The sequence below is a fragment of the Lederbergia citri genome (genome assembly GCF_018343625.1).
Taxonomy (GTDB): Bacteria; Bacillota; Bacilli; order Bacillales; family Bacillaceae_C; genus Lederbergia; species Lederbergia citri.
Map to the genome: position 1 here is coordinate 439003 of NZ_JAGYPG010000003.1, position 57671 is coordinate 496673.

Consider the following 57671-nt stretch of genomic DNA (forward strand, 5'->3'; position numbering starts at 1 on the left):
CTTTGCGTCTCTATTAAATCTCTATGATTATTATAATTGTTTATCCACTGTCTCAACACTGATGTGCTAGATAATTCATATTTGTGTACAATCCCCATTAAAGAATCGTTCCCAGAAAGGTAATCCAGAACAGCTGCTGTTTTGACCTCTTTAGAGTAACGTTTCCATTTACCGAATTTGTTAAGCCCCTCTATTCCATATTTCTGATAGAGGTAAATCCATTCTTTCATTGTTTCATCAGAAATATTATATTGCGAACAGAAGTCTTGAATTGAGGTTTGTCTTTCATTAAACGCTAAAATTAACTCATACTTTTCTTGTGCAGAAAAAGCACTCTTTCCCATAGAAAAGCCCCCAGTAAAGCAAACAGATTTTTATTATTTGATCTGTCTACTTTATTGGGAGCATATCAGAGTTCAGTTCCAAGCGTTTTATATATGACATTGAGATTGTGTTATCTAATGATAAATAGATTTAACATCATAGATTAAAAACAAAATCTCTTTGTTTTTTAATAGCGTGTAGTAGTATAACCTATAATTGAATATTAAGAACAATTGGAGGATGAGAACAGTAATTTATTTTCAGTCGTGGATTCAAACTAGATATATGAAGAAAAGTAACCCGTATATTTTGCAATAAAGCAATCATATCAATAAATTGGACGAAAAAATCAATGGGGTGATCAAATTGTTGGAAATAGAGGTTAAGCAAGATAAAGATTCGCATCAGTTAAATCAATTGTTGTGTTTTAATGTACCTAGTCATGTCCATTCGGTTTCCATTGAAGTGAGAAACGAACAATACATGTGGTTAACCTATATCGTTCATGATCAACAAAAAAAATTAAGGGGACAATTTATTAAAGTTAGTACACCTCAACCAATCATTATTCATCAAGAACAAGAAAAAAGTTCACCCTATACCTATTATGGGGATATACCGGAAGGCGAATGGACAATTGATATATCAATTATAGCTAGAGAGGAAGTAAAAGCTTTAAATAATTGGTGCACTTTTACTATTATGTTTAATGAAGCTAGTGACAATAGAAAACCAGATTTATATATTTGGCAAGATGAACAACAATCCCAAAACCTACTGAATGTAAATGATGAAATCATTTTTAATGAAAGCAAAAGGTGGTATAAGGGAGATTTCCATACCCACACGACATTCTCCGATGGAAAGATGACGAGGGAAGAGAACATGGACAGTGCCAAAAATCAAAACCTAGACTTTTTTGCTGCAACTGATCATAATATTGTTCCTACCTCATGGTTTGATGAAACAGAAATTTTGGTTATCCCTGGTATTGAAGTTTCATCCCCTATTTTAGGGCATTTTAATGTGATTTCTACGAACGACTCCCCTTTTTCAAAGCATAGATTAGAAGATATGTTTTCGGTAGAGGGGAATGTAAAACTACTGTCAGAGGATTACGGTAATGCTCTTATCTCTATCAGCCATCCTTTTTTGAAACATTTTAATTGGAAAGTTACTGAAACTCCGTTGGACAAAATCGACTCAATCGAGATCTGGAACGATCCAACCTTCAAAGATAATATTGAAGCGACGAAAATGGCGCTAATTGCTTGGAATCATCTATTAAATGATGGCCATAAGATTACGGGGATTGGAGGTTCCGACTCGCATAATAAACCAACGGAAAAGTATGAGGGAAGCACCGAACCTTCCTTAATTGGGGACCCGGGAACTTACGTTTTCTGTGATCAACTGACTGCCGCAAATGTTGTTAAAGGTGTAAAAAACGGACATGTCGTTGTCTCCCGAGGGGAGTTTATTCATTTTCAAATTGATGATTTCATCTCTGGTGATCTATGTAATGTAGAAAAGGGTACAGCTAAGGTATTCGCAGATACTGATGACCCAATCTTCTTTGAATGGATTGTAGACGGGCAAGTGGCAAAGAAAGAAACTGGGTATCAATCTGAATTCCATTTTGACTTTGATAAATCCTACCATTGGATAAGAGTGGATGTAAGAAAGAAAGATGGTAGTTTGTATGGATTTACTAATCCGATTTACTTTGGCAGTAAAAATCCGAAGTTAAAGAAGTATGGACAATTACTTGAGATAATGGAAAAATGATAACTTAAGGACCACAGTCGTTGTTCTGTGGTTTTTTTGGCAATTTCATTCCAAATATACCTTCATAAAGATGTATTTGACATAATATTTTAATAAAGTATACTTTTAATGAGGTGAATTTGGATTGGAAAAAAAGCCAATGTATGTGCATGTTCTTGAAAACATAAAAAATATGATTATAAATGGAGAATTTCCTGTTGATCAGCCTCTTCCATCACAAAAGGAATTTGCTGATATTTTTAATACAAGTGAGATTACCTCAAGAAGGGCATTAACTGAACTAGCTAACGAGGGGTACATATTTAGGATTCGCGGGAAAGGTTCTTTTATTAAAAAAATTGAGGATGACGAAGAAACGAAGAAATTAAAGATAAAACGAGTGTATTTTGTTTACCCCGATGCACCATTACAAGTGTTAACACATCGTTTTTACCAGGACTTGATGGATGGGATTTTTTCGTCATGCAAAGAAAAGGGAATCCAATTCCTAACATGGAAAATAGGGGAGAATGAAAAGCTTCCAGACGATAATCAAGCAGGCTTTATTGTTTTACCGCATGTTCAAGGTGCACAAGAAATTTCGGTAAAAACGCTTGAGACTTGGAAGATGAAAGAGAAAAGATTAGTCACCGTACATTTTTACTATCCTCATTTAAAAATTCCTTACGTTGTCATCAATAATATAACGGGTGGTTATTTAGCAACACAACATTTAATATCTTGTGGACACGAAAAAATTGGTATTATCTTAACAGGAAAATCCTTTATGGATATAAATCAGGAATTTTCATTACGAATGGAAGGATATAAATCCGCTTTATTACAACATCAAATCGAGTTTGATCCCTCTTATATTTATATAGCTGAGGGTAATTCAGAAACGGAAGAGATGGGGTATAAGGGGATGAAAGCATTGCTAAGTCTAACTGAACCACCAACAGCAGTGTTTGCTACAAGTGACTATAAGGCTATTGGTGCTATTCGGGCGGCCATTGATTCGGGATTAAAGGTACCTGAAGATATTAGTATTGTTGGCTTCGATGATATTTCGCTAGCAAAATATTCAACTCCCCCATTAACAACCTTTAACCAAAATTCCCAAAATCTTGGAAAGCGTGCCGTTGAAATATTAGTAGAAGAATACAATAAAAAGGAAAATGAAGAAGAGATATTGAAGGATGAAATTGTACCTGAACTTATTATTCGAGAGAGTACAAGGAAAAGATGATCAATCGTATTAGATCCTGCTCATAAAGAACAGTTAGATTCGTTTGTTTCTAACTGTTCTTTTTTAATTATTTGTAAAAGTATACAAAGGCGTTATTTTGTTCTCAAGGGTGCAACAGTAAAGATAAAATAGTACATAAAGACTATACATTAATTACAAAAAATGGTTTACATGAATAAAAGTATATATTATGATTTAAAGTATACTTTTATTATCGTTGAAGGGAGGAAAGTCTACTATGGCTCAACATTGGGAAGCAAAGTGGATTTGGAGCCATTTACCTGAAAATACACCGAATGTTTATTGTGAATTTAGAAAGATGTTTACAGTAGATGAGGAAGTCGACATCTCATCAGCCAATTTATCTATTTCTGCAAATCAGGAATACATATTGTTTATGAATGGGGAAAGGATAGGCAGAGGTCCATCTCCTTCTGATAATAGCTGGAAATATTATGATACATATGAAGTAGCAGCCAATTTACATAAAGGACAAAATACCATAGCTGTATTAGTATATAATTTCGGAACAACGGAAATTGTCACACAACAATTTCAAGGTCCTGGAGGGTTAATTGCCCAACTGGAAATCGAAACGAATAAGAAGAATACAATCATTCCTACTGATTGTACTTGGAAGTGCCGTCAGTCTCCTCGCTGGGTACAAGATGTAAGCAGGCAACATAATTGGAATGGCTACCGTGAAATCTACCTTGCTCAAGAAGAAGATGGGTGGGAAACATCGAAATATGATGACACTAATTGGAATCAAGCACAAGAAATAGCAAATGCTTTAGATACATCCTCTGTTTGGCCTCATCTCATCAAAAGGGAAATTCCTTTTTTACATCAAGAGCTCATCACACCAAAATCTGTTTTTCATAAAGAAGATAATTTAGGCGTTATAGATATACAAGGAAACATAGGTGAATCTAGAATCATCATAGATGCAAGTATACCTGGTTCTTTACCTGCACTCGTTTATGATTTTAGTAAAGAAGTGGTTGGATATCCACACCTCGAAGTTCTCGCGCCACTAGGTGGTGTCATCCTGCTATATTATGGTGAATCATTGGATTTAACACTTTATGACACCTTTATTTTGAAAAAAGGAAGAAATGAGTTAAGTCCGTTTGGAAGAAGGGCTTTTCGATACATGAAAATAGCTGTGCAGGCAACGCCTGAGCCAATTACCCTCGATAACTTACATTTAAACTTTGTCCATTATCCTTTTGTGTCACAAGGCACATTTAAGTCAAGTGACGCTCTTTTAAATCAAATATGGGAAACCGGAAAATACACAACCCAAATTAATAGCCAGGACCATTTGGAAGACACACCATTAAGAGAAAAGGCATTATGGGTCGTTGATGAATTAATCATGGGTAAAGTTATTTATCATGTATTTGGAGATCACAGGCTGCTTAGAAAATGTCTGCTGCAAGGTGCAAGAATTCAAAATGAAGACGGTTCCATTCCGGGGACTGGTCCTGAAAGAAATGACATGATGCTTCCCGACTTTTGTGCCCATTGGTTATTTGGCGTATATGATTATTGGAATTTTACAAATGACATGGATTTTTTAAAGCAATTATGGCCGAATATTAAAAGATTACTAGATTGGTTTAAGAAAAATGAAGCGGAAGACGGCCTGTTTACAATTGAAGGAAAAAATTATTGGTGTTTTATCGATTGGGCTGAATATATTGATCGCCGGGATAAAGTAACAGCTTTATCTTGTTATTATTATAAAGTTTTATTACTTTCCGCAGAGCTTGCGGCAATTATAGAGGATAAAACAGCGACCGTTGAATGGATAAAAAAAGCCAATGCACTAAAGAAACAAATTCACCTTACAATGTGGTCTGACTATCATCAAGCTTATGTGGATTGTGTAAAGGGAGAAGAACATTCAAACAGCATTACATATCAAACCAATTTTGTCGCAATGTGGTCAGGAATCATGTCAGATTATCATGCAGACTATTTTATTAAGGAGTATTTCCTCAAACGGAAAGCACCGGAACTAAAAGGGCCATTTTTCTATTTTATTGTTCTGGAAGAATTATTTAATAGAAATTACTCATTTGAAGCAGTTGATAGAATACGTGAATACTGGGGAGAAATGATTAATAGGGGTGCAACGACATGGTGGGAAGCATTCGATCCTAATTCAGCGAATTGCACAATTCCGAGCCCATATCAAGGTCATACACCAACCTATTTACGCGATTATATTCCTGTTAGTCAATGTCATGGCTGGGGATCGAGCCCAACATATTTAATGACACAGCATATATTAGGCGTTAATGTTTCTCAACTTGGCGATAAAAAGGTTACTTTGAAACCGCTCACAAACAATTTGAATTGGGCAAGAGGAACGATTCCAACTCGTATTGGAGTAATTAAAGTTGATTGGAAGAAAAAAGGTGAGAGGATCAACTTTCAGATTGAGATCCCGGAAGGTCTTCATTGGGAAGGAACATTTAGTCCAGAAATAGATGTACAAGTAAATGGGATTTTATTAGGCGAAAAAGTAAAGTAATTCAAAGAAATTGAGAGGTGGTGATACATTTTAACATTCGCAGTGCAACTTTTAAATGTATTGATTACTTTTTAGGGGGAAAACAAGTGGTGAAAAAGGGAAAAACATTATGTCTGCTCGTTATTTCTGTCTGTTTCGTTCTTATTCTTGGGGCATGTAAAAGTAATACTGTGACAGAGCCAAATAAAGAGGATAAACCAAATCAACCAAATCAACAGGAAGAAAATAAAGAACCCGAAAAAAAGCTAGAAGGTAAAATTCGAATTTCATTGTCTGGTGTAGCAGCAGGCCAAGCAGCAGATCAAAGTGTTTGGGGAAAAGTTGCAGATGCCTATATGGAAAAGAACCCTGGTGTAGAAGTCATTGTTGATAATAAACCTACTGAAGGCTATCAAGAGTGGGTGACAGCACAATTTGCTACTGGTGATGTCCCTGAAGTCGATCTTGTAACCGCGAACGTGATTCCAGCTTCTGTATCAGATAATAAATTAATTGATTTCTTGCCATATTTTGATCAGGTAAATCCTTATACTAATAAGCTTTGGAAGGAAAGCTTTGATTTGGATACGATGCAAGTAAATATGGATGTATATAAAGCCACTGACCAAAAGTATGAAAGTCTAAACTTTGAATCTATTCAAATTATGTGGATTTATAACAAAGATATATTAAAAGAAGCAGGCTATGACCAACCTCCTGAAACATTTGATGACTTAATGAAGATGTTTGAAGATATTAAAAAACTAGGCTACACACCATTTTCAATTGGTGGGAATTCTACTTCTTTATGGTCTGGAAAGGCTGGTTGGGCGATTCGAATTTATGCAGACCAATATTTTAGAGATTCCATCAAACTTGTTCATTCCCAAGAAGATGATTATACATGGTTCGATAAGCTAGACGGACAATGGGAATACGATCCTAGCGATCCGTATAACGATAACAGATCTCATGTTACAACAAATGATTTACGTGTTTGGAAAGCGATTCATGAAAAAGAAGCTCCTTACCGAATGACGGATGAACCAAGATGGGAAAGATTTTATGAAAATATGAAAAAGTTATTCAGTTATGCATCCGATGGTTTTGCAGGGATGACAGATGATGAAGCGTATAAAGAGTTTTTAACCGGAAAGTCAGCTACAATGCTTGGCGATCCTAGCTTTTTCTGGCAGATTCCGAAGGATTTTAAAGATGCAGAACTGACAGGATCTGAAGGTGGGGTTGAGCCTTTTGAATATGGTTTCTTTAACTTCCCAACTATTAAAGACGATCTTGTATTGGCGGATGCTCGTACTATCCATATTCCTATTGGTTTTTATGGTGCTGTTGCAAAAGATGCCGAACAAAATGCTTTAACAGTCGATTTCCTACAGTTTTGGACTAGTCCAGAAGGATACAATATTTATCTTGAAGCAATTCAAAATAGCGACAGTATGTCGTTGACTGGTCCGCCTGCTCTTAAGGATATTCAGCTGCCTTCAGATATGGAAGAAGCATTTGCGCAGTTTGAGTCGATTGGAAACATGGAAGGTCTGCCAAATGCCGCGAATGTATTGGCACGCGGATTATCTGACTATCAACCTAGTGTTCAAGATTGGGTAAGCTTAACGCAGCAATACTTTGCAGGCAAAATGTCTACGAAAGAATATTTAGAGCAATACCAGAAAAATATTGAAAAAGATTTTGAAGGTGCTTTAAAAGAAAGAAATTATGAACTTTCTGATCTTGAGCATGTAGAAAGAAAGCCACCTGAAAGAAACTAGAAAATAAGGTAGATCTGCTCCTAAACGGGGCAGATTTCCACCTTGTTTGAGAGGTGTTATGAATTTGTATATAAAAAGAATTAAACATCCAATAGCACTCTTATTTATTATTTTTTTACTTATCCCCAATTTTTCAGTAAGAGCTGCAATGAACGATTCCTTTATGGTTGAAAACGGATCGAATATTACTTCCATCGCTGTGAATAATGACGCTACACAATTTATCGTTGGTACGTCCGGAGCAATGGCGTATATATACAATGGATCCGGAGAAATGATCAGAGTGCTAGAAGCAAAGAATGTTGTGACAGGCGTTTCTTTATTGCAAGATGGGTCTGCAATCATTTCCTCTGACGATCGAACCCTTTCGCTATATGATCCACAAGGAAAATTAGTATGGCAACAAAAATTTAATTTACCCGTAAAAACAGTAGTAAGTTCAAAGGACGGAGCTATAATAGCCGTCTACCTAAATGGAAGCAATGAAATCATTCTCCTAAATAACGATGGAGAAATAAAAAACAATATAGATTCTGGTTTTAGTATTAGGTCATTGGCTGTATCGAATAATGGTGAATGGATTGCAACAGGCGGAGCAGATCAATATATTCGTATTTTTGATCCGCACGGGAAAAAAGTTAGCGAAATCTCTACAGCAGGCATTATTAATGCCATAGCCATTTCCGATTTAGGTACGGTTGCTATGGGTAGCGATAATACACATATTTATTTACTAGATCAAGAAGGTAATACATTAGTTGATACCCAAGCGGATTGGAGAATTACAGATGTGGATATTACCGCAGATGGACAATACTTTTCCGCATCTGATATGAGAGGTTTTTATTATTTAATAAGCCAAGAAGGAGAAAAGCTTTGGAGTAAGCAAGGGAAGGGAATTGCTCGCGCCGTTTCTTTTGGCGGTGAGGGAAAAATGTTATTTACTGGTTCGGAAGAAGGACTTATTCAATTATTTGATGTTGGAAATGTTATTGAAGAAGCGAAAAAAGCTGAAACAGTAAAAAATATAACATTAACAGGAATTGTGCTCATCATCCTTTTAGTTGTCCTCTCCATAATTTTCGTAGCGATAAAACAAGGGAATGCAAAGATTTTTAAGGACATTTGGAAAGCAAAATATAATTATCTGGTTCTTTTGCCAAGCATTATCTTTATCGGATTATTTTTATATTACCCAGCAATAACAGGACTAATATATTCCTTTTTTGAATGGAACCCTGGAGGGAAATCTCACTTTATCGGTTTAGATAATTTCAAGAAAATACTACATGATCAGTACGTCATTACCGGGATGAAAAATTTAGTGATCATTATGATTAGCGGCACTATTAAATTGATGATCCCACCACTTATTGTGGCAGAATTGCTCTATTTCTTACGCAATAAAACAACTACTTATTGGTTCCGGACGTTATTTGTCGCTTCTATGATTCTACCATCAGTTGCCAATATCCTTATTTGGCAAAATATTTACGGTGCCAAAAGCGGATTATTAAATGAAGCTTTACGGCTTTTTGGCTTAGGTTCATTTACCCAAGCATGGCTTGCCAACCCGAATACAGCGCTATGGGCGATTATTTTTATCGGTTTTCCGTTTATAAGCATTTTACACTTGCTCGTTTATTACTCTGGATTAATTTCAATATCAGATGAATTGAAGGATGCTGCGATGATTGATGGGGCTGGTCCATTCAGGATTATACGATCGATTCATTTACCATTAATTGCAGGGCAATTTAAATTATTGATGGTTTTGACTATCATTGGCTTAATCCAAGACTTTAACTCCATGTTGATTATTACAGGTGGTGGGCCGGGTATTTCCACATATGTACCAGCACTGCAAATGTATTATTCGGCTACGAAGTTTAATGATATGGGCTATGCATCTTCCATTGGGGTAGTGATGTTTTTAATGATTTTTATCCTTACATTAATAAATCTTAGAATGGTTAAATCTGAAGATTAAACTTTTCCCAGCTGTGTAATAACACCATTTTAAGAGGGAGGCAAAGAGATGGAGCTAGAGAACATCAAAAAAACAAACACAAAAAAAAGAGTGAAAATTAGAAAGGATTTTTCGGTTCCTCAGATTATTTTATTTCTAATATTGGCATGCGTTCTATTCCTTACATTAGTTCCAATCCTATTAATGATCTTTATTTCTTTCAAAAGCAACTCACAAATTTTAGGGAACTTTTGGGGCATGCCAAAACCTTGGCTAGTTGCAAATTATAAATTGGCGTTTGCAGGGATATGGAAATATATCATTAATACTGTCCTTTATACGGGAGTCGCATGTTTGTTCATTGTGACATTATCTTCTGTGGGCGGATACGTGTTTGCAAAGAAAAAGTTTCCGGGCAAAGAAATTATTTTCATGTTGTTCTTAGCTATGATGATGGTTCCTGGGCTTTTAACATTGATTCCATCTTACGTTTTGCACCATCAGCTAGGACTAACGAATACTCCTTGGGCGATTATTTTACAACATACCGCAGGAGGACAGATTTTTGGGATATTTTTGTGTCGCAGTTTTATGAATGGTCTTCCAAATAGTATTTTTGAATCCGCAAGAATTGATGGTGCAAGTGAATTTGTCATTTTCCGAAAGATAGTGATTCCAATGACAACACCGATTTTAACAACAGTAGTTGTCATGCAATCGGTTGGAATTTATAACGATTACGTTTGGCCATTACTCGTGATACGTGATAGTGCAAAGCAAGTCGTTTCCGTTGGATTAACTTTGTTTTCCAGTCAATTTGGAACAACTGCTACAGGTATACAATTCGCGGGATTTGCCATATCCTCCATTCCATTATTAATTACCTTTATTTTTGGAATGAAATATTACATTCAAGGTATGACGCAAGGTGCTTTGAAAATGTAATGCTATTAATCCTTTGTAGGTTTTTAAAATCTACCGGGATTATACAGGAATATGTGAAATATTGAACACAACTTTCGGCCTAGGAATTTAGTTGGTCTGTAAAAGAATTTTAGGAGGTGATATCTCATGTGAACAAATGGTCGCAAGTTGCTTTGGTGGAGGAAAATAAGGAGGGAAAGGAATTTATGAAACGTTTTAAGTTATACACGTTGGCAGTAGCTCTAGTCATGCTCTTTCAACTAGGGTTTGCAGAGTTGATTTTAGCAGGTCCTTATCATTCTGACATCGTAGAATCAGATAATTATAGAAAAGGTAATGCAATATTTGCTGGAAAAGTTATAAATGATTTTAACACCCCAGAACAGGCCTCTGAGTGGAAAGCGGGAGAGAATACAAAAGATGTGATATATGCGACTAGTTTGGCGCAAAGTCCGGTATATGAGGGATCCGGTGTTTTAGAGCAGATTCCGGAAAACGTCAAGGTTTATGAATGGAGAACCATTTATCGGGAATTAGAGACACCGCTTGATCTTTCGGATTATAAGTATTTTGCGTTTGCCGCTAATTCTTGGGCTTGGCAATCCGTTGATTACTTCTTAAAAATCAAATTGTACAGTGAGGAAGATGTATTTGAATCTGTAACGAAAATCAATCCAAATACATGGAATCCATTATTCCTCGATATTTCTAATTGGGAAAAACGGGATTCTATTACGAAAATCGAATTCTCATTTGTACAAAACTTTAACCTAGAAGGAATAGGACCTGGAGCACCAGGCTATGATTATTGGAACGGCCGCTTCCAAATTGATTATATAGCAGCGACAAATATATTAGATCTACAGTTCTCTGTTGATGGAGAAACGGAAGGTTTTACCGCTAATAATGGTAAATTACAGACTGAAGGCGGAGCTCTCCATTATGAAGTAACGGATCAAAATACTTACCTAGAATCACCTCGATTACTACAAGAATTATCAGTTCGTGATACTTTAGTTGTCCCAATGAAAAATACGACGGATGCCAAACAAGTAAAAATTTCTTGGATTACGGAAGATGATCTGGAATGGAATGAAGAGAAATCAAAAATATTTGATGTAAAGTCATCTAAGGATTTCATTAACTATAATTTTAATTTCTCTAATAACCCAAAATGGAAAGGAACATTAGCTCAGTTTCGGATTGAACCAATCATAACAAATCCAACTGGTTCTCTCATTTTCGATAAGTTCAAGCTTGATATTTCTTTAAATTTGGAAGGTGACTATCAAGGGGAAATATCGGCAAGTGAGATTTCTGATGTAAATACGTTAGAAGTAAGTGGAAAAGTTAATAAGAGCTACTTAGAGGAAAATGAAGATGCAAAATTATTGCTTTATGAGTTACAAACGTATGAAAAGATAGCGAATATAGGGGAAATGACACCTATTTATCAGCAAGAAGCAAAAGAGTCTTTCACTTTAAAAGTTTCTTTAAAGGAAAATGATCATAATCGTTTATATTCAAAGTTTGTAGTTGCGTTGCAAAATAAGGATGGGGAAATGTCCTTTGTTGATAGTCCTCACTATATTACGAACCCAGGAAAATTGGCTCAAAATCAATATCCATTCCCAGAAGGAAAAAGTAAAAAGGGCTTGCAAGTACAGATGACAGATGATGCCGAAGAATTAGGTGTAAGTCATGCGGCAATTAATGTGTCATACGATTCGATGCTATATAAAGATAATAGCAATCCTAATAATACAATCGAATATAATTTTGAAGGGGAAACCTATTATTTTAAAGCAAACTATATAAAAAGTCTGGATAGCAGTATTAAAAGTCTATCAGATAATAATAATGTAGTTTCTTTAATCTTAATTCTATACAATGTCATTCATCCTGACTCACCAAATGAGCATCTTATTCATCCTGAGGCTGAACCCGGCGGAATTGTATATGCAATGAATACAGCGAATGAGATCGGTGTGAAATATTATAAGGCGATTACGAATTTTATTGCGGAACGATACACAAGAAGCGATGAAAAGTATGGGCGCGCTGTTAACTTCATCGTAGGAAATGAAGTAGACGAAAATCAAACATGGAATAATATGGGGCCAAAGCTTGTTACAGATTATGCTAAGGAATATGCCCAAACATTAAGATTAACTAACACAATTGTAAAAAGCAATTACGCAAATGGAAAGGTTTACACTTCTTTAACACATAATTGGGATAAGGATATGCCAGCTGAATCAAAATGGAGTTATGATGGGCGTGATATTGTAGACATGTTACAGCAATTTATACGCTCTGAAGGAGATATTCCTTGGAATATTGCATATCATCCTTACCCCGAAAATCTATTCGACCCTGTTTTTTGGAAAGATCCAAGTGCAGACAATAGTTTCGACACGAATGTCATAACATTTAAAAATCTTGAAGTATTGGTGGACTACATGAAACAGGAAGAGTATTTGTTTGATGGGGAAATGCGCAGAATTATTCTCTCTGAACAAGGCTTCCACAGTCTAGATAATTCACTAGAGTCACAGAAACTTCAAGCCGCGGCATATGCATATGCTTATTATAAAATTAAATTTTTAGATGGAATTGACTCCTTTATCTTGCACCGTCACGTGGATAGTAAACCAGAATATGGTCTGCATTTAGGTTTGTGGACATTTGCGGAAGAAGGAACTAATACTCCAGAGAAACAAAAATATATTTACGATGTCATGAAGTATATTGATACTGAACGTTCACTTGAAGTGACTGATTTTGCGAAATCCATTATTGGAATCAAGGATTGGAAAGATGTTATCCCTAGTTTTAACCCGGATTTATTGGCAGAAAGAAATCTTCCAACGGTTGTTGGAACAGAAATTGTGAAGAAGCCATTACAAGAAAAGAAATTAAGCGATTTTGATAAAGATATAGGTAAATGGGAGCGTGCAGATAATGCTAACTCCGTAGAATGGAATACAAAAGACCCATTGGCAGGAAAAGGGTCTTTACAAGTCAATTTTAGTACTTTTGCAAAATATTGGCGTGGAGCAGATATCAAACTGGATAAACCGATAAATGCTAAGTCAACTCCGTATCTAAATCTTGGCTTGAAAATTCCAAACGCACCTAAAGGTCGACCATATACTGCAAAAGTGAAAGTATATAGCGGCGAAAATTATGCGGAAGGCGTATATTCTTTTGAAAAAGAGGATGAGTGGAATAGAATTGCGTTAAATTTAAAAAGTTGGAAAGGTAATGACTCTATTGATCGAATTAAAGTCTGGATTAAATCTACTACAACAAATAATTGGGGAGGCACCTTCTTAATTGATGAAGTATCCTTCTCTGAAAATGTTGTACCTGTTGGTGGAGAAAAAAATGTTGAAATCAATGCCAAGATGGATACAGAAAACCTGCAAATAGGAACAAAACTCCAGGTTGAGGTAGTGAATCATGATAAGAAGGACTTAAACGGAGAAATTGCAGTAGGGTCTGAATATGTCACATTTGATCAAGACGCATTAAAAGTGATCGGTATTAAATCAGGACAAAGTAAGACGTTTACGCTAACAGTAACCGAGTTGCAACTTCCAGAAGGGGGAGATGTTACAGTAGCCTTTTCATATCGTGAAAAAGTGTGGAAACACGTATTGGAGAAAATAGAAAAGAAGACGGAAGGACTCCTTTACAATTTTGAAAAAGATACTGAGGGCTGGCTTGCTGGAGCGAATGTCGATGCTGTTACGAGCAGTGAAAGCTTTTTGAATGGTCCACAAACTCCCTATTTCGGTTCTGCCATACTAGCAGCTAAAGGTGCTGGAGTATCCGCGACTCAATGGAGAACGGTTTATGTAGAACCGGAAAAACCGCTAGACTTAAGTGGTGCATCAGAGTTATTTTACTTTATTAATTCGTATGGTGGTGTTCCCAACGCTACCTACGAAACTAAAATTACACTTTATAGCGGCACAGAATCATTGAGCGAAACATTTTCGATGCGACCGGATCAATGGAATGAAGTACGTGTAGATATTCAGGATTGGGTATCAAAAGACAAAATAAATAAAATTGAAATTTCGTTTCGAGCAGTTGGGAACGATATAGCTTGGGGATCTGAGTTCCAGGTGGATTATGTGGGATATATGAAATAAGAAGTATCAACTTCAGTCCAAGAAACAGAGCATCAGCTTTGTTCGTGTAACATTCATGGAAAAGAGGAAATTCCTTTAATGGATGATAGGATCCAACACACCACTTATATTTTTCATGCGATTTCCTCCGCAACTGAAATAATAGATGAGTGTAAAAAAGCGAGTTGCCAATTTTAAATGGTCAGCTCGCTTGTTTTTTTGTCTAGCTCCAGTGCCTATCGACTAGCAAACTTCTTGTCCTCTTCCCTACGATAAGTCAACATCAGCTCGTTCCTCGCTGTGTTTCCTTTATCTCAGTCTGCCGAAGTTTGTAGGTCGATAAGCAAGGCGCATCCGCTTTCCTAACTCCTAAGTTAAGTATAGCACATAAATAAAAAAATTTTCAGACTGTTTTTATAAAAAAATGACGATTAAAATGAGAGCACGTGTTAAAAAATGGATGGACAACAGAGGGGGATTTTATGGAAAGTAAAAAGGCTCAGACGTTAACTTTATTTGCACTTGCTTGGCCGATTTTGATTGAAATCCTAATGTTGAGACTTATGGGAATTGCTGATACATTCATGCTCAGTCATTATTCAGACAATGCTGTTGCGGCGGTTGGTTTTTCGGATCAAATCCTCGCTATGACTGTCATGCTTTGTAGTATGGTGACAATTGGGACGACGATATTGGTCTCCAGATATGTAGGGGCAAAAGATAAGCATAGTGCATCGGAAGTTACTCGGGTTTCCATTTCTCTAAATTTCTTGTTTGGTTTATTATTAGGTCTGGTTTTGGTCCTATTTGCTTCGGATCTTTTACGAATTATGGGGTTACCTGCTGAACTGATGAAAGATGCAACCATCTATATGGTCATTATCGGTGGTTTCACGTTCATCCAATCATTGATGTTAACAGTATCGGCGGTCATTAAAGGCCACGGGCTGACAAAGCAAGTCATGTACGTCATGACGGGAGCCAATATCCTTAATATAATCGGAAACTATTTATTTATTTTCGGACCTTTTGGCATTCCTATTCTAGGCGTTAAAGGGGTAGCAATTGCAACAGTTGCAAGTCGTTTCATCGGAACTATTGCCCTTTTCGTTATCTTGAAAAAAAGGATTGGCGAGTCTATTCCATTATCCAAACTATTCCGTTTTCCAAAACATCACGTTAAAAATCTCCTTAAGATTGGAATTCCTTCATCAGTCGACTCCATCGCATGGAACTTACAAATGGTTGTTATTACTATTTTTATTGCCTTGATTGGGACTACAGCATTAACGACTAATGTATATACAACCAATTTAAGAGCCTTTATCACGATGTTCTCAGGGGCTCTTGGCCAAGGAACGTTAATTCTCATTTCCCGTAAAATTGGTGCGAGAAAAATGGATGGCGCCTACGCGCAAAGCATGCACATTTATAAAATTGCTGCTTTAGTAGCGCTTTGTGTAGCGGGGATATTTTTTCTGTTTTCCAAGCCTCTTCTTAAAATCTTTACCAACAGCCCAGACATCATTTTACTTGGGTCCACAATCATTCTATTAACTTTATTACTTGAACCAGGTCGTGCATTTAATCTCGTATTCAATAATTCGCTTAAAGCTGCTGGGGACGTAAATTTTCCCGTATTAATAGCTATTCTAGGAATGTGGTTCATTAGTGTTCCAATTGCTTATATCCTCGGTATTCATTTAGGGTGGGGGTTAATTGGCGTTTGGATTGGTTTTGTTGTGGATGAATGGGTGAGGGGAATTATTTTAATGAGACGATGGCGCTCAAGAATATGGGAACAGAAAGCAGAAGAATTGGAAGCGGCGAAGTCTTAATTCAGTATTATGAAGGGGGTGTTACCATAACACCCCCTAATAGGTTGTAAAGTATAATAACTTCTGCACTATATAAACTGCCCTTTGCATAGTAGTAAGCGGATTTTGATACTTCTCAAAATCTAGTGTAAAATCACCATCTCTATTATTCCATTGACGCTTAAAATAATCGTCCATCTCATTGGCAATACTCGAGTCGACTTTCGCTTCAATCTTCACATTCGTTTCTAAGTTATAATCGTCCATATTTCGCTGGGTAAAATTTGTGGATCCGCCGATTACAATGATGTAGTCTTTTTTCTTTATATAAAGCAGCTTAGGGTGATATTGCTCCTGTCCCGTGTTATACCAACGAATGTGGATCTTCCCTTCTGATTTTTCATGTAATTCTTTAGCCACAGGTCGATTCGGCAGTCCAGACTTTTTAGAGCCGAATGCATTTTCATTTGGGTCTAAAATTAAGTTGATTTTGACACCGCGCTCGCTCGCTGCTAGCAATTCCTCGATAACATCTCGTTCTGCTAAATAAAACATCGCCATCCAAATTTGATCATCTTTTTCTGCTTTTTTAAGTGATTGAGTTACCTTTTTTGCTACTTTTCCTTCCGTTAAAAGCTGAGCTGCAACATCTCCAGCTTCACTCTTTCCTTTATAAGTAGGCAAAACATACCCTCCAGCTAAATTAGCTGCTGCTTGCTCAGACTTTAACACATCTTCAATAATCGGGCCTTCCAACTCAAATCCAATATTGGAGTGGTAAGCACTTGCATCATGGGGATTTCCGGATAAAATAATCGCCTTTTTATCTGTGGCCACCGTTTTGCGATGATTGGCTTTGACATTAAGTAATTTAAGATAGGAGCGAAGTGTCATATCAGGAGCTTGGTCGGCCATCGCATTGGAAAGGGTTCCTTTTCCTTCTTGACCAAACCATTGGAAAAACATCCGCCATATTGCTGAATATAAAGGATTAGAATCCCGAAGTGGATCGACATCTGTTATCAAAACATTTATTCCATGTGACTTTAGCTTTTCGAACTCCTCATTTCTATGGGAGCCATATGAAGTATTAATTTCATCTGTGATTATCACTATTTCAATATCAGGATTGCTTTTCTTTTTTTCAATTAGTTTATTCGTTAACGAAGAGCTTAATGGAGGAAAATCTAAAGCTTGATCGTAATAATCATTGAATAAGAAGAAATCCATAATAACGAATCTTTCAGCCTCTTCAATCGCTTGAAAGACACTATCAAATATTTCTTGTTCATGCTTGGTCTCTTTCCCAATTTTATATGTTAAGTCATATAAAAATTGCACTTGATCCTCTTGTAAATAGTGGATATCTCCTTCATAGGAAACACCTTCTGGCAAAGGTTTATTCTCCTGATAATAGATCGTTCCTATATAAAAACTTAAGAATAATAGAAGGCCTGTTATTAGAATTCCTTTTTTATACTTTTTCGGCATTAAACTTCCCCTCTCTAGTATTTGTGCTATTCCCGAATAATTATTTTGAAAAACAAAGAAGGGCATATATTGTTTAATTTGAGGTTGATTGTTAATATGATAATTTGGATAGAAGTGATAAAGAGAGGTTTATTTATGACTAGATATGTATATTCCTTTTTCATATTTGTTTTAATTTTTACTATGGTAGGATGTTCCCAGAACGTTAATAATAGGGTTCAAGTTACGTTGGCAAAGCCAATTGATGGAGATACGATTGCCGTTATGTATAATGGCAGCGAGCAAAAAGTAAGATTTTTACTAGTGGATAGCCCAGAAACAGCCCATCCGCGTCTAGGTGAACAACCTTTTGGGCAAGAAGCGAAAGAGTTTACTAGAAGTTTAGTAGAAAATGCTAAAAAGATAGAATTAGAATTTGATATCGGACCAAATCAAGATAAATATGGACGCTTGTTAGCTTATGTATACGTGGATGGAAAGATGATTCAAGAGGAATTGTTAAAGAAAGGCCTAGCAAGAGTCGCTTACATATACCCGCCTAACACCCGCTATGTTGATCAATTTGATGTCATTCAAAAGAAGGCCCAAAAAGAAGGAGTAGGGATTTGGGAAATCGAGAACTATGCCCAAGAGGATGGATTTCACCCGGAAACAATAGATTCTAGTCCAAAAGAGAATAAATCGAAAGACTGCCTAATAAAAGGAAATATTGGCCGTGAAAAAATTTATCATACACCTGATTCGCCATGGTATAAGCAAACAAAGGCAGAGGTGATGTTTTGTACGGAAAAGGAAGCGGTGAAAGCTGGGTTTCGTCCTCCGAAGCAGTAGTTTGATGGTAATAGATAATGTACTTTATTTTTTTCCTTTAAATGAAGAATGGTCATAAACTTATCCACTAATTGAAATGAAATAGTCAGTTGACAAGTCAATAAAATGTACCTTATGATTTATTCATACAGTTGAATCTTTCTCCTAAAGGGGAGTAGCTTTTATGACAAAGTCGTCATTACAGAGTTCGCACTCTCGGCTTTGTTGGCAACATATCGTTGTTAGCGAGACCTTTACCAATTGGTAGAGGTCTCTATTTGTGTCAAAACCTTTACCGAAATTGGTAAAGGTTTTTTTAGGTTTATAGAGATGGTAAAACGTATACGAAAGAAGGTAATGGAATGAGAAAAATACAAGAATCTACATTGAAGTTAATACGTAAAAACAAGGAACATCTTTATTAAGATAGGGAAATAATTGCAGAAATTGAACTAAGCATTGAAGAAAAATATACAAATAAATGATATAGGGGGTTCTTATTCTTGTTATTAAGGAAATACATGTCTCTTTTAGGAATAGGGTCAGCGCAGATCGATCTTATTTTGCCGAAGGATACTTACGAGGTTGGGGAAAATATAGAGGGATATTTCTTAATTAAAGGTGGTACAATCGATCAACAATTAAGACAAATTGACTGTGAATTGATTATGAGTGAACAACTTATGGGTATTAAAGAAATTATAGATACACAATCAATTTTGACGTCGAAACGAATTGAATCAGATGAAATATACAAAATCTCTTTTTCGTTTAAACTACCAGATTCTATCTCCGTTTCATCTGAAGAAATATCTTATTGTTTTAAAACAAAGTTAACTTTTAATGAAGGGGTAGAAAGTAGAGACAAGGATATTATTCGCATCATTTAGTTACAATCATTATTAAGATGAGAAAGGGTTGAACTACTAATGTTGGAAACAAAAGAAGAACTACTAGCTGAATTAAAAAAGAGTAAAGATTGGGAAAAAAACCAGGATGGATTATGGTTTTGGGAAAAACTCGGTCGTCTTCCATTCAAAATTCTGGACAAACTTACGCCTGCTTTTATACACAAAAAAATTGGCGTAATTCTAGATGAATTAGGCAAATATATTCAATCCGGAGGGAGATATCTAAGTTCAGTTTCATCACTTAAGTCGTATTATCCTCATAAAAACGTTAGTACGTTAGAGGATTTGGATATGGTATCTATCGGAGAAATGGATAACGCAGTTAGCAAACTTAAAAATAACCGAAGACGCCTAGCAACCGTTCAAGGCGCAAGTACAGGTATTGGGGGATTATTCACTTTATCAATTGATATCCCATTGCTTCTCGGACTTCAAATAAAAACACTTCAGGATATTGCTATTTGCTACGGTTATAATCCGAATGATAAAAAGGAAAGGATATTTATTGTGAAAGTTCTACAATTTGTTTCCTCAGATATTGTTGGGAAACGAGCGATATTAAAACAATTATCTCTCATAGATTCCCCGGACGAAGATGCAAAAAGAAATGTTATTTCGGAACTTCAAGGGTGGCGAGAGGTTGTCATAAAATATCGAGATCATGTCGGTTGGAAAAAGATTTTTCAAATGATCCCAATAGCTGGAATCGTTTTTGGGGCTTTCATTAACCGCTCGGCGATTAACGACCTTTCTGAGGCTGGGATAATGCTTTATCGAAAGAGAAGGATTGAAGAACGTTTAGTCCAATTAGATAATCAAACTATAACAAACGTAAAAAACTTATCAGACTGAATTCCTTTAATGATCCATTATCTATTATTTGTTAGCAATGTACTATAATATGCTGGGCTTATGATAATAAAGAGATTCGATCAAAATTACTTAGATAAAACTGTGGTCTAGAATGGTATGTGGGGGAAATATGGAGTATGTAGCTGGAGCAATTTTTATATTGTTGGAGGTATTAGGATACTGATATTTACTGGTTTTAGTTTTCATCATCTATAAATCGCAAATATTAAATTTCCTTTTTACAGCCAAACAATAGATTTGGTCTGCAAAGGGAATTTTTTCGTTATTAAGCGGCCATTTGCCGACATTCTTCCGCACATCTAAAGCATGCATCTGCACATTTCTGACAGTGATCATGGTCATGCTTTTTGCATTCTTTACCACACGCTTCACAAACTTCTGCACACAATTGGCAAATTTGCTTAGCGAATGGGCTGTTAGACTGCATCGATTTAGCCACAAAACTACATATATCTGCACATTCACGATCCATGCGTATACAGTCTACCATCATGTCCATATCTTTTTCCTTTAAGCAGGCGCCATAACAAGTATTGCAGGCTTCCATACACTCCAAGCAAGCTTGGATGCACTGTTCGTAAGAGTGAGTGATCATGCAATCATCCTTCCTATAGAATTGAACTTTATTACTTTTCCCGATTGAAAAGTATATAAACTGAAATAAAAGCTTATTTGTACTGACTATACTATTATCTTATAAGGTATTTCACTTTTACCCCGTAGTGAACCCTAAGATGAAAATTAATATTATTGGCAGCGAAGTTATTCTATAAACGCGTTGGAACAAGTGGTAAATCTGTGATTATTGCGGTGAAAAACATGGAAGAAGAGGTACATTCTTATGGTCATAATCAATTTGAATTGATTTTATTAGGAAAAGGGGTTTGTGAGTTATACCATGAATTTAAGAATCCTAGTTAGCTCAATTATCCAGAAAAAATAGTGGGCAAGGAAGTCTCCTTGACCCACCACTTTTTTAGTAATATGTTAATGAATCCAGTACTTCGTTAATGCTTAATTCTGCACAAGCCATTGATGTGTCGGCAACACCATAATACATTTTTACAATGTCGCCTTCTACGAGTACTCCACATGAAAATACCACGTTTCCGAAGAATCCTTCTACTTCATAGCTTGTTTCTGGTTCTAGTAATGGTTTTTCCGAACGAGCGACTATTTTTGTAGGGTCTTCTAAGTCTAGTAAGAGAGCACCCATACAGTATCGGTTGTCTTTACTTGCACCATGGTAAAGCTCAAGCCAGCCTTTATCCGTTTTTATTGGCACTGCTCCAGCTCCGATGCGGCCATCATCCCACATGTTGTTACGGAGTCCAAATAAAAATTGATGATTCCCCCAGTATAGTAAATTATCTGATTCTGCAATCCACACTTGAGGTGCTCCTGTTGCACTAGGTACAGGACGATGTAAGGCATAGTATTTTCCATTTATTTTTTCAGGAAAAATCGTAACGTCCTTATTTTCCGGACTAAAGATCATTCCATGGTGTACAGTCTGTTCAAAATCCTTTGTAGATACTAGCGATTCTCCTACTCCCATTGGAGAAATCGCACTGAAGTATACATAATACGTATCTTCTATTTTTGTGACACGTGGATCCTCAATACCAAAGGTTTCATGGATATTTGATGGATACACAAATGGTTTATCATCGATTGTAAAATGACGGCCATCTTTACTTCTAGCTAATCTTAAATAGGAAAGGGATGTTAAATATACGAACTTATTGGTTTCTTTATCCAAAATCACGCGAGGATCAGAAAAATCATATCTTGTATCGTCTTTCTTTAACTCAACGACTTCTAACTCATCGGTTGCTGGATTATATACAGGTGCTTTAACGATGTTTGGATCTTTGCTCAGAGGTCTTTCAGCGACCCGGAGAACGAGAATGGTTTCCCCATTAAATTCTGTGACTCCGGCATTAAAAGTCCCAATGACTTCAAAATTCTTATGATACGGTGTGACATCCATTGGTGTGATTAATGGATTTTCTTCATAACGATAAATATTCATCTGAATTTCTCCTGTTGTTGAAATTGAACTGGTAAAACCAACTCAAATTGTATTTTTTAATCTCTAAACTAGTCCATTTTTCTTTCTACGATATTGCCATATCCTTCAAAAGGATTGTCGATGGTGATTCTTCCTTCTTCTGTATCACCAATCCCACTATACAGATCAACTTTCCCATCAGGTCTTACGACGATTCCTGAAGTAAATGCACAATCTACAAGATTAGGTAGTTTTGCAGGTCCATCTGGGTAACATGAACGTGTACCAATAATTTTTTCGTTAATCAATTGATGTGTTTTAGGATCAAAAACAAAAGAGACGTTCATGTATACCTTTATTTCTTCTCCGTCATCAGCGAGTTGATTGTAGCATTTATGTCCAATCACTCCGATATAACCACTTGATAATAGGTAACATTGATTACAACCGCCCCATTCATCCTTGCCGAATAATCCTTCGATGATAGGAGCATTTTCAATCACTTCAGCCGTTAATTCACTCAAATGATGGATCGTTGTAAAGCCTACAATCGACTCGCTGCCATATTTTTTACGGATTTCTTCACTTCTTGGTCTTGAAAAAACGCCGATTTGATTATCGTCTAATTGAACAAGACGAATATCTTTCATGTATTCAGGACCGGTTGTGAAATAATATAAATTATCCAATTCCGTTCCTTTATAGAAATAGGCAAAAAATGTATCAATCTCACCTTGTTTATAACGAACGTGGGTTCCTCCCATCACTAGTTCCTGATCGATAAACGCAATGTACGGATCCTCCAGCTGATAGATCATCGAGTCACTAACTAACGTCCACTCATCCTGTCCAGTATTCTCAAATAAACGAACCCATGATCGAGCCCATTCATCACGCTTTTCTACTCTTCCAAAGATATAGGTCTTATTCTTATATGAAAAAGGAATGGAAGTGTTATAAACATCGAATCCATCTACACCAATAAAGGTTAGTTTTGCAGATTCATAGACGTTCTTTGTTTTTTCAAACTGCTCTCTTTTTTTCGCTAAATTCATGTGTGAAAAGCTCCTTTTATTGTTCAAATGGTTTAAATGGATCAGGAATGATAATTTTCTGTGCATCGGCATCACTAATACCTGCATATAATTCTGCTTTTCCGTCAGAATGACGAACCAGTCCGCCGCTAAATACGACATCGACTAAATCAGGACGTTTTGTTGGTCCTTCCAAGAAATCTGCTCTTTCTGAGATGATCTGAATGTCACTGTACTCACCATTTTCCGGATTAAAAGCAAATACCATTGAATAATAGTGACGGTTGCCATCATCATCAAAACGGGCAATATGTCCTAAAACACCGAGATGACCATTTGAAAGGAGGTAGATTTCATTTGCGCCACCCCATTCTTCATCCAGAAATTGATTGAACAAAGGAGCATCGTTGATTACTTCAACCGATAATTCTGCTAGTGTTTTTACTTTTGTAAAGCCAATTTTTCCTCGGCCGCCTTTTTCACCTTGAGGACGGGTAAAGATACCGACGGATCCATCTTTCATCTCAACCAAACGCAAATCCTTCATGCCATCTGGACCTTCAAAGAACTTTTCTAAGTTAGCAATATTTTTTCCGCGATAAAAAACCGTTCTCCAGCTTAATGCACCTTGTAGGGTAGGATGTGGGAAAATTTCCACACCGCCAAAAATCAACTCATCACCAATCTTTGTAAAGAATGGGTCCTGTAACTGAAATACCGGACTATTCTCTCTCTGGATCCAATGACCGTCACGGTTAACAAAAAACATCACTTCAGAATTCTCGCTATCTCTTCTTTCAACTCGACCGGCAATCACCAATTCTCCATCATCTTCAAAAGGAGCGGTTATGTTATATACATCCTTTTCAGGAACACCGGTAAAAGGAATGCGCATTTTTTCATAAGGCTGTTGTCTATTTTTACGGTATTCATCTAGTAACTGGATACTAGAAATTGCTTTTTTTTCACTTGGAATGAACACGAGGTTCTACCTCCTTTTTTTCAACAATGATCGCTTCATATGGCAAAATATCTAAGGATTGCTCACTTAAAATGGAGCTTCTTCTCGAGGATAATAAGACATTACAATTCTCATCTAAAGAAACCTTTGTACGTTCTTCATTAAAATTTAAATAAACCATCACGGTTGAATCTTCGTATTTTCTTTCGTACATTAATTGATTGTTTTTCTCTTGAAGCTGTATATAGTTACCAACGGATAAAGCAGGAATTTTCTTTCGTAACTCGATTAACTTCCGATAGAAAGAAAGCATTGATTCAGGATTTTCTAGTTGATTCTCAACCGTCACATTATTATCTGGTAAAGAAATCCACGGTTCCACCTTGGAAAAACCGAAATACTTGGTGGATGCCCATTGCATGGGTGATCTAGAACTGTCTCTTCCATTACGATTTGCCTCTGCTAATGCTTCACTTTCGTTCTTGCCTGCATCAATGGCCAACTGATAAGCAATCACGCCTTGTACATCCTTCATCTTGGAAATATCATCAATGACAAGGTCACGCATTCCAATTTCATCGCCAAAATAGATAAATGGAACCCCTTTAGCTGTCAGCATCAGGGTAGCCATGAGTTTCGCTACTTCTTCTTCATAGCCCTCGGCAGCAAACCTGGAAATAAAGCGTGACATATCATGACTGCCAAAAAACAGAGTCGGAATCTGGTCTTCGCGGTATTCGTTATCCATATCTACTAGTTGTTTATAGATATTTTTAACATCAAGTGTCGGAATACTACCTAGATTAAATTGAAACACGACATCCAGTTTATCCTTACCGCAGTACTCTTTTAATACCGTTAAATCCTCTGAACCAACTTCTCCCACCAAAAATTTATTGGGGTAGGCATGTACAAAAGCCGATATTTCTTTTATGACATCAAGTATTCCTTCTTGGTCTTTATCATATAAATGAATCTGTTGTTTCGTTTCTTGATCAATCGGATTATTAGGAAAGCTTGTGTTTAATGTTAAATGATTAATGACATCGAGGCGGAAACCATCCACCCCTTTATCAAGCCAAAATTTCATGACATCAAACATAGCTTGTTTTACTTCTGGATTTGCCCAATTCAAATCAACTTGTTTTTCAGCAAAGCCATGGTAGTAATATTGACCCGTCTTTTCATCAAATTTCCAAGCTGAACTACCCATAAAGGATTCCCAATTATTCGGTTCCTTACCGTCGACAGGGTTCTTCCATATATACCAATCCCGTTTTGGATGGTCCTTTGAAGATCTCGATTCTTGAAACCATTTGTGCTCAGATGAAGTATGATTTAAGACGATATCGACGATTACCTTCATGTTTCTACGATGAGCCTCTTTGAGAAAATGCTCAAAGTCAGCCATGGTTCCATAATCCGGGTCAACGGCATAATAGTCGGATATGTCATAGCCGTTATCAACCTTAGGTGATTGATAAAACGGAGTTAACCAGATTCCGCCAATTCCTAAATCAGATAAGTAATCTAATTTCGAAGTAATACCAATAAAATCACCTATACCATCGCCGTTGCCATCACAAAAGCTTGGCATATAAATTTCATAAAAGACTGCTTTTTTCCACCACTTATCCACAATAAACCTCCATATTATTTAAGAGTAAATTGCATACCTTCTTGGAATTTCTTCGAGAAGAACAAAAATAAGATAATAACTGGGATGGTTAATAGAACGGATGCTGCATACATTGGTCCAGGATAACCACCATAAGGGCCGAACATTTGAGAAATGAGCACGTTTAAAGTCAACATGTCATCACTCCGAGCCGCAATCATATCCCATAATAATTCTGTCCAACGCTCTGTGAATAGAAATAGGAAAATAACAGTTGTGATCGATTTCGACATCGGTAAAATAATTTTAAATAAAATCTGCAAGTTACTTGCACCGTCTAATTTCGCCGCCTCAATAAAGGTATCAGGTATGGCTCTAAAGAAATTGGTATACATGAAGATTGCCCATAAACTAACGGCCTTAGGAATGATTAACCCAAGATACGTATCGTATAAACCTACTCGTTCGATCAATAAGAAAGTAGGGATTAATAAAATTAGGGCAGGGAAGAACATATGAAACAAGACAAAGTTGTTTACGAAGTCTCTTCCTTTAAACACTAATTTTGATAGGGCATAGGAGACCAATATTCCAATTAGCATCATTAAAAAGGTAGATGCTATTGAGACAATCGCACTATTAAAGAAGGCATTAAGCCATGGACGAGCAATTCCTACATCGCCACCTGTAAGTAACCATTCATAGGAACGCAATGTAAACTCAGTTGGAATTAATTTTTTATCCACTTGAGTCCAATCTGCAAATGAATTTAAAATCAAATAGATAAATGGATAAACCATAATCAGTAACAAGAGAGTTGCAATAAGGTAACGACCTATATAATTTTTTTTAGCTCCAACCATTTCGTTTACCCCACAATTCCAGAAGTTTTCTAATGATATAAATAGAGACAAATGTAACAACAGCTGCGATTAAAGCGAGCGCTGAAGCATAACCAGCCTGTAGGTTCGTAAAGGCTCTAGTGAAGATTTCCATTTGCCATGTATTGGTTGCATAATTAGGGCCCCCACCTGTTAATTGATACACTTCCGTAAAGATACCGAAGCTTACACCAATCGCCAAAATTAATACTGTATACAGTGCTGGGTACAACTGTGGGATGGTAATTTTCCAAAAGGTTTGCCATCTTGAGGCGCCATCAATTGCTGCAGCCTCATAAATTTCCTTATTAATCCCTGCTAATCCAGAAAATAAAATCAACGCATAATAACCAGTGAATTTCCATGCAAGCATGAAAGACACAACTATTAATGCGGCGATCGGAGTTCCAAGCCAGTCAATATTAATACCTAACTTTTCTCTTAAAAATGTATTAAGTGGACCATTATATGAAAGAATTCCATTGACAATTAATGAAGACACAACGCCAGAAGATAAATAGGGAAGAAAGAAGCCAATCAAATAAAACCCTTTTAATTTCGGTAGCCCGTTGACAACAATTGCAACCGTCAATGACAATGCCACAACGACAGGTACATAAATAATAAGGAATTTATAGGTATTAAAAAACGCTGCCTGTACACCAGGATTTTTTACCGCTTCAATAAAATTTGAAAAACCAACAAAGTTAAATTCCGGTGAAATTAAATTCCAATCTGTAAAGGCTAAGAATAATGACCAGAGAAGAGGTATAAAGAAAAAAATGATTCCGAAAAGAACGTATGGGCTAGTGAATAGCCAGCCCATACCGTTTGCTTTTTTTTGCATTACTTAAGTTCCCCCTCAATAGCTTTCACCATATCATCCCATGCTTGTGTAGGATCGATTTCGCCTTTCACGATTTTATTGAAAGCATATTGTCCGATATATGTTTGAATCTCGTTGTATTTAGAGTTTTCCATTGGTGGAACTCCGTTTGCTACAGCATCTGCATATGCTTTCATAACTGGTTTTTCTTCAAAGTAAGAAGCAAATGCATCGTTAGTTCCTAAGTCATCTCTTGCTGGAGGGAGATCTGTAACTTCAAGCCATTTTAAATCAGCATCTGGATTAGAGTACACCCAAGTTAAAAACTCCATTGCTGCTTTTTGTTCTTCTTCTGTTGCAGAAGCATAAATGACGACACCCTTCGCATCAGCAAATGTTTTTGCATTTTCTGGGTCCATGTTATCTGGAACAGGTGGTAGACTTAGTGTATATGTTTCGCCATATACCAATTCAGGATACTTTTCCTTCCAAGTGGATCCAGGAGTCCAAGGACCAACATCTGTAAAGATTCCTGTGCCTTCTTCAAAAGGATCTGTTACTTGCGCTGTTAATACGGCATCTTCATTTACTAGATTTTGAATAAATTCAAATACTTCGATTCCAGCCTTTTTATCTCCAACAAACTCACTGCCTTGTACAAATGCATTTCCATCAGATGCGGCATTGTAGAGCATAAAGAAGTCAAACCATCTCTTCCATGCTGTAGGGTCTGCTAAATCTGGTTTTGCCCAAAGATATTTATCAGGGTATTTTTCTTTTAATTTTTGAGCAACATCTAGAACTTCACTATATGTTTTTGGTGCTTCTTCGTATCCAAGTTCATTTAAAATATCCAATCTCCAGCCAAATAGCATAGAATTCGAGTAAATTGGGAAAATGTATTGGCTGCCATCGCCTGACTTCCAACTTTCAATCGTATCTGTCATTTGACGTGTACTTACTAACTCTTCAAAACCTTCAATTTTGTTTAAAGGAACAATGGCTTTACTTTCAGCTAATAGCGCGCCAAAACCACGGTTAATATTCTCTGACATGGTTGGTGCTTGTTTAGCTGCAATAGCCGATTGGATACTTGCTTCAGAAGTAGGGCTTTCTTTTATAGCAGATACATTCACTTTGATATCTGAGTTCTCTTTTTCAAATTCCTTTGCCATATCAGACCAGAAGGCTTGTTGTGTTGGATTTGGAGCTGCCCAAAATTCAATTGTTGTGACACCATCATCTGACTTTTTAGCAGAACCATCATTACCAGTCGAACAACCAAATAGAGCGGTTGCAGACAATCCAAGCGTGACCATTAATGTAGCCGTTTTTTTGAATCTCATTTTTTGTTTTCCTCCCTGTTGTACAATCACTCTCACCTCGTGAAAAACGCTTTCAAAACACATTAAATAATAAGTGAGAATAGGTTGTTTGTTGTTGTATTGTTACCTAGTAACTTAGCAATATACATAAATTTCTGTAACTACAATTTGTAATCAACATTACAAGTGTATTTTGTAAGGTTACTGGAAGTAATTACAACTCGATTATAAAGTTAAAGTAATGTGAAAGTCAAGAAAGAAACAACCTTTCTCCTAATTACCAAATTTTGAAAGACTACTTCCACTTTAAAAGTTTAAGTGATATTATTGTTGTAACGTTACAAAAACATTTCGTAATGACATTAGGAGGGAATATGAAAAGAAAAGTAACCATGCAAGATATTGCAGATAAATTAGGAATTTCAAAAAACTCCGTATCACAAGCCTTAACTGGAAAAGGTGGCGTGAGTGCAGATACCAAAGATTTAGTTGAAAGAACAGCGGCTGAACTTGGTTATGTATATAAAGGTAAGAAGAGCCTAAAAGAAAATAGACAGTTAACGATTGGCTTGATTGCAACGGAATTTGCATTTTCAATAAAAACCTTTTTCGGGGAGATCTTTTTATCAGTCGAGCAAAATGCGATAAAGAACGGTGCAGATCTTCTCATACAATCCATATCAGAATCCGCGAAGAAAGATCTTATTCTTCCAAGTTTTATAGAAGAAAAAAAAGTGGACGGAATTATCATTGTTTCTCATATCAGTTTAGATTATATAAACAAGGTCATTTCAACGGGTATTCCAACTGTATTAATCGATCATCATCATCCCTTGGTTCATGCCGATGCGATCTTGACAAATAATCGGTTTGGAGCCTATTTGGCAACGAAACACCTGATTGATTTAGGTCATAGAGAAGTCGCCTTTGTAGGGAATGTTGACTTTTCTCCTAGTTATTATGAACGAATGGAAGGGTATTTGTTGGCATTAAAGGAAGCGAATATCGCTCCAAAAGATGAAGTAATGTTTCTAACGGAGAAAGAAGAAAGCGATGCCATTGATCAAACGATCAAATCACTAAAACAAATTCCAAGCGCATGGCTCTGTGTAAATGATGGATTTGGTTTTATGGTTAGTTCGTCTCTCAAGAATCTGGGTCTTAAAATACCAGATCAAGTCTCGGTTTGTAGCTTCGATAACGGTCTATTATCACAATTATCCGATCCTCCTATCACAACAATGGCCATTAACTTAAAATTATTTGGCTCTAATGCATTCAATCTATTGCTATGGAGAATGGACCATCCAAATGAGCCTGTCCAAGAAATACTACTCCCAGCCAACCTTATAAAAAGAGGCTCCACGGGTAGGGTCAAGAGTTAGGGTCATGGGGAGAGGTCCCTCGTCCTAGGGTATCGGATGAATACTAGTATTAAAGTGTTGAAGGAATAAGGAAACACACATATTAAATTGGAATGTAATCGAAAGGGAAGAGGCTATTATGAAAAAACCGATTTTTTTAACACCACAATTTCAGGAGCGAATCTGGGGCGGAACCAAGTTACGTACTGAATTTAGATATCCTATTGAATCCGACTTAACAGGAGAATGCTGGGCTGTATCCGCGCATCCAAATGGGCAAAGTATTGTGAACCAGGGACCGTATGAAGGAAAAAACCTTGGGGAGCTGTGGAATGAGCATCGTGAGCTATTCGGTGATATGGAGGGAGAAGTATTTCCACTCCTCACCAAAATACTTGATGCAAACAATGATTTATCGATTCAAGTCCATCCAAATGATGAATACGCAAACAAACACGAAAACGGTGAACTTGGTAAAACAGAGTGCTGGTATGTGATTGATTGTCAAGATGATGCAGAAATCATCTACGGTCATACGGCTCAAACGAAAGAGCAATTTATTGAAATGATTGAGAATGGAGAATGGAATCAATTATTAAGACGTGTAAAGGTGAAACCTGGTGATTTCTTTTATGTTCCTAGTGGTACGATTCACGCCCTTTGTTCAGGTGTTCTTATTTTGGAAACGCAGCAAAGCTCTGACACAACGTACCGTGTCTATGACTATGACCGAGTCGACCAAAATGGAAATAAACGCGAATTACACATTCAAAAATCAATTGATGTAACGACCATTCCACACCAAGCCGCTACAGTAAAGCCTAGCATCGAGAAAATCCCGGGTGCTACGATCACGACTTTCGTAAAGGAAAAGTATTTCTCTGTATATAAATGGGAAATTGAGGATTCTGTAGCTTTCCATCAGGACAGGCCCTTTTTAATTTGCAGTGTTTTAAATGGGTCAGGTGCAATTGAAACGAAAGAAGGAAACTTTGTGATTGAGAAAGGAACTCACTTTATCTTACCAGCTGGATTAGGTGAATTTAAAATCAGAGGGAATGTTGAATTAATCGTTTCTCATCCATGAGTTGGTGGTGGGACAGGTGGTTCCAAAGCAATTGACGGTGGATCTGTATTACTTGATTTAGAAGACCCGAACACACTAGCTGAAGTTCATCTTGAAGAAATCTACAGAGCTTTAAGTATCTAATTCTAGCATAAAAATTTAGTAAGAAGGATGACAACCTATGAAACTAAAACAACAATGGAAAATCCAGCATTTTGACCATGGACAAGAACGTGACTTAGTAATCGCCGCTCCAGACTATATTGATCATTTTTGGATGACTGCGAATGTACCTGGTGATGTTCATTCCACGTTAATTCAAAAGGGATTAATTGATAATCCATTTTTCGGACATAATGATTTAAAATCAAAATGGGTTTCAGAGAAGATTTGGTGGTACAGAACAGAATTTCATTATGATAAGAAAAGTCTTCAATCGGATGAGCGCCTCGAACTTATTTTTGAAGGGCTCGATACGTACGCAACGATTTATTTAAATGGATGCGAAATTGCTTCCACTGAAAATATGTATATTCCTCATGTGTTTGACGTGACAAGAGAAGTCGTCGATGGAAAAAATATTATCGCGGTTAAATTTGATGTTGTGGCTGATATGCTAAAGGAAAAGGAAAAGAATTACTGGGCCGGCTATGGAAAAGATCGAATTTGGGCACGTAAAGCTCAGTATCATTTTGGCTGGGACTGGGGTCCACAAATCGTAACCGCAGGTATTTGGAAGGATGTTCGCCTCGAAAAACGAAAAATGGCCAAGATTGATAGTGTGTTTGCAAGAACAGTAGAGATTGCAAATAACAAAGCGGTTGTTGAAATTGATGTAGATACAAAGACATATGTACGCAATCAACCTTTATCCGTAAACGTGAAGTTCCATGATGGTGATACTGAAATCATCAAAACCGCTCAGGTTCAAATAAACCATGTGAATTTTATGATAGAGCTTGAGAATCCAAAACTTTGGTGGACACATGATTTAGGAACGCCTCACCTTTATACTCTTGATGTGGAACTCGTATGTGAAGATGAGGTTTTAGCTTCGGAATCAACAGATGTTGGCGTTCGTACCATCGAGGTGATGCAAAAAGACAATAAAGGCAATAACCGTTTTACTTTTGTATTAAACGGTGTTGAAATCTTTGCGAAGGGTGCTAACTGGATTCCAATTGATAGCTTCATAGGAGTTACCCCAGATTTTCGATACAGCCAGCTCTTAACACAAGCAAAAGAGGCACATATGAACATGATTCGCGTTTGGGGCGGTGGAATCTATGAAAGAGAGATTTTTTATCGGGAATGTGACCGACTAGGTATCCTAGTATGGCAGGACTTCATGTTTGCCTGTGCCTTATACCCAGATTACAACTATAACTATATGCAAAATGTTCGAAAAGAAATAGAGACAGCTATTAAGATGCTACGTAATCACCCATCAATTGCCTTATGGTGTGGGAACAACGAAAATGATTGGCTTTACGAAGTGGAATATACGGCAGGAAACATCGATACTCCATTTTATGGAGAAAAAATCTACCATGAGCTTATTCCGGAATTATTAGATGAGTTGGATACGAGTCGTCTTTATTGGCCAAGCTCACCATTTGGCGGAAATGACCATGACTCTCAGGAGGTAGGCGATCGTCACAACTGGCAGGTATGGCATGGTAATGTCGAGCCGCGAAAATTTGGAGAGAACTTAGGTCAGGATTATAGTGTTGGAGGTGTGTCTTTTAAAAACTATAAAAAGGATTTTACCCGTTTTAGCAGTGAATTTGGTATGCATGCCTCAGCAAATCGATTTACTTTAGAGGATAATCTTCCGGAGGGAACCTTCTATTGGGGCAGTGATGAAATGTCCTATCGTAACAAGGACTATCATCATCAAAAAGGGATTATTCTCATGGAAGGCTACACTGGAATCCCTACAAATATTGAAGAATACATGAATTTTTCAATGCTTACTCAGGCAGAAGGATTGAAGTGTGGAATTGAGCATTATCGTCGAAATAAGCCATTTACAAGTGGGTCTCTAGTCTGGCAGCTAAATGATTGCTGGCCTGGTACAAGCTGGTCGATGATTGATTATTATCAACTTCCAAAAGCATCTTATTTTTACGCGAAGAAATTCTTCCATCCTCTTTTATTAACGATTGACCATGATTCGGGTAGTGATCTCCATATTTTTGTAGTTAATGATTTACTAGAGACGTATACCGATATACTAGAATTAAAGGTACAAAGCTTTAGTGGAAAAGAATTATTTACAACCACCATTCCAGTTGAGGTTCAGGCAAATGCTTCGGTTAGAATAAAAAGTTTTACAGAAGAAGAGCTACTCAAGGGTTACCCTGCAAATGAGGTCGTTGTCCGTCTATCCTCTGTGGAAGGTAAGGCACAACAAAATGTGTATTATTTAAGAGACCATAAAGAGTTGGCACTTCCTCAAGCTCATCTTCAGGTAGTGGTTGATGAAGAAAATCAGACAGTTACTGTCAGTACTGTCAATCATGCCAGAATGGTAAAACTAGAGATTCCTGCAAAGAAGATTCATTTTAGTGACAATTTCTTTGATTTAATGCCAAACGAAACTAAGACGATTGAAATTGGTCATCTTGAAGGTGAAAAAGTCGAGTTAGGTCATTTGCATGTTTCAGCAATCAATTCGGTACAATAAGGTGGAGTAAAGTATGAAAGCAGCTGTATTAGTTGATAAAATGAATATGGAAATACAAGAGCTTCCTGTTCCGGCTCTAGCAGACCATGAAGTCATCGTAAAAGTGAAAGCATGTGGAATTTGTGGAACAGACCAGCATATTTATCATGGACAACCCGGTTCTGCCGAGGTTCAGTATCCGATTGTGTTAGGACACGAATTAGCGGGAGAGGTCGTAAAGGTCGGCACGAAGGTAACCACGCTTAAGCAGGGTGACCGCGTATCGATTGATCCGAATATGTATTGTGGGGAATGTGGATACTGCCGAGGTGGTCGTCCACACCTATGTGAAGATTTACAAGCAGTTGGTGTAACAAGAAACGGCGGCATGGGAGAATACTGTGCCGTTCCATCCGCCAATTGCTATTTGCTCCCAGACAAGCTATCTTATGAAGAGGGAGCGATGATTGAGCCACTTGGTTGTGTATTACACGGTATTAGTCAAGTGAAATTTTGGCCTGGTGCATCTGTTCTAATCATCGGTGGTGGCTACATTGGCCTCATGATGCTACAAATGGCAAAAATGTACGGAACAAAAGTGACAGTCAGTGAACCGGACCAGAAAAAACATGCAGTTGCCATTGAACTGGGGGCTAACAATACGGTGACACCGGGTGAACTTGAGAACTTTAGTAGTGGATTTGATATTGTCATTGAATGTGTGGGTAGAAAAGATAGCATGACCCAAGCCGTACAAATGGCACGAAAAGGTGGTTCGGTCTTATTATTTGGTGTATCAGCACCTGATATAAAAATTGAAGTGAACCCATATGAGATTTTTTCAAAAGAATTAACCATTAAAGGTTCATTCATCAACCCCCACACACATGAACAAGCAATCGCTCTAGTTGAACAAGGAAAAGTCCAAATCAAACCATTGCTAAGTAATCGCTTCACAATGGATGAATTACCAGTAATTATGAAGGAGTACCCAAGACTGAATGTCGTTAAAGGTATCGTCGTTGGGAAATAGTTGGACATGGGACAAGTTTTTTGTCCCAGCAGGAAAAAGTGGGCGTGGGAGGTGTCCCTGCTTTTTGATTTTTATTAGATAGGATAGTTAGACGTTATTCGAATTGGTGGTATAGGTGACTATATATTTTTCTATTTTGAACATAACTTTTTTGTTTGAATAAGGTCATGACGTTAAAATACGCGGATATCCAATATGATATCCGCGTATTGATTACATATTTTTATTGGAACAATGCTAAAAACTAAAGCTTCAATATCAAATTATTGAAAAATGGCAAATGGACCACTAATTATAGATTTCTTTCTAACAGGATTCCCACTTGTTCTGCCATGACATACGGTGGATAAGGCATTTCATTCTTGACCCACCATTCCACAATTCCGACATAAGACGACATAATAAAATGAAGAATAATGTCTTCATTTAATCCTCGATTTTTACCCATATTAACATTGATTACATATTTAAATTCTTCTGCTAGAAACTCAAGGAAATGAGTTCGGAAATAAGGATTTCCTTTGCTAGCTAACATCGTAGAGAAGAACAAATAGTTGTTTTTTATATATTCGAACCAGATGATATTTGCGTCTATATAATCCATTTCTGCAGCAGATTCGCATAATTCCCTCATCTCATTGATATGCTCTTCAATGAGCTTATCAAGGAGATCAAATTTATCTACGTAACGAGAATAAATCGTTGCTCGACTAACATTTGCCCTGTCCGAAATATCTTGCATCGTAATGTCGTCAAAATCTTTTTCAGACATTAGTTCGATAACAGCTGATTTAATTGCTTCTTGCGTTTTTATTATTCTTCTATCTATATTAGACATTAATGTCTTCACTTCCTTAAAAGATATATTAATTTGTTCATTAATGAGCAAGATATTTCACTTATCTATTTAAAGCCACAATAGCTGTTTTAGCTTTTGTGGCCTTCTTTATAGCGGGGTTTGTGAAATGTCCATTATTGAGAAAGATGTTACGCGTTTAATCTTTGGTCATATTTTTCTCTCAGACGCTTTATATCCTCTCTAGGCGGTAAGCCGAACATGCGTGAGTATTCACGGCTAAACTGAGATGGACTTTCGTAACCCACCCGGTATGCGACATCAGCAGCATCCGTTGATTCGGATAATAATAGTTTTCGTGCTTCCTGCAGTCTTAGTTGCTTTTGGAATTGGATCGGACTCATCGCGGTTACCTCTTTAAAGTGCCTATGGAGCGATGAAACACTCATATTGGCAGTTTCTGCAAGTTCTTCGATTCGAATGGGCTTATCGTAGTTCTTCTTGATTTGCTCGATAACTTCTCCAATATGAAAGGTATAACTTCCTTCTATAGCAATTTGTCCAAGCGATATGCCATAAGGACCTTGCAATATTCTATAAAGTATTTCCTTTTTGAATAAAGGAGCAAGCACGGGTATGTCTTTAGGAGTATCAAGCAAACGAGCTAATCTAATGGCTGCATCCAATATCGATGTGTCTGTCTCGCTTACAAACATTGCGCGCTTAGCCTTCTCCTTTGATCTAACATGGATGTCGGAATCACTTATCACTTCTAAAATTTGACTAGGTGAAAAATCAACTTTGAAACACATATACGGAACGTCAGAAGCTGCCTCGGCGACTCGTCCTGTAACCGGCAGGTCGACGGATGAAACGAGGTAATTCCCTGGGCCGTATATAAAACGCTCTTGTCCAAGAACTACCTCTTTTACACCTTGAACGACAATACAAAGAGAAGGCTTTTGAACAATATGCTTTGGTTCGGAAACATTCGATTCACGTATAAAAAATAAAGACGGGATATCGGTTGAATAAACACCGTCCTGCCCCGAGTAACGCTCTATTAATCTTGCAAGCTCATTCTGCTGTGTGTTTATATGTTCAGTCATAATATCCTCCTAGTTCCTTGGACCTTGGTGGTTCCATTATAATGCATTTTTATTCGTTAAGTAAGTGCTGTGAGAGGATTAGGCAATCTTTTGCGAAGAATGAGATAGCGCTTGCTTTTCTAGTTTGTCATAATAAAGATGCCTAAGACTCTTCTGATTGTAAAAAAAATGGCTAATTTAATGAAAGTGAGGATCAGTCAAATGGAATATGCAAAACTTGGAAACACCGGACTGGATGTATCTCGGCTTTGTCTTGGTTGTATGAGTTTTGGTGTACCCGAGAGGGGGATTGCCCCATGGTCACTTAATGAAGAGAAAAGTAGACCAATCATAAAAAAAGCGCTTGATTTAGGAATCAATTTTTTTGATACAGCAAATATTTACTCGGATGGAACGAGTGAAGAAATTGTCGGACGTGCTTTAAACGATTATGCGAATCGCGATGAAATTGTCCTCGCAACAAAGGTATATTTCCGGATGCACGACGGTCCGAACGGAGCAGGACTTTCTCGTAAAGCAATAATGAGCGAAATTGATAAAAGTCTAAAAAGACTCGGAACAGATTATGTCGACCTATACCAAATTCATCGGTGGGATTACACTACTCCGATTGAAGAAACGATGGAGGCACTGCATGATGTGGTAAAGGCTGGGAAAGCAAGATTCATTGGTGCTTCTTCAATGTATGCATGGCAATTTTTGAAAGCGTTACAAGTAGCGGAGGAAAACGGATGGACACGGTTTGTGACAATGCAGAATCAAATCAACCTCTTATACCGTGAGGAGGAAAGGGAGATGTTGCCGCTTTGTAAGGAAGAAAAAATTGGCGTGATTCCTTGGAGTCCGCTTGCGAAAGGGAGACTGACTCGTAATTGGGAAGAAACAACACACCGTTCCGAAATCGATGAAACAGCGAAAAGGTTTTACGATCCAACTGCCGAGGCTGATCGAAAGGTAGTAGAACGAGTTGCAGAGGTAGCAGAAAAACGTGGTGTACCAAGAGCACAAATCGCGCTTGCTTGGGTTCTCCAAAAGGACCCTATAACATCACCAATTATTGGAACAACGAAAGTATCTCATTTGGAAGATGCAGTAGCTGCACTTTCTATTAAGTTAACACCAGAAGAAATTGCGTATATGGAAGAACCGTATGTGCCACATTCTATCGTTGGATTTGAATAAATAGCTGCATTGAGAATTAGACACGAGGAGGAATAGTCTGTGGATCGCCTATGGACGAAGTCATTTATTTCGATGACGGTCGGAATGTTTTTTCTATTTACAGGTTTTTATATGCTGTACCCAACGTTGCCACTGTTTATTAAGCAGATAGGTGGGAACGAATCACATGTCGGACTTGCCATGGGTACATTTATGCTGTCTGCTGTTATTCTTCGTCCAATTATTGGCGGGATGTTGGACCGTTTCGGTCGCCGTTTTTTTATCATTGGGGGCCTGCTTTTCTTCGCTGTGGCCATGTATATGTATGAATGGACATCTGGAATTATCGTATTGATAGTACTTAGAATTTTGCATGGGATGAGCTGGGGAGTGTCGACAACGTCGATGCATACAGCGATTACAGATTTGATTCCGAAAACCCGTCGCGGAGAAGGGTTGGGGTGGTCAGGAATGGCCATGACACTAGCTATGGCAATCGGCCCAATGTTGGGTATATGGGTTTCGGAAAAGCTATCCTATCATACTCTGTTTACCTTTGGCGCTGGCCTCACGATCGCAGCATTACTACTAACGTTTGGGGCAAAAATGCCTTTTAATCCACAGCCCGGCCCAAAGCGAATTGAAATTTTTGAAAAATCAGTTTTGCCAATCACAGCATCGGTCTTTTTCCTATTTTTCGCTTATGGCAGTATTACCACCTTTGTACCACTATTCGCTGAATCAATTAAAGTCAATTCTGGCACATTTTTTCTAGTCTATGCGCTCACACTGCTACTAGTCCGTCCTATTGCCGGAAAGCTTTCGGACCGGTACGGTGAAGCATTTATCATTGTACCCGCGCTTGCAGTTACTATATTGGCTTTAATAGCCTTAGGCTTTTCAACTGGTTTGTTTGGCGTGATTGTTTCTGCGGTTCTATTCGGGATTGGATTTGGTTCAGCACAGCCTGCACTTCAAGCGGCGACAATCAGTCTTGTTCGCCCGGAAAGGATAGGGGTGGCGAATGCCTCTTTTTCAACTGCTACCGATCTTGGAATTGGGCTTGGAGCAATAATACTAGGGTGGGTCTCTCAACATTCTAGTTATCAGATGTTATTCACAGTTAGCGCCGTGGCGGTCACTTTTTCCTTACTGCTGTTTTCTTTCTTTGTAATCCGTCTGTTGAAAAAAAATAGAATACAAGTTAGCGAATCAAGTTAAACATACTTTCTTTAAATCTAAAAAAATTTAAGTATATGAAAGTGAGGAATTTTAAATGGAATATGTAAAACTGGGGAATACGGGATTAGATGTATCACGGATTTGTCTTGGAACGATGGGATTTGGAGATGTAAATACTGGTTTTCATCCATGGGTTCTTGATGAGGAGAACAGTCGCCCTGTTATAAAAAAGGCCCTTGATTTAGGGATTAACTTTTTTGACACAGCAAATGTGTATTCAAATGGAACGAGTGAAGAATACTTAGGTCGAGCTCTAAAGGATTATGCGAAACGTGATGAAATTGTTCTTGCGACGAAGGTTCGTTTCCGTATGCATGATGGTCCGAATGGAGAAGGACTTTCTCGGAAGGCGATTATGAGTGAAATCGATAAAAGTCTTAAAAGACTTGGTACGGATTACGTAGATTTGTACCAAATTCATCGCTGGGATTACAACACGCCAATAGAAGAAACAATGGAAGCATTGCACGATTTAGTAAAAGCCGGGAAGGTAAGGTATATTGGCGCTTCTGCCATGTACGCTTGGCAGTTCCTAAAGGCGTTGCATGTAGCAGAGAAAAACGGTTGGACTCGATTTGTTTCGATGCAGAATCACTATAATCTCATGTACCGTGAAGAGGAGAGAGAGATGATGCCTCTCTGTAAGGAGGAAAAAATCGCTGTTATTCCATACAGCCCACTCGCTTCCGGAAGATTGACACGTGATGTGAAGAATACGACCCAGCGTTCTGAAACGGATCGAGCTCAAAAAGCTAAATACGATGCGACTGCTGAACACGACCGATTAATCATAGAACGTGTTGCAGAACTTTCGGAAAAACGTGGAGTTCCTCGCGTTCAAATCGCACTTGCCTGGTTGCTACAAAAAGAACCAGTGACAGCTCCGATTGTCGGTGCTACAAAAATCTCTCATCTTGAAGATGCTGTTGCGGCTCTTTCAGTTAAACTAACAGCTGAAGAAATGGCGTTCCTTGAAGAGCCTTACGTTCCGCATCCGATCAGTGGATTTAATTGATTGTGTAAGTTAGAAAAATGCAGAGATACCTTTTTAAAAATAGGTATTTCTGCTTTTCACTTAAATCTAAGTTCTTCTAAGGAGGACATAAGTTGTATATACGGTTAAGAAATCTGTTTTCAATCAAAGGGTATAGCGTATTAGTTATTTGTATGCTGTTCATTGGTATTGGTATTTCTATTACATCGCCATACATTCCTTTATTTTTAACAGAAGATTTTGGAATGAGTGCTGGAGCCTTTGGTATTTTCATGGCAATCAGTTCACTGAGCGGGGTGGTTGTGAACTCACTTATTGCAAAACATTCGGATAGCGGGATAGACCGAAAATGGATTATCATTTTTGCCGCTCTCTCAGCTACCTTAGGGTATGCTTCGTATCTTATATTCAATAACTTTTTTATTCTACTGATTGTCGTCACCCTTTTTAACGGATTAGCTGCACCGGTCATGCCGCAAATCTACGCATACGCACATGAATCAGCAAATACGAGTAAATCCGATGACAAGACTTTTGCGATGTCTACATTACGTTCTCTTATTTCTCTTGGATTTCTGATAGGACCATTATGTGGAACACTAATGCTAGGACTCGCAGGGTACAAAGGAATCTTTCTTGGAACATCCATCCTTTATCTTACAGTTGCATCTCTTGTATTCCTGTTTTTGAATAAACGTAAAGCGGCTAAAAGCAATGCCAAAAAGAAAATAAGCTCGGGTATCTCCTGGGTCAAAAACAGGGAGATTAGACTGCCGCTTATCGCCTTTTTATTCTTATTTGCTATCAATACGATTCATTTGATCATTACACCGTTATTTATTGTGAATGAACTGCATGGGACGTATAGGGATGTCGGATTGATCGTTAGTATATGTGCTGGTTTGGAAATTCCGATTATGCTTGGACTCGGTGCACTAGGAAAAAAGATATCAAATCATACATTAATGATTTATGGCTGCGTTATTTTAGTAATCTATTACACCATTTTGAGTGTAGCGACGCAACCTTGGCAGTTAATCCCAGCACAGCTTCTTCAGGCAACTTTTGTAGCAATTGTCATGGGCAACGGACTAAGCTATTTTACGGAACGATTGCCTAATTCACCAGGACTTGCTACAACAATTTATTCTAACGGGTCCACGATAGGAAGGTTAGTGGGGAGTCTTGGCGGAGGATTCATTGCTCAAATAGTAGGTTTTCGCCAGGTGTATTGGGTATGTCTCGGGCTAGCGATTCTCTCATTCATTATATTTTGGAAAACAAGACTTCAAGAAGATAAAGATATACATACTGAATACTCTCGACCTGTATAGTCTACAAAAAAGATAGCCAAGAAAAAGGCTATCTTTTTTCCTGTCATACAAGTTCTAGATTTACCCAAATTATAATATTTATCGACGTTCAAAAGGATGAAAATCTAATATGAATACATATTTTCCTAATTACAATTTTATATACGATGTATTACAAAGTATTTCTTGTTAGCAAACGTACCATTAATTAAGGAAGGAACTGTTTTGTAGGAACCATGAATTTAGGCAAATGAACATGTATATAAATATTATTTTTCATTTTGGAAATCCTACTCATGATAAATGGGGTAAATTGGAGGTTCCTAAATGGTGAGTAATCATAATAAAACTGGGTTAACATCAGCAGAAATGGGAAAGCTTTGGGCAACCTATGTAGGAAATACAATGGGAAAGTGCGTTCTCAGTTATTACCTTAAACATATAAATGACCGAGATATTAAAAAGGTTTTAAATGATGCAATGAGCCTATGTGAAGGATGGATAAACAATATAAAACCGATTTTTAAAAATGATAATTTTCCTTTACCAGTTGGTTTTACTAAGGATGATGTGAATTTAGACGTTCCAAGATTATTTCATGATGAATTTTATCTCCATTATTTGCAATATTTGGGTAAGGCTGGAATGAGTATTTATTCTGTGGCTGTTCCATTGGTAACAAGAGCAGATATAAGAAATTTATATATAAAAGGCCTTAATGATACTTCCAAATTGTTGGCGGAGGTCAATGATATTCTAATGGCAAAAGGGCACTTAGCAAATTCACCTCTTATACCACCCCCAAAAGGCACTGATTTTATTGATAAGCAAAATTTTTTATATGGTTTTGTAGGAGAAAAAAGACCGCTCCATGGTTTAGAAATAGCTCATCTTTATGGAAACATCAATAATGATGTTACGAGTAAAGCATTGATTATCGGTTTTAGCCAAGGTGCGAAACATGAAAAGGTGAGGAAGTATTTAGAGCGCGGAAAAAATATTAATCATAAGCATATAGATATGCTTTCGAAAAAACTGTCAGAAGATCATTTACCTTCGCCAACTCTTTTAGATCATTTAGTTACTACATCTACTATGCCGCCATTTTCAGATAAACTTATGGTCTTTCATAAAATTGACATGTTTTCAATGAAAATAAGAGAATATGCTAATGGTGCTTCACTTAACGGAAGAAAAGATTTAGGTACTTTATACGCTCGCTGCTTAGTAGATGTTTCAATGTATGTAGAGGATGGTGCCAATATTATGATTGATCATAATTGGCTAGAAAAGCCGCCAGAGGCGCCAGATCGAAACCATTTAGCTAAGGAGAAATAGGCTACCAATGCAATCTTCGTAATAACAAAAAATGACGTTCTAACATTTACCCTCTACTGGTGGAAAATGGCAGAGGGTTTTTTCGTTATTATTTTGACATGAAACCAAAAGGTGTTATATTATTTAAAGTGAAACCAAAAGGTGTTATATTTTTAAGGCTAAAGGAGAATAACCATGGAAAGCAATAATAAAGTAAAAGATATAAAGCAAACAGTTATCATCGAGGCACCGATTCAAAAGGTATGGGAAACGGTATCGACATCTGAGGGTATTGCAGAATGGTTCATGCCGAATGATTTTGAACCGAAAGTAGGTTATGAATTTCATTTGCAATCACCATATGGGCCTTCTCCGTGTAAAGTTCTAGAAATAGAGGAGCCTTATCGAATTTCATTTTCATGGGATACTGATGGATGGTTCGTTACGTTTACGCTAAAAGATTTAGGCGATAAAACAGAATTTACAGTTATACACGGTGGATGGAAGGATGCAGACTCGATTGTTCCAAAAGCAGGAGAGAAAGCTTCTATTATCCGTGATAGGATGAATCAAGGTTGGGCTGGCATCAGTGAGAAACTTCGGAAGGTTGTGGAGGGCTAAGTGTCTTCACCTGTAAAAAAATACGATGTTTTTCAATCGATTGCTGATCCAACCCGCAGAAAAATGCTTCAATTGCTTGCACAAAAAGAAATGCCTATTTCAACAATAACTTCGCATTTTTCGATGAGCCGAACCGCGATTGCAAAGCATCTTCATATTCTTTCAGAAGCTAAATTAGTTAGTGGGCGGAAGGTAGGGCGAGAAAAAATATATTCATTGCAACCTGAACCCTTTGATGAAATAAAACAGTGGCTCTCTTATTATGATCAATTTTGGAGTAATAAATTGTCAATGCTTAAACATACGGTTGAAAAGGAAAAAGATGAATAAAGTCTGGAACGTGCATGAAAATCAATCCATGCACGTTTCTAATTATTTCTCTAATCAATCTCCGCAATTAAATGCTCGTCACGATACTGTTTGGGAGTAACCCCGCTATACTTTTTAAACACTTTCGAAAAGTGGCTTTGATCATAAAAATTCAGCATCGCATATATATCCGTAATGGAATAGTTCGTTAACGATAGCAACTTCTGAGCTTCCTCTATCTTAGTTCGAAGGATATATTCATTTAATGTAACTCCTACTTCTTTTTTAAATAATTGTGATACATAACTTGGATTCATTTTGATAAGCTGTGAAAGCTGCGCTAGTGAGATATCTTCATATAAATGCTTTTGAATATATTTTAGGGAAAAAAGGATTGGTTTTGAGTAATTTCGTCCTTTATATTTTGCAACTCGCTCAGTAAAATCAAAAATAGCATCGTTTCTTATGTGTAAAATATCATTTATTTCATGTAACTCTTCTAGCATCTGAATATACATATCACTAACTGTATAAGCCTCTTCTGATGGCACTCCTCCTTCAAGAGCAGCCCTCGTTGCAAGTGTGACCGCGGCTATGACTAGATTTTTTTCACTGCGAATCATGCTTTTCATAGAAAGGGTCCCAAACCGTCCATTCTGCGGCTGGACTGAGGTAGTTTGCTGCAACCCTTCAATATTTCCATCTTTAATTAATTGCAATAATCTTTTTTCGTATAAATAAGAGTAATGGAAGGACAGTTCCTGTTTTGTTTTCGATATCAACATATCAGGGTTTTCAATCGAACGCGTAGCCTCAACGTTTTCTATATCAAGCTTTTGATTGTTAACGAAATAATAAAGAAGGGAGCCGAGATGCTTCAATCTTTCTTTATTCATAACACGAACAGAATGAAAGTAATCAATCAGCTCCCCTTTTTTATTAAATGGGATATAAAAGTCATTCATAATCCCGTTGACCATTTCAATAGATATAGGCTAGTCGATTGTCGGTCCTAAAAGAATCACGCCAGCTTCAATTTTCAGTAAAAAATAATCCTCTGCAAGGGGAGATGAGGTTATAATAGAAAACTCCTTTTTAGTCGAAAAAATCCCCAAATGACTTATTGGTTCTTCATATAGTGGGTGTGCTTTTATATTAGTAAATTGCCAGAGAGTGTCTGAATCTTTATTAATAAAATAAGTAGGAACCCCAACCGCTTCAAAAAGAAGCTTGCAAAAATATTCGATTTCCGCTAGCTTTTTCATTTCGCTCATCCTTAATGAAACCGCTTAATTTTTATAAAAATTATACCTAAAATATAAGAATAATACAATAAAGTGGTTGGCTTTTGAAATAGAGTCGTAAGTAAATAGATAGAATAGGAGGCATTATTTATGGTTAGAGATATTGAAAAGCTCGTTTCAGAAATGACGTTGGAAGAAAAAGCTGGATTGTGTTCAGGACAAGATTTTTGGAAGACGAAAGCAATTGAACGGTTAGGAATTCCATCAATTATGATGACAGATGGTCCGCACGGTTTAAGAAAGCAAAAGTCATCTTCAAACGTAGATAATTTAGGGATTTTTAATAGTGTTCCATCTACATGCTTTCCTTCTGCTGTTGGCCTTGCCAGTACTTGGGATAGGGATTTAATTCATGAAGTCGGCATTGCTTTAGGGAAAGAATGTCAAGCTGAGGATGTTGCTATTTTGCTAGGACCTGGTGTAAACATTAAAAGGTCTCCTCTATGTGGAAGGAATTTTGAATATTTTTCCGAAGATCCGTACTTAACATCAGAACTTGCTTCCAGTCATGTTGAAGGCGTTCAAAGCCAAGGCGTTGGGACTTCCTTGAAACACTTTGCCGCAAATAACCAAGAACATCGCCGAATGACGTCCAATTCCATTGTAGACGAAAGAACACTTCGCGAAATTTATCTTGCCAGCTTTGAAAATGTCGTAAAAAAATCACAGCCATGGACCCTAATGTGCTCCTACAATAAAGTGAACGGCGTTTATGCTTCCGAAAACAAACGACTACTCACTGAGATTTTAAAAGAAGAGTGGGGTCATGAAGGCTTTGTCGTTTCTGATTGGGGTGCTGTAAATGAAAGGGAAGCTGGGGTTGAGGCAGGACTAGAGCTTGAAATGCCATCTTCAGGTGGAGTTGGAGATAGAAGAATTGTAGAAGCAGTGAAAGATGGACGATTGTCAGAGGAAGCGCTGGATAAAGCTGTTGAACGTTATTTAACGGTCCTTTTCAAAGCTATAGACAATAAAAAAGCAAATGCTTCTTATAATCCAGAAGAACACCATCTATTGGCAAGAAAGGTAGCTGGTGAATCTGTTGTTCTTTTAAAAAATGAAGCTGGAACTCTTCCACTTAAAAAAGAAGGATCTATTGCAGTCATTGGTGCATTTGCGAAAAAACCTCGTTTCCAAGGTGGGGGAAGCTCCCACGTAACGCCGACAAAGTTAGATGAACCTTTAGAAGAAATTCAAAAATCGGCACCTCAAGCTAGAGTGATTTTTGCAGAAGGTTATAATCTTGGTTCAGCAGAAGTGGATGAAGTATTAATCAGTGAAGCGAAAACTGTCGTAAGCAATTCCGATGTTGCTGTTTTATTTGTTGGGCTTCCTGACAGCTTCGAATCAGAAGGGTATGACAGAACACATTTGAGCATCCCTCAGAATCATCAAAAACTGATTGAAGCAATCGCTGAAATTCAAAAGAATGTCGTGGTTATATTAAGCAATGGTTCTCCAATTGAAATGCCTTGGCTTGATCGTGTTGGCGCTGTTCTTGAAGGTTATTTAGGGGGGCAAGCTTTTGGTGGTGGAATTGCAGATGTTTTATTTGGAGAAGTGAACCCTTCAGGGAAATTAGCAGAAACATTTCCTATGGAATTAAGCCATAATCCATCTTATTTAAATTTCCCGGGTGAAGGGGATACAGTTGAATATAAGGAAGGCATTTTCGTCGGCTATCGTTATTATAACAAGAAAAAAATAAAGCCACTGTTTCCATTCGGTTTTGGGCTTAGTTATACTTCATTCGACTATACGGATGTAACTGTAAGCTCCGATAAAATACAAGATACTGAAACAGTTGATGTTCAAGTTACAGTGAAGAATACTGGGACAGTAGCAGGAAAAGAAATTGTCCAAGTATATGTGCGTGATAAAGGTGACAAAGTGATCCGCCCCGAAAAAGAATTAAAAGGTTTTGCAAAGGTGGAGCTTCAACCTGGCGAAGAAAAATCGGTCACTATTACATTGGATAAGCGTTCATTTGCTTATTATGATGTGGACTTAAAAGATTGGCATGTACAAAGTGGGGAGTTTGAAATTATAGTAGGTGGATCTTCAGATCGTATTTCCCATGTAAAAACAGTCCATGTTGAATCCAGTAAGGTTATCAGGAAAAGAGCTCATCGCAATACGACATTGGGTGAACTAATGGATGATCCTGCAACAGCGGCGATTGTCCAACAAATCATGGCAGGAATGGCAGAACAAGGTGGTATGGCCAATGCTATGCAAGAAGAACCGAATGATATGATGCTTGCGATGATGAAATACGTACCGTTACGCGCGCTAGTTAATTTTAGTGGCGGAGGATTTTCAGAAGAAATGATGGAAGGATTACTCGCACAAATTAACATGGCTCAACAACCATGAAATGAATGGAAAAAACAATTATCTTAAAGTAAAATAATAGATAGACAAGTATAGGGGGTTCTTCTACAAAAGAGCTCCCTTATTTAACACTAATCTTTGTGAATAAGCGAGCAAGCATATGAGTATCTTTTTGTTCTTCAATTCTATTTAAATCTTTATGTGAAAATGTGAACAAACTACCATTTGTGGAAAGGATGAATGAAATTGGCGACCACGGAAATGAATGCACTTGAAACGTTAAGTAAAAAAGCACAAGCATCAGCACGATTGGTTCAAAATCGTCCACTTGAATATATGGTTAGGGCGATGCTTGCGGGAATTTATCTTGGGTTTGCGACCATTTTTTGCTTGAAAACAGTTAATGGCATGTACATGAACGGGGATCCAATGGCAGGTTTTGTCGCAGCTTTACTTTTCGGTGTAGCTCTTGTCATGATCGTTTATGGAGGGGCAGAGCTCTTTACTGGAAATACAATGTATTTTGCAATCTCCACATTAAGTGGCTTTACATCAGTGAAAAAGATGATTCGTGTTTGGATGCTCTGTTTTATTGGCAATACATTAGGGGGATTATTTTTTGCCTTATTAATGGCACCTACAGGAATTATTCAGGAACTCGGAATGGATAATTGGTTATTTGCACTCGTAGAAGGGAAGATGAACCATACAACTATTGAAATTTTCTTTCGGGCGATTTTATGTAATTGGCTCGTATGTATGGCGATTTTTTTACCAAAAACATTGAAGAATGAACTTGCCCAAATCTTTACTTTAATGTTGCTCGTAGCTGTATTTTTCGTTTCAAGCTTTGAACACGTCATTGCCAACTTAGTTTCATTTTCGCTCGTCCTTATCATTCCACATCCTGAAACGATAACAATTAGTAAAGCCATTCATAATGTAATTCCCGCTACATTCGGAAATATCATTGGTGGTGCTTTGTTTATGGGTGCACTTTACACATGGTTAAATCTCAAAAAGAGAACGGACGCAAAGGTTACAAGATTAAGGACGAAAACACCTATATAATAAAATGAATATGGTAAATGCATGAAGTTTAATAAAAATCTTTTACATTCATTAAAAATACGACTATACTTTTTGTATTGAATTAAAACCGTAAGCATCTAATCAGCCGTAACAAGCAAATATTCTGTGTCCGTTTGACTTTTTAACGCTGGTTTTTTGACTTTAAGAGGCTAGGTCCTGAAGCTAGATAAGAAATTAGGTGGTACGATGTTCGAACTTCTTTTTCAAGATTCATATACAGAATGGGTAGTTCCATTAACCCTTGCCATTACATGGCTTCTCAGCTGGCAAATACTTTTATTGTCCCATCCTGTTCAAGCAAATAGGAAAGGGAAAATAGATTCTGCTTTTCATTTTAAGCATTTTTCGATTCCGGTTCCTCCAAAAGAGTGTCTCGTTTTCAATGTAACACGGTTCATAAAAACAGTTAAAAGGAAAGAAGCTCCAGATGATCCGGAAGGGCCACATCTTCTATTTTCATAGACAAATTAATAAATAGAAGGGTGAAATCATTGAAGAAAAACACAGCATTATTTTCAATCATTGTCTTTGCATCCATGTTCCTTGGAGGATGTTCGGGTGTTCAAAACCAAACAGGATTCTTTTACAATACATTCGTTCGTCCATTTGCATTTTTAATACATGAAATTGGATCTTTCCTTGGTGGTAATTTTGGTTTGGCCATCATTATTATTACGTTGCTCATTCGCTTGGTACTTATGCCTTTTATGTTAAAAACCTATAAGAATCAGCAATTAATGAAAATCAATATGGAAAAAATGAAGCCTGAAATGGAAGAAATCCAAAAGAAGACGAAAGAAGCGAAAACGCCTGAAGAAAAACAAAAAGCTCAACAGGAAATGATGGCCTTGTATCAAAAGCACAACATTAACCCATTGAATATGGGATGTCTTCCAATGCTGATACAAATGCCGATATTAATGGGGCTTTATTACGCCATTCGTGGATCGGAAGAAATAGCGACTCATACGTTTTTATGGTTTGATTTGGGACAAAGAGATATTCCACTGATGTTGATCGCTGGATTGGTATATTTTATTCAATCCCAAGTTTCCATGGCAACTGTTCCAGAAGCGCAGAAAAAGCAAATGCAAATGTTTTCCTTCCTTTCTCCGGTCATGATCATGTTCATATCATTTTCCGCCCCTGCAGCGTTACCTTTATATTGGGTAGTGGGTGGAACGTTCTTAATCATTCAGACATGGATTGGGCATAAATATTATAGACAGCATCCCGAAAAAGCAAAAGAATAGTTAGATATGGATAGCCTTCATTATGGGGGCTATTCTTTTTTGTCCAATTTTGAAACATTTCTTCATGTTGATTCGTCTAGTAACGAAGAGAGAAATATAAAATTAGGGATATAGGGGGAAAAAGAGTGAAAAAGAAATATTGGTTTTGGATTTTGTCAATCATTGTAGTATTGGCAATTGGCATTACAATTTTTTTGAGCATGAATAAAGGGCCAAAAATGGCAGATAACCCTATTAGTGAGACACCGATTACGGTGCAAAAAGCAAAGGAAGAAGAATTAATAGAGACCATTCTTGTTACAGGTAAAATAGTTCCTGAAGATGAACAAAAGATTTTTTTAGAGCCTGAAAAAGGAGAAATAAGTGAGTATAAAGTTGAGGAAAATCAAACAGTAAAGGCAGGAGATCCTTTATTCATATATGATTCTTCAAAACTAAAAACACAGTTTAATAGAGCAGTTCGTGAAAGAGATTTAATTCAAGGTAGGGCAAAAACTGAACAAAACCAAATAGCGGAAATGAATAAAAAGATTGCGAATACGAAAAAGAAAGTCGGTGTACCTCAGAAGGTTAAGTCAGCTGACCCAGAGGCAGAGGATGAAACAATCATTCCGGTAACGCAAGATGATGTAAACCATCTCATGAATGAAAAGATACAATTGGAAATCCAATATGAAGGCACAAAAGCCGAGATTGAAGGGGCACAGGAACAAATCAATGAACTTGATGCGCAAATTAAAGCAATGACGGTGACAAGTAAAATTGATGGAATCGTTGTGAAGGTCAATAAAAATACTGTAAAAAGTGAAACTGGGGCAAATGAGCCAGTCATACATATAACTTCTAGCGAACCATTTAAAGTTATTGGAACAATGAGTGAATTTGATGCCGTAAAAATTCAAAAAGATCAAGCAGTAGTTGTTCGACCAAAGGTTTATAAGGACAGAGAGTGGAGAGGTGTAGTCGAATCTGTTTCCCAATTTCCGAATGATGAAGGGGGAGGCGAAGACTTTGGTGGAGGCATGGGTGGAGGAAATGTTACGATGTATCCTTTCAAAGTAGCCATAACAGATAATACATCAGAACTACGCCAAGGCTTCCATGTTTCTTTAGAAGTAAAAATTAGCGGTGAAGGAAAATCACTTGTCGTTCCTCATATGGCAATCGTTGATGAAGACGGAATGTCGGTCATTTATGTTTTAAAAGACGGGAAATTAGAAAGACGTGAAATCCAAACTGGTAAAATGAACGACGAATTTATCGAGGTTACAAATGGTATCAGCTTAGGCGAACTAGTCGTCACTATGCCTTTTGAAGGCATGCATGATGGAATGGAAGTGGTCTCCTATGATGAAGTTAAGTGAGATTACAAAGGTATATGGGAATGGCGTGTTACAAGTCCCTGTTTTACATGATATTAATTTAACCATCGAGGATGGCGAATTTGTTTCCATTATGGGGCCATCAGGGTCCGGCAAATCGACATTAATGAATATTATCGGATTTCTCGACTACCCAACATCCGGTACCTTTGAATTAAAAGGGGAAAAAATTGGACTTGTAAAAGAGAAGAAGCTTGCTCGATTAAGAAATGAGCATATTGGATTTGTTTTTCAACAATTCTTTTTGCTGCCAAGGTTGAATGCGCTAAAAAATGTTGAATCACCTCTCATATATGCAGGGATATCAAAGCGTGAGCGATCGGAAAGAGCGAAACAAATGCTCGAAAAGGTTGGATTAGAGGATCGAATGAAACATTTGCCAAACCAGTTATCTGGAGGTCAAAAGCAGCGTGTTGCAATCGCTAGAGCCCTAGTGAATCATCCCTCTATCATACTAGCAGATGAACCAACAGGAGCTCTTGATTCTAAAACAAGTGAACAAATCATGCAGTTGTTAGTTCAGTTAAACAAAGAAGGAAAAACTGTTATTATTGTCACCCATGAAGAAGAAGTGGCAGCCTATACCAATAGAATCATTACGTTGAAGGATGGAAGAATTACAGATGACCGGAGGAAGAAATCATGAGTATATGGGAAAGCTTTAAAATCGCCCTCTCTTCCATTTGGAACCATAAGATTCGGTCGGTATTGACGATGCTTGGAATCATCATTGGTGTGGCAGCTGTCATTACGATTGTTGCCATTGGTCAAGGCGCACAAACTCAATTGACAGACGAACTATTCAGTACAGATAAAAATGCCATCGAGCTTTTTTACGAACAAAACCCAACTGAAGATGGTTCAGAAATGATTTGGATGGAACCTGAACTAACCCATGAAGACGTAGAGACTCTTGCAAAGGTTCCCGGAGTAAAAGCAGTTCTCGCGACAAACCAAGGCTGGGGAGCACTCGCCTATAATGACAAGCAGGGTGAAATGGAAATAACCGGAGTGGGGGCAGAATACTTCGCCGCAAGAAATATTAAAATCCTTGAAGGTCGTCCGATTAATGTTCGGGATAATGATGGCATGAACCGCATTATTATGATTGATACAGTGGCTAGGAAAAAATTCTTTAAAGAAAACGAAAAGGTTATTGGAGAAATTGTCGACTTAAACGATAATCCTTATAAAATCGTAGGTGTATATGAATCACCTACACCAGAGCAATTCCGCCACTCTGAATTTGGTGAAATGCTGATGCCCCGGGCCTTAATATCGTTAATGTTCGGGAATAGAGAAATTGAAAGATTAGCAATTATTGCGAGCAATCCAGATAAAATTTCAGAAACAGGACGCCTCGCTGCTGATACTCTTACTAAAAGCAAAAAGCTCGAAGATGGAAAGTATAATATATTTGATTACTCACAATTCGAAGGCGAATTTAATCAGTTTATTTTAATCATTACTTTATTTATAGGAAGTGTTGCAGGGATTTCTCTTTTAGTCGGAGGCATAGGTGTTATGAATATTATGCTTGTTTCCGTTACTGAAAGAACGAGAGAGATCGGGCTTCGCAAGGCTTTGGGGGCGACTAGAGGAAAAATTTTACTCCAGTTTTTGATAGAATCCGTTACGTTGACCTCCTTGGGTGGTTTAATTGGACTCGGACTAGCCATTTTAGGAACATTGGTAATTTCGCATTTCTCTCCTATTACAGCAACCATCAGTCCGCTAGTTGTTGTTATTGGAATTAGTTTTTCAGCGTTTATTGGGATAGTTTTCGGAATTCTTCCAGCCAATAAAGCCTCAAAGCTAAGCCCGATTGATGCTTTGCGATATGAATAAAAATAAAGCTTATTATAATTACTTTCGATTTTACGTGGCAGGATTTTTAGTGAAAAAAGCAGAATGTATCAAGTAAAATTTAAATGAGGAGAATTAATGATGGCAAAACAATTTTGGATTAATCTCCCGGTAAAAGATGTCGTTAAGTCAAAAGAGTTTTTCACAAAGCTCGGATTCACTTGCAGAATAATGCAAGGGGACTTTGCAGAATTACTCATCGGTGAACATAACGTTCAAGTAATGCTATTTCCTGAAAATACTTTCTCCAATTTTACTAACAATGAAATCCTAGACACGAAGAATGCGACCGAGGTATTGTTTTCCATTGATGCCGAAAGCAGAGAAGAAGTAGATGAAATGGCAAGGAAGGCTGAAGAAGCCGGCGGAACTATTTTTGGAAAACCCGGAGAAAGTCAAGGCTGGATGTATGCGTGTGGTTTCGCTGATTTGGATGGGCATCGTTGGAATGTGTTATTTATGGATATGGACAAAATGTCTAAAGCATAGAAAGCTGAGATTTATAAGCAAGCATATAAAGGGGTATAAATGAACTTTGAAAAGATCAGGCGGTGTTGGCCCGATCTTTTCTATAATCTTCTGAGGGTATTGGAACAGACAGCATGTAATTTTCGCTTTTCAGTTCGGTTGCGGAATGAATTGGGACAGATTTCATGAATATTACGTTTTTCAGTCTCGATTGGGAGTGAATCAGGACAGACCGCATGAATATTACGTTTTTCAGTCTCGATTGGGTGTGAATGGGGACAGACCGCAAGAATATTTCGTTTTTCAGTCTCGATTGGGTGTGAATTGGGACGTACCACATTAATATTTCACTTTTCGGTCCCAATCGAGAGTGAATCAGTACATACCGCTAGTCTTTTTTGCTTTTCGATCTCAATCGAGCCTAAAACGGGAAGGAACCCGAGAATTTACTCAAATTCCGTCCAGATACTCCCTAAATCGTATTAGAAAACATAAATTTGGCGATACATACTCCCTCAATTCTGAAACACCCGATTCTGTCCAAATCTATTTTCGATACGAAACCTTCGCTGAATCACGATTGATATCCTCAATAAGTAATAGCAAAGACTATCAATTTTCCTTATTTAAAATGATAGTAACGGTCATCCTTCCCAAGTATTTGCCCTCTTTTCAAAACATCCCGCGATGCCAAGGACTCTAAAAACATACAAATGGGTTCATAGATTTTGGGTTTTCCAGTTAAATATCTTTCCGTACTAGCATAACCATGCTTGATTAATAGTTCACATATGATTCTTGTGCTGGATACGCCGCTTTCCAAAAATTCTAGAGCTTTATCCTTACTAAATGACTCTGGATCCACCCGAAAAGTATCTTCGAAAATATAATCTTCAATATCAAAAGATGTAAAAGATGGTGTAGGAGATTGGCTCTTTGAATATTCGAACGTTCGTTGCTCCCGTACTTGTTCCATATGTTCCCGAATAAGTTTTTTAAGTTTTTCAATATGTTTATCTAGTAAGGGGAGGTCAATATCTAAGTATGACTGAAATTCTTCTGGTATTTCAAAATCATCGGCTAAAAAGGGAATTTCCTCCCTCAGTTTCCAATTGTTTTTAAATTTTAATAAGAGTTCATCCATTTCATAGTCGATAACGTTAAAACCTTTTCGGATTTCACTGATAATTTCGGGTAAAAAACCGGTATGTTCTTTAAAATGTTCAATCCCAAATCTTCGAATTTCATTCGTCACTTTATGCCTCACGATATATTGATAACGCAAGGGCCTTCCACACTCACACGGAGTCTCCGGATTAGTAAAGCCATTATCAATATAGTCTTCTAAAATCCATTCGTCCAACAGCATTTCGGCTTCATCCAAATCTGCATGTTCCGGGATGACCATTCCTTTATCAGTAGCCATTACATTTGCAAAAGCCGTTTTTTTACCTCTTTTTACGTGATGTTGAATAAATTCTTTCTGTTCAGGGGTAAGGGAGTCAAAGATTAAATCCTTTTCGCTTCTAGATAAAACAATTTTCATTTCCACTCCTCCTTAGAACAAAAAATATGTATGAAAAAAACGAGGCCTTAACCTCGTTCATCAATGCTAAACAAATTATTAATTGAAACTTTGTTGATAACTTCTAGGAAATAGTTCCGTCTAGCTCCAGCGCCTAGCAACTATCAAACTTTCGGTTTTCTTCCTACGATAAGTCAACATCGGCTCGCCTATTGTCTAGCTGCAGGCTCCAGCCCCTCGAGGTCAAATAACCTGAGGGAATAAAGTCAAAGAGCGACTTTTTTGCCTCAGAACATTTGCTTGTCGGGGCTGATCGGGCGCCTTCCGCTTTTCGTGCCTCACCGTGTTTCCTTTATCTCGTCAGAACCCTAAAAATTTTGTACGTTGCAGAACAGGCGCCTACGCTTTTATACTTATAGTCACATTTTATCATATCAAAAGATGGAATAACGTGCTGTCTTTATTCACTTCTGTAAAAGGAAACCCTTTTTGCTCCATACGCTCGATGAGACCTTCGTAATCTTCTTTTCGTTTCAATTCAATTCCGACAAGTCCTGGGCCACTTTCTTTATTGTTTTTCTTCGTATATTCAAACGTAGTGATATCGTCATCCGGACCGAGTACACCGTCTAGGAATTCACGCAATGCTCCTGCACGTTGTGGGAAGTTGATGATGAAGTAATAAAGCAATCCTTCATAAATCAAAGATTTTTCCTTGATTTCCTGCATTCTTCCGATATCATTATTTCCCCCACTGATTACACAAATAACTGATTTTCCTTTGATTTCCTCTTTGTAAAAATCAAGTGCTGCAATTGGTAGGGCACCTGCAGGTTCAGCAATAATCGCATGTTCATTATATAGATCTAGGATGGTCGTACACACTTTTCCTTCTGGAACAGGGATGATGTCATCCACATATTTTTTGCAAATTTCATATGTTTTTTGACCTACACATTTCACTGCGGCTCCATCAACAAACTTGTCGATAGATTCGAGTGGAGTTACTTGGTTATTTTCCAAAGCAGTCTTCATACTGGCTGCTCCTTCTGGCTCAACTCCGATGATACGGGTATGAGGAGAAAGATTTTTGATATATGCGCTTAAACCAGCAACAAGTCCGCCTCCGCCAATGCTTCCAAATACAAAATCAACGGGCTCTTCTATATCATTCATGATCTCAACAGCTACTGTTCCTTGCCCAGCAATAATATCGAGATCGTCAAATGGATGAATGAAGATTTTACCTTCTTTTTGGGCATATTCATTCGCACTTTCGGATGAATCATCAAACGTATCACCTACGAGGACGATTTCCACATAGTTACGGCCGAACATTCTTACTTGATCAATTTTTTGCTTAGGTGTTGTTTGTGGCATGAAAATTTTTCCGGAAATCCCTAGTTGAGAGCATGCATAGGCAACCCCTTGAGCATGATTTCCCGCACTGGCACAAACAATTCCTTTTTCACGTGCTTCGTTTTCAATCGATTTAATTTTATAATAAGCACCACGTAATTTAAACGATCGTACGTGCTGCAAATCTTCTCTTTTCACGTAAACATGACAGTCATATTTTTCAGATAAACGCTCGTTTTTTTGCAAAGGCGTATGTGCTACCACATCTTTTAAGCGCTGATATGCAATGAGAATATCTTCCACATGTACTGTCTTCGATTTTTCTTTTGTCTGATTCATCGCGCTAAACCCACTTCCTTCGCCAAATTTGAATATTTTTATATTATAGCATGTTAAAAGCATAATGAACATATGAATATTCGCAATATTTTGTGAAAGCGTTGTCAATTTTATCTAACTCTTGTACAAGACGAAAATTAATGATATTCAAAATCAGCTGTTATTGTACTCATAATATCTGTTGAGCCGGGCTGAATAGGAGTCGTGGCCGCACCTTTTACAAAAGCGGTCGTTTCAAAAGGAATTGGTCCACTAGGTTGCTTTGGATTTTCAGTTATTAAAATAGGTGTTTTAACTAAATGTACCTTTAGTGTTCGGGCAATTGTTTCGGCCTTTTCAATTGCATTGACCACTGCTAGAGACAATGCTTCTTTGTAGTATTGGTCATAATTGGATATTTCAAACTTTACATTCGAAACTATATTAGCCCCATTTTTGACGGCTTCATCTACTACCTTTCCAGACATTTCAATTTGGAAAATACTTATTTCTAGCAAATGATCCACTTT

General features: G+C 37.4%; 47 protein-coding genes (1 of these 47 running past the window's edge). 30 read left to right on the forward strand and 17 right to left on the reverse strand.

The window, feature by feature from the left end:
- Nucleotides 1–344: helix-turn-helix domain-containing protein (locus KHA97_RS18260; protein ID WP_325167493.1), on the reverse strand; the 344-nt coding region annotated here is incomplete at its 3' end.
- 346 nt (nt 345–690) lie between these two features.
- Between KHA97_RS18260 and KHA97_RS18265 the strand changes: the two genes are divergently transcribed.
- From KHA97_RS18265 to KHA97_RS18300, 8 genes are all read left to right on the forward strand, one after another.
- Complete coding sequence (locus tag KHA97_RS18265; protein WP_213126198.1) at nt 691–2112, forward strand: CehA/McbA family metallohydrolase; 1422 nt, start codon at nt 691–693, stop codon at nt 2110–2112.
- 124 nt (nt 2113–2236) lie between these two features.
- The gene (locus tag KHA97_RS18270) at nt 2237–3340 is read left to right on the forward strand and encodes a GntR family transcriptional regulator (protein WP_233713620.1); all 1104 of its coding nucleotides are present in this window, start codon (nt 2237–2239) and stop codon (nt 3338–3340) included.
- A gap of 238 nt (nt 3341–3578) precedes the next feature.
- Nucleotides 3579–5885, forward strand: coding sequence for an alpha-L-rhamnosidase-related protein (locus KHA97_RS18275; protein WP_213126199.1), 2307 nt, complete (start codon nt 3579–3581; stop codon nt 5883–5885).
- An 86-nt stretch (nt 5886–5971) separates the two neighbouring features.
- A complete protein-coding gene (locus KHA97_RS18280) occupies nt 5972–7651 on the forward strand; it encodes an ABC transporter substrate-binding protein (protein WP_213126200.1) in 1680 nt (559 codons plus the stop codon).
- Between the two features lie 64 nt (nt 7652–7715).
- Entirely contained in the window at nt 7716–9641 is a 1926-nt protein-coding gene (locus tag KHA97_RS18285; protein ID WP_213126201.1) for a DUF5711 family protein, read from the forward strand.
- A 48-nt stretch (nt 9642–9689) separates the two neighbouring features.
- Nucleotides 9690–10565: a carbohydrate ABC transporter permease gene (locus tag KHA97_RS18290; protein ID WP_213126202.1), complete on the forward strand. Its 876-nt coding sequence runs from the start codon at nt 9690–9692 to the stop codon at nt 10563–10565.
- 128 nt (nt 10566–10693) lie between these two features.
- Nucleotides 10694–14707 carry a DUF5722 domain-containing protein gene (locus tag KHA97_RS24520; protein WP_213126203.1) on the forward strand — a complete coding sequence of 1338 codons (4014 nt, stop codon included), beginning with the start codon at nt 10694–10696 and terminating at the stop codon, nt 14705–14707.
- 461 nt (nt 14708–15168) lie between these two features.
- Nucleotides 15169–16524, forward strand: a complete 1356-nt coding sequence (locus tag KHA97_RS18300; RefSeq protein WP_213126204.1) for an MATE family efflux transporter — start codon at nt 15169–15171, stop codon at nt 16522–16524.
- A gap of 36 nt (nt 16525–16560) precedes the next feature.
- Here KHA97_RS18300 and KHA97_RS18305 read toward each other — a convergent pair whose 3' ends face one another.
- Complete coding sequence (locus KHA97_RS18305) at nt 16561–17994, reverse strand: phospholipase D family protein (RefSeq protein WP_213126205.1); 1434 nt, start codon at nt 17992–17994, stop codon at nt 16561–16563.
- A gap of 183 nt (nt 17995–18177) precedes the next feature.
- Here KHA97_RS18305 and KHA97_RS18310 point away from each other — a divergent pair, with 183 nt between their 5' ends.
- The 3 genes from KHA97_RS18310 to KHA97_RS18320 all read left to right on the forward strand — a co-directional run bounded on the left by KHA97_RS18310 (nt 18178) and on the right by KHA97_RS18320 (nt 20567).
- Nucleotides 18178–18825, forward strand: a complete 648-nt coding sequence (locus KHA97_RS18310) for a thermonuclease family protein (protein ID WP_407658051.1) — start codon at nt 18178–18180, stop codon at nt 18823–18825.
- A 482-nt stretch (nt 18826–19307) separates the two neighbouring features.
- Nucleotides 19308–19694 (forward strand): sporulation protein, encoded by a 387-nt coding sequence (locus tag KHA97_RS18315; protein ID WP_213126207.1) that lies wholly within the window; start codon nt 19308–19310, stop codon nt 19692–19694.
- A gap of 39 nt (nt 19695–19733) precedes the next feature.
- On the forward strand, nt 19734–20567 hold the full coding sequence (locus KHA97_RS18320) for an EcsC family protein (RefSeq protein ID WP_213126208.1): 834 nt from the start codon (nt 19734–19736) through the stop codon (nt 20565–20567).
- A gap of 286 nt (nt 20568–20853) precedes the next feature.
- Here the strand turns inward: KHA97_RS18320 and KHA97_RS18325 are convergent, their stop codons facing one another.
- The 8 genes from KHA97_RS18325 to KHA97_RS18360 form a co-directional block, all read right to left on the reverse strand.
- Entirely contained in the window at nt 20854–21183 is a 330-nt protein-coding gene (locus KHA97_RS18325) for a four-helix bundle copper-binding protein (RefSeq protein WP_213126209.1), read from the reverse strand.
- A gap of 381 nt (nt 21184–21564) precedes the next feature.
- Nucleotides 21565–22623 (reverse strand): BtaManbiosPhlase, encoded by a 1059-nt coding sequence (locus KHA97_RS18330; RefSeq protein ID WP_213126210.1) that lies wholly within the window; start codon nt 22621–22623, stop codon nt 21565–21567.
- A 68-nt stretch (nt 22624–22691) separates the two neighbouring features.
- Entirely contained in the window at nt 22692–23657 is a 966-nt protein-coding gene (locus KHA97_RS18335) for a DUF1861 family protein (RefSeq protein WP_213126211.1), read from the reverse strand.
- 16 nt (nt 23658–23673) lie between these two features.
- A complete protein-coding gene (locus KHA97_RS18340; protein WP_213126467.1) occupies nt 23674–24612 on the reverse strand; it encodes an MTP-1 family protein in 939 nt (312 codons plus the stop codon).
- Nucleotides 24602–26236, reverse strand: coding sequence for a glycoside hydrolase family 13 protein (locus KHA97_RS18345; RefSeq protein ID WP_325167494.1), 1635 nt, complete (start codon nt 26234–26236; stop codon nt 24602–24604). Before KHA97_RS18345 ends, KHA97_RS18340 begins: the two co-directional genes overlap by 11 nt.
- Nucleotides 26237–26250: 14 nt before the next feature.
- Entirely contained in the window at nt 26251–27078 is an 828-nt protein-coding gene (locus KHA97_RS18350; protein WP_213126212.1) for a carbohydrate ABC transporter permease, read from the reverse strand.
- Nucleotides 27065–27943: a carbohydrate ABC transporter permease gene (locus KHA97_RS18355; protein WP_213126213.1), complete on the reverse strand. Its 879-nt coding sequence runs from the start codon at nt 27941–27943 to the stop codon at nt 27065–27067. The genes KHA97_RS18350 and KHA97_RS18355 overlap by 14 nt, the downstream gene beginning before the upstream one ends.
- Nucleotides 27943–29268 carry an ABC transporter substrate-binding protein gene (locus tag KHA97_RS18360; RefSeq protein WP_213126214.1) on the reverse strand — a complete coding sequence of 442 codons (1326 nt, stop codon included), beginning with the start codon at nt 29266–29268 and terminating at the stop codon, nt 27943–27945. Before KHA97_RS18360 ends, KHA97_RS18355 begins: the two co-directional genes overlap by 1 nt.
- Before the next feature lie 353 nt (nt 29269–29621).
- On the opposite strand from KHA97_RS18360, the gene KHA97_RS18365 reads away from it, so the two are divergent.
- The 4 genes from KHA97_RS18365 to KHA97_RS18380 all read left to right on the forward strand — a co-directional run bounded on the left by KHA97_RS18365 (nt 29622) and on the right by KHA97_RS18380 (nt 35378).
- Nucleotides 29622–30632, forward strand: a complete 1011-nt coding sequence (locus KHA97_RS18365; RefSeq protein ID WP_213126215.1) for a substrate-binding domain-containing protein — start codon at nt 29622–29624, stop codon at nt 30630–30632.
- Between the two features lie 115 nt (nt 30633–30747).
- Nucleotides 30748–31698: a mannose-6-phosphate isomerase, class I gene (manA, locus tag KHA97_RS18370; RefSeq protein ID WP_213126469.1), complete on the forward strand. Its 951-nt coding sequence runs from the start codon at nt 30748–30750 to the stop codon at nt 31696–31698.
- Nucleotides 31699–31858: 160 nt separating this feature from the next.
- Nucleotides 31859–34366, forward strand: coding sequence for a beta-mannosidase (locus tag KHA97_RS18375; RefSeq protein WP_213126216.1), 2508 nt, complete (start codon nt 31859–31861; stop codon nt 34364–34366).
- A gap of 13 nt (nt 34367–34379) precedes the next feature.
- Complete coding sequence (locus KHA97_RS18380; RefSeq protein WP_213126217.1) at nt 34380–35378, forward strand: zinc-dependent alcohol dehydrogenase family protein; 999 nt, start codon at nt 34380–34382, stop codon at nt 35376–35378.
- 292 nt (nt 35379–35670) lie between these two features.
- Here KHA97_RS18380 and KHA97_RS18385 read toward each other — a convergent pair whose 3' ends face one another.
- Both KHA97_RS18385 and KHA97_RS18390 read right to left on the reverse strand, forming a co-directional pair.
- On the reverse strand, nt 35671–36216 hold the full coding sequence (locus KHA97_RS18385; RefSeq protein WP_213126218.1) for a TetR/AcrR family transcriptional regulator: 546 nt from the start codon (nt 36214–36216) through the stop codon (nt 35671–35673).
- A gap of 149 nt (nt 36217–36365) precedes the next feature.
- Nucleotides 36366–37283 carry an AraC family transcriptional regulator gene (locus KHA97_RS18390; protein WP_213126219.1) on the reverse strand — a complete coding sequence of 306 codons (918 nt, stop codon included), beginning with the start codon at nt 37281–37283 and terminating at the stop codon, nt 36366–36368.
- A 201-nt stretch (nt 37284–37484) separates the two neighbouring features.
- Here KHA97_RS18390 and KHA97_RS18395 point away from each other — a divergent pair, with 201 nt between their 5' ends.
- From KHA97_RS18395 to KHA97_RS18425, 7 genes are all read left to right on the forward strand, one after another.
- A complete protein-coding gene (locus KHA97_RS18395) occupies nt 37485–38465 on the forward strand; it encodes an aldo/keto reductase (protein ID WP_213126220.1) in 981 nt (326 codons plus the stop codon).
- Nucleotides 38466–38504: 39 nt separating this feature from the next.
- Complete coding sequence (locus KHA97_RS18400; protein ID WP_213126221.1) at nt 38505–39665, forward strand: MFS transporter; 1161 nt, start codon at nt 38505–38507, stop codon at nt 39663–39665.
- Between the two features lie 55 nt (nt 39666–39720).
- The gene (locus KHA97_RS18405; protein ID WP_213126222.1) at nt 39721–40701 is read left to right on the forward strand and encodes an aldo/keto reductase; all 981 of its coding nucleotides are present in this window, start codon (nt 39721–39723) and stop codon (nt 40699–40701) included.
- Between the two features lie 92 nt (nt 40702–40793).
- A complete protein-coding gene (locus KHA97_RS18410; protein ID WP_213126223.1) occupies nt 40794–42014 on the forward strand; it encodes a sugar efflux transporter in 1221 nt (406 codons plus the stop codon).
- A 306-nt stretch (nt 42015–42320) separates the two neighbouring features.
- Nucleotides 42321–43331, forward strand: a complete 1011-nt coding sequence (locus KHA97_RS18415; RefSeq protein WP_213126224.1) for a DUF3231 family protein — start codon at nt 42321–42323, stop codon at nt 43329–43331.
- Between the two features lie 174 nt (nt 43332–43505).
- A complete protein-coding gene (locus KHA97_RS18420) occupies nt 43506–43931 on the forward strand; it encodes an SRPBCC family protein (protein ID WP_213126225.1) in 426 nt (141 codons plus the stop codon).
- Nucleotides 43932–44261, forward strand: coding sequence for an ArsR/SmtB family transcription factor (locus KHA97_RS18425; protein ID WP_213126226.1), 330 nt, complete (start codon nt 43932–43934; stop codon nt 44259–44261).
- Between the two features lie 50 nt (nt 44262–44311).
- Here KHA97_RS18425 and KHA97_RS18430 read toward each other — a convergent pair whose 3' ends face one another.
- Complete coding sequence (locus tag KHA97_RS18430) at nt 44312–45205, reverse strand: helix-turn-helix domain-containing protein (RefSeq protein WP_213126227.1); 894 nt, start codon at nt 45203–45205, stop codon at nt 44312–44314.
- 30 nt (nt 45206–45235) lie between these two features.
- Entirely contained in the window at nt 45236–45505 is a 270-nt protein-coding gene (locus KHA97_RS18435) for a hypothetical protein (protein WP_213126228.1), read from the reverse strand.
- A 129-nt stretch (nt 45506–45634) separates the two neighbouring features.
- On the opposite strand from KHA97_RS18435, the gene KHA97_RS18440 reads away from it, so the two are divergent.
- The 8 genes from KHA97_RS18440 (at nt 45635) to KHA97_RS18475 (ending at nt 53960) form a co-directional block, all read left to right on the forward strand.
- Nucleotides 45635–47920, forward strand: coding sequence for a beta-glucosidase family protein (locus tag KHA97_RS18440; protein WP_213126229.1), 2286 nt, complete (start codon nt 45635–45637; stop codon nt 47918–47920).
- A 204-nt stretch (nt 47921–48124) separates the two neighbouring features.
- Nucleotides 48125–48949: a formate/nitrite transporter family protein gene (locus tag KHA97_RS18445; RefSeq protein WP_233713622.1), complete on the forward strand. Its 825-nt coding sequence runs from the start codon at nt 48125–48127 to the stop codon at nt 48947–48949.
- 207 nt (nt 48950–49156) lie between these two features.
- Nucleotides 49157–49432, forward strand: a complete 276-nt coding sequence (locus KHA97_RS18450) for a hypothetical protein (RefSeq protein ID WP_213126230.1) — start codon at nt 49157–49159, stop codon at nt 49430–49432.
- A gap of 29 nt (nt 49433–49461) precedes the next feature.
- Nucleotides 49462–50223 carry a membrane protein insertase YidC gene (gene yidC / locus KHA97_RS18455; protein ID WP_407658048.1) on the forward strand — a complete coding sequence of 254 codons (762 nt, stop codon included), beginning with the start codon at nt 49462–49464 and terminating at the stop codon, nt 50221–50223.
- 125 nt (nt 50224–50348) lie between these two features.
- A complete protein-coding gene (locus KHA97_RS18460) occupies nt 50349–51587 on the forward strand; it encodes an efflux RND transporter periplasmic adaptor subunit (RefSeq protein WP_213126231.1) in 1239 nt (412 codons plus the stop codon).
- Nucleotides 51571–52251, forward strand: coding sequence for an ABC transporter ATP-binding protein (locus KHA97_RS18465; RefSeq protein WP_213126232.1), 681 nt, complete (start codon nt 51571–51573; stop codon nt 52249–52251). The genes KHA97_RS18460 and KHA97_RS18465 overlap by 17 nt, the downstream gene beginning before the upstream one ends.
- Complete coding sequence (locus KHA97_RS18470; protein ID WP_213126233.1) at nt 52248–53453, forward strand: ABC transporter permease; 1206 nt, start codon at nt 52248–52250, stop codon at nt 53451–53453. The genes KHA97_RS18465 and KHA97_RS18470 overlap by 4 nt, the downstream gene beginning before the upstream one ends.
- 99 nt (nt 53454–53552) lie before the next feature.
- Complete coding sequence (locus KHA97_RS18475) at nt 53553–53960, forward strand: VOC family protein (protein WP_213126234.1); 408 nt, start codon at nt 53553–53555, stop codon at nt 53958–53960.
- 601 nt (nt 53961–54561) lie between these two features.
- On the opposite strand, the gene KHA97_RS18480 is transcribed toward KHA97_RS18475, so the two are convergent.
- From KHA97_RS18480 to KHA97_RS18490, 3 genes are all read right to left on the reverse strand, one after another.
- On the reverse strand, nt 54562–55485 hold the full coding sequence (locus tag KHA97_RS18480) for a DUF3895 domain-containing protein (RefSeq protein ID WP_213126235.1): 924 nt from the start codon (nt 55483–55485) through the stop codon (nt 54562–54564).
- Between the two features lie 408 nt (nt 55486–55893).
- Nucleotides 55894–57162, reverse strand: coding sequence for a threonine ammonia-lyase IlvA (gene ilvA, locus KHA97_RS18485; RefSeq protein ID WP_213126236.1), 1269 nt, complete (start codon nt 57160–57162; stop codon nt 55894–55896).
- A gap of 137 nt (nt 57163–57299) precedes the next feature.
- A protein-coding gene (locus KHA97_RS18490) for an SIMPL domain-containing protein (protein WP_233713623.1) crosses the window boundary here: on the reverse strand, nt 57300–57671 show its 3' portion. 297 nt of this gene lie beyond the right edge of the window; 372 of the gene's 669 nt are visible here — the last part of the coding sequence; its start codon lies beyond the right edge, outside the window; its stop codon occupies nt 57300–57302.

Excerpts from the sequence above, each read along its gene's own strand:
- KHA97_RS18275 (WP_213126199.1), top strand. The coding sequence starts at position 3,579 with ATGGCTCAACATTGGGAAGCAAAGTGGATTTGGAGCCATTTACCTGAA.
- KHA97_RS18290 (WP_213126202.1), top strand. The coding sequence starts at position 9,690 with ATGGAGCTAGAGAACATCAAAAAAACAAACACAAAAAAAAGAGTGAAA.
- KHA97_RS18300 (WP_213126204.1), top strand. The coding sequence starts at position 15,169 with ATGGAAAGTAAAAAGGCTCAGACGTTAACTTTATTTGCACTTGCTTGG.
- KHA97_RS18305 (WP_213126205.1), bottom strand. The coding sequence starts at position 17,994 with ATGCCGAAAAAGTATAAAAAAGGAATTCTAATAACAGGCCTTCTATTA.
- KHA97_RS18310 (WP_407658051.1), top strand. The coding sequence starts at position 18,178 with ATGGTAGGATGTTCCCAGAACGTTAATAATAGGGTTCAAGTTACGTTG.
- KHA97_RS18320 (WP_213126208.1), top strand. The coding sequence starts at position 19,734 with ATGTTGGAAACAAAAGAAGAACTACTAGCTGAATTAAAAAAGAGTAAA.
- KHA97_RS18325 (WP_213126209.1), bottom strand. The coding sequence starts at position 21,183 with ATGATCACTCACTCTTACGAACAGTGCATCCAAGCTTGCTTGGAGTGT.
- KHA97_RS18330 (WP_213126210.1), bottom strand. The coding sequence starts at position 22,623 with ATGAATATTTATCGTTATGAAGAAAATCCATTAATCACACCAATGGAT.
- KHA97_RS18335 (WP_213126211.1), bottom strand. The coding sequence starts at position 23,657 with ATGAATTTAGCGAAAAAAAGAGAGCAGTTTGAAAAAACAAAGAACGTC.
- KHA97_RS18350 (WP_213126212.1), bottom strand. The coding sequence starts at position 27,078 with ATGGTTGGAGCTAAAAAAAATTATATAGGTCGTTACCTTATTGCAACT.
- KHA97_RS18355 (WP_213126213.1), bottom strand. The coding sequence starts at position 27,943 with ATGCAAAAAAAAGCAAACGGTATGGGCTGGCTATTCACTAGCCCATAC.
- KHA97_RS18360 (WP_213126214.1), bottom strand. The coding sequence starts at position 29,268 with ATGAGATTCAAAAAAACGGCTACATTAATGGTCACGCTTGGATTGTCT.
- KHA97_RS18365 (WP_213126215.1), top strand. The coding sequence starts at position 29,622 with ATGAAAAGAAAAGTAACCATGCAAGATATTGCAGATAAATTAGGAATT.
- KHA97_RS18375 (WP_213126216.1), top strand. The coding sequence starts at position 31,859 with ATGAAACTAAAACAACAATGGAAAATCCAGCATTTTGACCATGGACAA.
- KHA97_RS18380 (WP_213126217.1), top strand. The coding sequence starts at position 34,380 with ATGAAAGCAGCTGTATTAGTTGATAAAATGAATATGGAAATACAAGAG.
- KHA97_RS18385 (WP_213126218.1), bottom strand. The coding sequence starts at position 36,216 with ATGTCTAATATAGATAGAAGAATAATAAAAACGCAAGAAGCAATTAAA.
- KHA97_RS18390 (WP_213126219.1), bottom strand. The coding sequence starts at position 37,283 with ATGACTGAACATATAAACACACAGCAGAATGAGCTTGCAAGATTAATA.
- KHA97_RS18395 (WP_213126220.1), top strand. The coding sequence starts at position 37,485 with ATGGAATATGCAAAACTTGGAAACACCGGACTGGATGTATCTCGGCTT.
- KHA97_RS18405 (WP_213126222.1), top strand. The coding sequence starts at position 39,721 with ATGGAATATGTAAAACTGGGGAATACGGGATTAGATGTATCACGGATT.
- KHA97_RS18415 (WP_213126224.1), top strand. The coding sequence starts at position 42,321 with ATGGTGAGTAATCATAATAAAACTGGGTTAACATCAGCAGAAATGGGA.
- KHA97_RS18420 (WP_213126225.1), top strand. The coding sequence starts at position 43,506 with ATGGAAAGCAATAATAAAGTAAAAGATATAAAGCAAACAGTTATCATC.
- KHA97_RS18430 (WP_213126227.1), bottom strand. The coding sequence starts at position 45,205 with ATGAATGACTTTTATATCCCATTTAATAAAAAAGGGGAGCTGATTGAT.
- KHA97_RS18435 (WP_213126228.1), bottom strand. The coding sequence starts at position 45,505 with ATGAAAAAGCTAGCGGAAATCGAATATTTTTGCAAGCTTCTTTTTGAA.
- KHA97_RS18440 (WP_213126229.1), top strand. The coding sequence starts at position 45,635 with ATGGTTAGAGATATTGAAAAGCTCGTTTCAGAAATGACGTTGGAAGAA.
- KHA97_RS18450 (WP_213126230.1), top strand. The coding sequence starts at position 49,157 with ATGTTCGAACTTCTTTTTCAAGATTCATATACAGAATGGGTAGTTCCA.
- KHA97_RS18465 (WP_213126232.1), top strand. The coding sequence starts at position 51,571 with ATGATGAAGTTAAGTGAGATTACAAAGGTATATGGGAATGGCGTGTTA.
- KHA97_RS18470 (WP_213126233.1), top strand. The coding sequence starts at position 52,248 with ATGAGTATATGGGAAAGCTTTAAAATCGCCCTCTCTTCCATTTGGAAC.
- KHA97_RS18475 (WP_213126234.1), top strand. The coding sequence starts at position 53,553 with ATGGCAAAACAATTTTGGATTAATCTCCCGGTAAAAGATGTCGTTAAG.
- KHA97_RS18480 (WP_213126235.1), bottom strand. The coding sequence starts at position 55,485 with ATGAAAATTGTTTTATCTAGAAGCGAAAAGGATTTAATCTTTGACTCC.
- ilvA (WP_213126236.1), bottom strand. The coding sequence starts at position 57,162 with ATGAATCAGACAAAAGAAAAATCGAAGACAGTACATGTGGAAGATATT.